The organism is Cohnella pontilimi (assembly GCF_005049045.1).
GTDB classification, from domain to species: Bacteria; Bacillota; Bacilli; order Paenibacillales; family Paenibacillaceae; genus Cohnella; species Cohnella pontilimi.
The window spans coordinates 1-56,784 of sequence record NZ_SUPK01000009.1 but is presented as its reverse complement, the minus strand read 5'-3'; the positions used below and the strand labels follow the sequence as shown (position 1 = coordinate 56,784).

Below are 56,784 nucleotides of genomic sequence, written 5' to 3'. Positions count from 1 at the left end.
GTGGGGATGGTGGCACGAGGAATGAGTTTTTGTTCGTGATTGAATTTTGTTTGTTTGGTCGCAGTTCGAGGATGAATAGATTGATTTAAGTGCATTGGAGCAACTAATTTCGGGTTGTTGCGGTTTTTCGGCGGTTTAGTTGCGTTAGAGCAATTAAAAGTCAGGAATAACGGCAATGAACCCGAACTAGTTGCTTTTTTGCAACTAAACGGGAACTGCTTGGAGTATGTTAATCCCAAGGAGGGAATTTCGAGATGGCTGTGAGACGTGCGAAGATTACGGTGGTGGGTGCCGGGTTTACAGGCGCGACGACAGCGCTGATGCTGGCGCAAAAAGAGCTGGGCGACATCGTCCTGCTGGATATTCCGCAGATGGAGAACCCGACCAAAGGGAAAGCGCTGGACATGCTGGAGTCGACGCCAGTTCAAGGCATTGACGCCAAAATAACGGGAACGGCGAATTATGCGGATTCCGCGAATTCGGATGTGGTCATCATCACAGCGGGCATTGCGCGTAAGCCGGGCATGAGCCGCGACGACCTCGTGAACACGAATGCCGGCATCGTGAAGTCGGTGTGCGATAACATCAAGGCGACAAGCCCGAACGCGTACGTGATCATCCTGTCCAACCCGGTTGACGCCATGACCTACGTCGCCAACAAGACGCTGGGCTTCCCGAAAAACCGCGTCATCGGACAATCCGGCGTACTCGATACCGCCCGTTACAATACCTTCCTCGCGGAAGCGCTGAACGTGTCCGTGGAGGATGTACGCGGCGTCGTGCTCGGCGGCCACGGCGACGACATGGTGCCGCTCGTCCGGTACACGACGATCGGCGGCATTCCCGTCGAGAAGCTGCTGCCCAAAGAACAGATCGACGCCATCGTGCAGCGCACTCGCGTCGGCGGCGGAGAAATCGTCAACCTGCTCGGCAACGGCAGCGCCTACTATGCGCCGGCGGCATCGCTCGTACAAATGACGGAAGCGATTTTGAAGGATAAAAAGCGCATCCTTCCGGTCATCGCGCTGCTTCAAGGCGAATATGGCTACGACAACCTGTTTATGGGCGTCTTGGCCGTGGTGGGCGGCGACGGGATTGAGAAAATCATCGAGATCGAGCTGACAGCGGAAGAGAAAGCGGCGCTGGAGAAATCCGCACAGTCCGTGCGCAACGTTATTAAAGTGGTCGAAAACGCGTAACTTTTTTCTAAACATGATTCCAAGCAGCCTTGATCTGCGCACCCGCGGAGGATCGAGGCTTTTTTAATGCTTGAAACGTTTGACCGGCTTCCCCGTATCATCCTGTATATTCCATTCCCTAGACAAGGAGAATCAAGATGGACATTATCGACCTCAACACTGCGCGCAGGCCGGCCGGTCAGCTACCGCCGGGAATGCTCCGAAAAATCGGATGGGGCGCGGCAGCTGTCCTCCTGCTGTTAATTGTGTATTCTTGTTTTTATACCGTTCAGGAGCAGGAGCGCGCCGCGATTTTGACGTTCGGAAAGTACACGGGGGAATCGAGAGCCGGTCTTCATTTCAAATGGCCGTACCCGATTCAGCAAGTGGTGAAAGTGCAGGCCGTGCGGGTACAACAGACCACGATCGGTTACCGCCAATCCGGCGATACGATCACGCCGGTGGATGAAGAAGCCCTGATGATTACCGGCGACGAAAATATCGTATCCGCCGACGCCGTCATCCAGTGGAACGTGAGCAATATTCGAGATTACCTCTACAATGTGGAAAATCCGGAGCTATTTTTACGCAACGCGGCGAGTGCGACGATCCGCTCCGTCATCGGTTCGCAGAAGCTGGACTACGCGATTACGGACGGTAAAACGGACATCCAGGACAAAGTGCGCGCCAATCTCCTCGAGCTGCAAGACAAGTATCAGACGGGAATTCAGATCATGGATGTGAAGTTCCAGGACATCGAACCGCCGGGAGGCCAAGTGGAAGAAGCATTCCGTGAAGTCACGAACGCGCGGGAAGAAAAGAACACGAAGATTAACAACGCGGCGAAATATGAGAACGAGCGGATTCCGAAGGCGAGAGGGGAAGCGCAGGCGCTCCTCGAGAAGGCGGAAGCGGACAAAAAGTCGCGCATTCTAAACGCGGAAGGCGACGTGGCTAAGTTTAACGCCATTTATGAACAGTACAAAGCCAGCCCCGACGTCACGCAAAGCCGCCTTATTCTGGAGACGCTCGAGAAAATTTTGCCGAATGCGAAAATTTTCATTTCCGATTCGAAAGACGGCACGGTGAAATATTTGCCGATTACCGAGCTGTTGCCAAGTTCCAAACCGGCTCCGCAGCAAGGAAATCCGGGAGGCAGCGCGAAATGAAGAAACGTCATGTGTTGTACGCAGTATTGGCAGCCATCGGTCTCATTTTGCTGTTCAATTCTCTTTATATCGTGAAAGAAGGACAGTACAAGGTGGTGCTGAAATTCGGAGAAGCCGTTCGTGTCGTCGGCACCCCGGGCGTTCAGTTTAAATTGCCGTTTGTGGAAAATGTTACGACGCTCCCGAAGCACCAAATGACTTACGAGAGCAATCCGACTTCCATCCTGACCAAAGACAAAAAGCCGATCATCGTGGACAACTACACCGTATGGCGGATTGAAGACGCTCAAAAATTTTTGCGGACGGTGAAGACGCTAGGTGTCGGAGTCCAACGCATCGATGCGGCCGTGTTTAACTCCGTGCGAATTAAGCTATCGGGCATCAATTACGAAAATATCATCAGCGAAAACACCGAACGCGGCAACATCAACGACGACATTACGAAGGATGTGGCGGAAGCGTTAAAAAGGGACAACTACGGTATTCAAATCGTCGATGTCCGAATCAAACGCACCGATTTGCCGGAAGGCAACAAACAGAGCGTGTATAACCGCATGATTTCCGACCGTCAGTCGATCGCAGCCCGGTACTTGTCCGAAGGGGACGAAGAGTCGCGCAAAATAATGTCTAAGGCGGATCGTACGGCGACCGAGCTCATGGCCGAAGCGGAAGCGGCGGCCAAGAAGATCGTCGCGGAAGGCGAGGGCCAGGCGGCCCAAATCTATAACCGTGCGTACGGCAAAGATCCGGAATTTTACCGCTTTTACAGGACGCTGGACAGCTACTTGACCACTTTGCAAAACGAGCCGGTCATCCTCATGCCGATCGACTCTCCCTATGCACGCATCTTGTTGGGAAAGTAATGCTGCGCGCCTTTCATTTTAAGTACGAGCCGCTTCGGTTAAAATAGTAGACATATTGAACTCATAGGCTGGAGGCTGGCTGGCAATGGGCAAGGTGTTGCGGTTCGAATTGCAGGTTCCGGATCCCGAGCGGGCGGTGGAGTTTTATTCGACGACGTTCGGCTGGCGATTCGTGAAAATGCCCGGCGCGCGGGATTATTGGTTCATCCGCACGGGCGAAACCGGGGACGAGGGGATTGACGGAGGATTGATGCGGTCGCCGGACGGAGAGACGAGGACGACCAACTCGATCGAAGTCTACTCGATCGACGAACATTTGGAGAAGGTTGTGGCCCGTGGAGGCAAAGTCGTCGTTCCGAAAACGACGGTGCCGGGCATGGGCTATTTCGCGTACTGCTCGGACGATCAAGGGCTGCTGTTCGGCGTATCTGAATCGAATCCTTTAGCATGACGGCATTCCTCCCCGACGTTCGATTGGTTCCGCCGGACCGTTTCGTGTATACTGATCTTGTCCTTGTACGTTGAAAAGTGGAGGTTTGGCGGATGTTGAATGTGATGCTGTTTTTGCATGTGATCGGGGCGGTCGGGATGGGCATTTATGCGGTCCTTCCGTTTGTGGCGGGCAAATTCAGCCAGTTGTCCGGCGAAGCACAGGGAGGCTTGGCCAGCGGTCTTGCCGCCGCGGGCCGGATCGGACAGTATGCCTTGGTGCTCCAATTGCTGACGGGCGGTTACTTGATTTCCCAGACCGGTTCGGATTATGCCGTAAGCTGGATGATCGTCTCCGTCGTACTGTTCCTGGCCATTGCCGCGCTGACAGGTATAGTCCAGGCGTCGATCAAGCGCGTTGCCGCCGCATCGAAAGACGGTCAGAATGCAAGCTCTTCCATCGGGAAAATCCGTACGCTAAGTTCTATCGTATTCATCCTGTTTTTGGTGATTTTGTGGGTCATGACGAATCCTTGGTACGCTTGATCCGACAGCGCGGATAACCTCGTGCAGCTCCTCTAAAGGGCGTTGCGCGAGGTTTTTTGTGTGTCTGGAAAAGAGGAAATGGCAGGCTCGATTTATGAGATTTTTCTCCTTGCTCGTCTGTCTTATGATAAAATGAAAAAACTTTGCCACAACAGCCGGGGGTTAGCCGAAGTTGGAGTCCGTGTTGTACGCTTTCGTTAAAGGTTTCCTGTTTAGTATGGCATTATGTTTGGACCTTGGAGTCGTCAATATCGCAATTATGAAAACGGGGCTGGACCGAGGCTTTGGGGCATCGTTCCGAATCGGGTTCGGCTCCTGCTTCGGGGATGCGTTCTACATGGTGCTGGCGCTCGTCGGCTGGACAGCGGTTTTCCATTATCCCGGCGTCCGGTGGGTTTTATGGATCGGTGGAACGCTCGTCCTGCTGTGGCTCACACGCAATATGATCCGCGACACAATCCGGCCGAAAATGCTGAACGGCAGCGGCGAAGCGATGAAAAGCCGGGGCGGTTGGAGCGACATTCTGGTAGGCGCCGGGCTTGCCGTTTCGTCCCCCACGCTGATTCTCTCGTTTGCCGCTATTGCGGGTCCGGTAGTCGCGGATTTGGACATTCGGAATGGCGAAGTGCTGGCGGCTTTCGTGATCGGCTTCGTGCTGGCCGGCATTCTGTGGTCGGTCATGATCGCGTGGGTGGGCAGCCGTGCGGCGAGAATGGGAACCGGCATCATTCGCTCGTTATCCCTTCTCTCTGCGGTATTGTTTCTCGCCTTTGCGATCAATTTATTTTGGGACGGATTGCGGGATTTGGTGCTTTCTCGTTCGTAGAAGTCACATGACATAGAGGGAAATACCATGATGCAGCGTGTTCGTAAAATGATCGGACGCTATGACAGCGGAATCTGGATTCGCGTGGTCGGATCCGCCATGTCCACGGTCACCAGCTTTATGATCCGGCCTTTTCTTGTACTTTATCTCTATCATAAAATCGAAGGATCCGTCTTCCTCCCGATGCTGGTCGTGGGGCTGGCGCCTTTATGCGGCATGATCGTCAGCTGGTATGGAAGCGGCTTAAGCGACCGTCTCGGACGAAAACCGATCATGTTCGGTTCTCTCCTGCTGCAAATGCTGTGCATGATCGGATACGCGTTTGCCGGGGAGATTTGGCAGTATATAGCGGTCTCCGTCATCAACGGGATCGGAGCCGCGTTGTTCATGCCGGCCGCCAATGCGCAAATGACGGATATGGTGCCGGCGGAGCGCCGGGCGGAAGTGTTCGCGCTTCTTCACACCGGATTCAACGTAGGTGCTGCGGTCGGGCCGATTCTCGGTCTGCTCATGTTCCGAGTGAATCCGATGCTCGTGTTTTTCTTGTCCGCCGCCTCTTTTCTGTTGAATGCGCTGCTCGTGTATTTCAAATTGCCGGAGACGTCGCCGCTTGTTGTTAACCGTAAAATATCGGGCGCTTCAGAGGTGGCTGCATCCTCGGCGAGTAAACGGCCCGGTGGGTTTCGGATTCTGTTCGGAAGCGAACGGATGCTGCTCTTCGTAACGTTGTTTACGCTGCCGATCGGATTTTTATATGCACTGGCGGAAACCGCGCTTACGATTCATTTGGGCACGCATTTTGCCAAGCCTCAGGACGTGTTCGGCTGGATGCTGTCCTTTAACGGCGTTATGGTCATCCTTCTGCAAATCTGGATCGCCCGCAAGACGGAAGCATACCGCTCTTATGCGGTCGTGGGCGTCTCCTACGCTCTGTTTACCGTTGTCGCGTTCGGTTACGGTTACGGTGCAACGCTGATCGTGTTGTTTGCGGCGGAGTTTGTGTTTACGCTGGGAGAAATGATGAACGGACCTCATATGCAAAAAGTGATTTCTCTGATGGCGTCCGAGGAAAAGCGGGGGTACTATTTTACGGTATTCGGAGCGAGCCGTCTGCTGGCGCAGGGGCTCGGCCCTATCCTGGGCGGTCTTCTGCTGGCCTCGACAAACGGGGAAACGCTGTTCACCGTCCTGGCCGTACTTCTCGCTGGAGCGGGTGTCGCGCAGTATCGGGTGATGAAGAGGGAAGAAGAGAGTCGGCTCGCGGCTTAGCTGCTTACGCGAACAGGGGTTATCCCGTTCGGTCAGGAATGACCGGTCAGGATAACCCCTTTTTTACCCTTCTTCCGAAAGCTCGTCGATCGTTTTCTCGAAGCCGGGGGCCAGGCGGGTCAGCAGCCATTCGACTTCGGGCATATCCAACTGCCGAAGCTTCTCCTCGCTTTGTCTCCGCGCGGTCGCGAATTCGCGGTTGCCGGCCGACATTTCGCTCAAACATTTCAGATACGCATCGAGCAAATCCGCGGCTTTGACATATTTCCGCAATTCGGCGTCACCGGACTCGCCGGTCAGGAAAGGCCGGTAAGCTTCCCGCAGCTCCCCGGGCACGGTCGACAGCAGCCGGTCCGCGGCGATCGCTTCGATCTCGCGAAAATTGGCCAGAATCCTCGGATTGTGATGCTTGACCGGTGTCGGAATGTCACCGGTGAACACTTCGGTCGCATCGTGGAACAACGCGTACGATGCGGCTTTGTCGGGGTCGATATTGCGCCCGAATACGTCTCTCGCAATTGTCCCCAGCAAGTGAGAAAGCAGTGCTACATGATAGGAATGCTCGGCGACGCTTTCGGACGTCGTATTCCTCATCAGGCTCCACCGTTCGATATGGCGCAGCCGGTACAAATAAGCCAGAAAATGATGGGACATCGCGTTTCTCCTCATCTCCCGTTCCCGTTTCTGTATGCTATTATATAGTTATTGAGTTACACCGACCAGAGAGGGGAACAACTGCAGCATGTCCACTTTTGAAGAAAGCGTCTACCGATTGATTGTCGAAACTTCCACCAACCTTCCCGCCGACGTGCGCCGCGCGGTAGCGGCGGCCAAAGAGAAAGAGGACAGCGCAACGCGCGCGGGGTTGTCTCTCGCCACGATCGCGAAAAATATCGAAATGGCGGAATGCAACGTATCGCCGATTTGCCAGGATACCGGCATGCCGACTTTTATCGTTCACACGCCGGTCGGAGCGAACCAGATCGTCATGAAACGCGAAATTCGCGAAGCCGTGGCGCGCGCGACGAAAGACGGCAAGCTGCGCACGAATTCTGTCGATTCACTGACGGGCGCGAACACCGGCGACAACCTGGGACCGGGTACGCCCGTTATCCACTTCGAGCAGTGGGAGCGGGATGAAGTGGAGGTTCGGCTGATCCTTAAAGGAGGCGGCTGCGAGAACAAGAACATCCAATACAGCCTTCCTTGCGAGCTTGAGGGACTCGGCAAAGCCGGCCGGGACTTGGACGGCATCCGCAAATGCATCCTGCACGCCGTGTATCAGGCGCAGGGACAAGGCTGCAGCGCGGGCTTCATCGGTGTCGGGATCGGCGGCGACCGCACGACGGGTTATGAACTTGCGAAGCAGCAGCTGTTCCGTCGGGTCGACGATGTGAATCCGATTCCGGAGCTGGCGAAGCTGGAAGACTACATCTTGGACAAAGCCAATCAACTGGGGATTGGCACGATGGGCTTCGGCGGAGCGGTTACGCTGCTGGGCTGCAAAGTCGGTGTCAACAACCGCCTTCCGGCCAGCTTCTTCGTGTCCGTCGCCTATAATTGCTGGGCTTTCCGCCGTCAAGGCGTCATCCTCGACGGTTCTACGCATGAAATCAAGGATTGGGTTTACGAGGGCGGTTCGGCCGTGCCAATGAACAATGAACCGGCTGACGCCAGTGATGACGCGGCTGCTCCTGTCGGCAAGCGCCGAGAAGTCGTTTTGCGTGCGCCGCTGTCGGAAGAAGACGTCAGACAGCTTCGCGTAGGCGACGTGGTCATTTTGAACGGCGAAATGCACACCGGCCGCGATGCGCTGCACAAGCATTTGATGGATCATGATTCCCCGGTGGACTTGAACGGCGGAGTGATCTATCACTGCGGTCCGGTGATGCTGAAAGACGAAGCCGGCTGGCACGTGAAGGCCGCCGGACCGACGACCAGCATTCGGGAGGAGCCTTATCAAGGCGACATCATTCGCAAATTCGGCATTCGGGCGGTCATCGGCAAAGGCGGCATGGGAGCGAAAACGCTGGCCGCTCTCCAAGAGCATGGCGCCGTGTATTTGAACGCCGTAGGCGGAGCGGCGCAATATTACGCCGAGTGCATCCAAAATGTCAAAGGCGTCGACTTCATGGAATTCGGCATACCGGAGGCGATGTGGCATCTGGAGGTCGAAGGATTTGCGGCAATCGTCACGATGGACGCACACGGCAACAGCTTGCACGCGGACGTGGAGCAGGATTCCAAACAGAAGCTGGCGCAATTCAAAGACCCGGTTTTCGCGTAATATAACGCCTGACCCGAACCGAACGGAAGGAGACGCCGGGACACTGACATGACGAAATTTCGCCGAAGATTAACCGTACAGTTCATGCTATTGGTCGTGTTGTCGTTACTGGCGGCAGGCTTGCTGACAGCCGACTCTTACCGGCGGACTCATCAGACGGAGCTGAAGGATCATATGATCCGCGAGCTGCAGTTGATTAATGCGACGAGTCCATGGCCCGATACGTCGGATCCGGCGGCGCTGAAAGAACAATTGCAGGCTGAGGCGCTGCGGTATAAAAAAATTGCGGGCATGCGAGTGACTTTTATTGCGGCGGACGGCACGGTACTCGGCGATTCCGATCACGAGCCTGGTACGATGGATAACCATCTGAGCCGGACCGAGGTGCGGGAGGCGCTTGCTTCCGGAATCGGAAGCAGCTTACGCCACAGCGACACCCTTGAGCAAAACATGCTGTACGTGGCGACGACCGTGAAGATGGACGGCAAAGCCGTGGGGTTCGTCCGGCTGGCCATGAGTTTGAAAATGGTGGACAGCTCCCTATACAACATGTGGTTGGTTCTCGGCTTCGGATTGATAGTGTTGTTTATTTTGGCAACCGCCGTCAGTTACCGGTTGGCACGTTTGATCACCCGCCCGCTAGAGCGAATGACGACGGCCGCGAAGCGGATGGCGAACATGGACTATGCAATTCGGGTGCCGGAGGACGGGCGCGATGAGATCAGCGAACTGGCGCGCGCCTTGAATCTAATGGCCAAAAATCTGCAAGAACAGATGGATCAAATCCGCCAAAACGGAGCGAGACTGCAAAACGTGGTCGACAACATGACGAGCGGAGTCGTCATGATCGGCCATGACGGGGTTGTCACCCTTTACAACCGGGAAGCAGAAAAGCTTCTCGGCGGCGCGGCCAAGGAACGGCTCGGGCGTCCGTTCACCGAAATCCGACAGCATATCGAGCTGGTCGAGTTGATCCGGGAAGCGCTGGAATTCCGGATTCCGCATCAACAAGAGCTGCCGGTTTATTACCCGGAAGAACGTCAGCTTCAGTTAAATCTGGTTCCGATGCCCGCGAGCGGGGAGGAAGATCCGGGTGTGCTGCTGGTCATGCAGGACGTGACGGCGATTCGCAGACTGGAGAAAATGCGCAGCGAGTTCGTCGCCAACGTCTCCCACGAGCTGAAGACGCCGATTGCGGCCGTGAAAGGCTTCACCGAGACGCTGCTGTCGGGGGCCATGAACGATCCTGGAACCGCGCGTTCTTTTCTGACCATCATCCATGACGAAAGCGAACGGTTGAACCGGCTGATCGGAGACATTCTGGAGTTGTCCAAAATCGAATCCAGACGCGCGCCTCTGCAGTATTCGCCTGTCGATCTGGGAGTGTTCCTGTCGCGGATGAAGGAATTGTTCGCCCCGGAAGCGGCCAAGAAGAACATCGCGCTGGAATTGGATGCGGCGGACGGTTTATTCCTCGAAGCGGATGAAGATCGTCTCGGTCAAATTCTGCTGAACCTTCTGCAAAACGGCATCAACTACACGCCGGAAGGCGGACGCGTCAAGGTGCAGGCCGAAATGATCGAGCTGCCCGCCTGGGAAGAAGGGGACGAACGGGTGCGCATTACGGTATCGGACACCGGCATCGGCATTCCGAAAAAAGATATTCCGAGAATTTTCGAGCGTTTTTACCGTGTGGACAAGGATCGCTCCAGAGACTCCGGAGGCACCGGACTCGGGTTGTCGATCGTCAAGCATCTCGTGGAGCTTCATAACGGCACGATCCGCGTGGAAAGCACCGTCGGGGTCGGCACGAAGTTCATCCTTGAACTGCCGGTGATTCATCCTTAACCGGCATCGCAGCCGGGCTTCACCTGCATTTTACAATCGCTTGACAATCGCGTGACGTCCCGTTGACATGGGAATGATACAAATGAACTATAAGAATCGACCAAGGCAGGGTTGCCGGACGGAGGGACGCATGGCAGACAAGGTGCTGATCATTGAAGACGAACCGACGCTGGCCCGTTTGGTGTCATATAATTTGTCGCAGGAAGGCTACGAGGCGGAAGTCGTCGGCAACGGAGCGGAAGGGCTTCACCGGGCGGTTCACGACGAATATGCGATTATCTTCCTGGATCTCATGCTTCCCGGCATGAACGGTTTCGAGGTACTGCAAAAAATACGGCAGCACGGGGTGAAAACCCCCGTCATCATCCTGACCGCGCGCAACGCCGAAGAGGAAGTCGTGCAAGGGCTCGGCCTGGGTGCGGACGATTATATTACGAAGCCGTTCGGCGTGGCTGAACTGTTGGCCCGGGCTTCGGCGGTGCTGCGCAGATCGAGAAACGGCGACCACAAGCCTGCGGTACAGTCTCCCGGGGACAAAGTGATCAGTCTTGGGGATTTGCAAATTTATCCCGAGAAGTACGAAGTGTTCGTGAACGGCCAATGGATCACGCTTCGTCCGAAGGAATTCGAAGTGCTGCTGTACTTGGCGGAACGGCCGGGTATCGTCATTACCCGCGACGACCTGATGAATGTCGTCTGGGGCTTCGACTATATCGGCGGACAGAGAACGGTCGACGTGCATGTCAGTTCGCTCCGCAAAAAGCTGGAGCTCAATCAGCAGACCGTGCAAATCGAATCGATCCGCGGCGTCGGTTATAAATTAATCGTGAACCGTAAATCGCTTGCATAAGTTATATTGCAAAAACGGCGGCCAATTTGGCCGCCGTTTTTTGTTTGGGCAGCGGCTTAGCGCAAATCGTGTCCGGGCGTTCGACAAATGCGCCGAATTTCTCTTATTTTCCGTCCGTTACAACTTGTTACGCATTATGCTATTCTTGTTAGAAACGAGAGGTAGAGGAGGATCGGCATGTCCCAAGATGTGTTGACCAAGGAGGAAGTGGAAGGTTTGCTTTCGTCTGTCCCCGCATCGTCGGAACCGAGCCGTATCCCGTCGCTTCCGCCGGCTGAGCGAATCGACGATTATTCGGAGATCACCGAACGCTATTGGCAGCAAACCGTCATTCAGATGCAGCGTGAATTGGCCGAGCTGCAGCAGCGCGTGGAGACACTCGAGAAAGCGTTAAAGGTCAAGAAGCAGGCCAAGACGGCCTCGAAAAATAAAACCCCTGCCGCGATACAGCAAGGGACAAGCGGTATGCCGGCTGGCGGTGAGGACGGAAAGCCGCAGCCGATTCCTTCCCGTAAGGAGAAGTTTAAATCCGGGCGGAAATGGTTTTAAACCGGTGGTTCGTCAGCTTCGTCCCCAAGCCAACATTCGGCGCTGAAACTCCTTGGGCGAGAAGCCGTTGAAACGTTTGAACATTTTGTAGAAATGCGCCATATTGGCCATGCCGATCTGGTCGCCCACCTCGGCGACACTCAAATCACGGGTCAGCAGCAGCTGCTCGGCACGTTTAATTTTGCGGAAATTCACATACTCCGTGAACGACATGCCCATCACTTTTTTGAAAAATTTTACGAAGTAATAGTAGCTCATATTCGCGATCCGGCATGCGTCTTCCACGCCAATCCGGTCGTCAATACGGGATTCCACGTAATCGAGCACCGGCTTCAGGCGAATGCGTTCCACCCGGTCCTGTCCGGCCAGCAAACCCCGATCGTCGTTGCGGATGAGGATGAGCAGCAGTTTTTTGACCAGCAAATTGACCGCCAGCTCGTATCCGCTTTCCTTACGCTGGGCTTCTTCATGAATTTCATGGATGCAGTCGGCCGCTTCGAGCCGGGCTTTCGGATTCTCCCTGAAAATGTAGTTCATCGTGCTGAGCGGCACTTTGGTTTCGTTGAAATATTGCAGGTAGGGAATCGTGCTCTGATCGAAAAAGGACTGCAAATCGAACTGAAGCACGATGTATTCCAGGGGCCCCCCGTAACTGCGGTCGCGATGGAGCTGCGAGCTGCCGAGGATGACGACGTCTCCCGGAGTCATGATATACGTTTCGCCGCTCAGTTCGACGTCCAGCCGGCCGTTCTGCACAAGCAGCAGCTCGCATTCGGGGTGATAATGCCAATTGAACGTACGTACGGCATCCCGGATGATTTGCCATATTTTCAGGGACAGCAGAGGGTTCTCATATTCGATTTTTTCTTTGACGGGCTGCAAGCGCTTGCACCTCCGGGATGACAAAATCGCATATAAACCTCCCATTTGAGAGGATGGGAAACGCCCCATTCAATGATACACTAAATTGTAGTGTTAACGCAGTACATTCGCAAGGAGGACAAGCATCTTGTCAACAGTTCATGTAGGAATGATCGGCTGCGGCGGCATCGCGATGGGGAAACATCTTCCGGCGCTCGCCAAAATCCCGGAAGCGAAAATCGTTGCGTTTTTTGACGTGGCACCGGAAAGGGCGGTCGACGCCAAAAACCAATACGGCACGCCCGACGCCAAAATCTACGACAACATTCAAGATTTGCTGAATGATCCGAACGTTCATGTCGTGCACGTCTGCACGCCGAACGACACACATGCCCAAATTTCCATCGACGCGATGGAAGCCGGCAAGCACGTGCTTTGCGAGAAACCGATGGCCAAAACGGCCGCAGACGCGCAGCGCATGCTCGAAGTGTCCGAGCGTACGGGCCGGAAGCTGAGCATCGCGTATCAGAACCGTTTCCGCCGGGAATCGCTCTGGCTGCATGAAGCGGCCCGCAACAATGAACTTGGCGAAATATACTTGGCCAAAGCCCATGCCATTCGCCGCAGAGCGGTACCGACATGGGGCGTGTTCCTGGATGTGGAGAAACAAGGCGGAGGCCCGCTGATCGATATCGGAACCCACGCGCTCGATCTGGCTTTGTGGATGATGGACAACTACGAACCCCGCAACGTGCTCGGCACTTCATACCGCAAGCTGGCCGAGCAGGGAAGTCCCGCGAACGAATGGGGCAATTGGGATCCGTCGAAGTTCACCGTGGAAGATTCCGCATTCGCCATGATCACGATGAAGAACGGCGCAACCGTGTGGCTGGAATCGAGCTGGGCGCTGAATACGCTGGACGTGGACGAGGCGAAAGTCACGCTGTGCGGCACGAAAGCCGGCGCCGACATGAAAGGCGGGCTGCGCGTCAACGGAGAAGAGCACGGCCGTCTGTACACGAAAGAAATCCAGCTGGGATCAGTGTGGGGCGGAGGCGCTCCGAGCAGCGAACCGGCGGAGAAGGAAGCGCGCGCCTGGATCGACGCGATTTTGAACAATCAGGCCCCGGTCGTAACGGCTAAGCAGGCGCTGGTCGTGCAGCAAATTCTCGAAGCAGTGTACGAGTCCGCCAACAAAGGCCAAGCGATCAGCTTCGTATAAATAGCCTCTCTTGGCAGGCATGGCATATGACGACGTTTTCATGTAAAATGATATGAGGATGCAGAATGTACGCGTGTACATCAAGGCGTCCTCATTTCATGATCATTTCTATTGGGGAAAGGTCAGGTGTCGGAAATGAAGCTCGGCGTATTCATCGTATTATTCGGACAACAATCATTTGAAGAGGCATTGGACTCAGCGAAAGCTGCGGGCTGCCAATCCGTGGAAATCGGAACCGGAGGTTACCCGGGTACCGCTCATGTAGACGCGAAAGCCGTCGTGAACGATGAGGCTGCGGTCAAGAGAATTCGGGACGCGGTCGCGTCCCGCGGCCTTACGATCAGTGCACTCAGCTGCCACGGCAACCCGCTTAATCCGAACAAGGAGCAAGCTCAAGCCGACCACGAAGCTTTCCAGGCAACGGTACAGCTCGCCGAGAAGCTTGGCGTGGACACGGTCATCACGTTCTCCGGACAGCCCGGCGAATCGGAAAACTCGAAATACCCGTCTTGGGTGACCTGCCCTTGGCCGCCGGAATTCCTGACCGTTCTCGAATGGCAGTGGAATGAGGTCGCCATCCCTTATTGGAAAGAACAATCCGCTTTCTGCCGCAAACACGGCGTGAAGGTGGCCATCGAGGCTCATCCGGGCTTCCTCGTGTACAACACGGAAACCGCGCTGCGCCTCCGCCGCGAAGCCGGGGACAACATCGGCGTGAACTTCGATCCGTCCCACCTGTTCTGGCAGGGTATGGATCCGATCGAATGCGTCAAGGCGCTCGGCGACTCCATCTACCACGTGCACGCGAAAGACACGAAAATCGATGCGCGCAACACGGCACTGAACGGCGTTTTGGACACGAAGCACTACGGAGATATTCTGAACCGCTCCTTCGTGTTCCGCACAGTGGGATACGGACACGACGACGAATTCTGGAAGCATCTGGTCAGCACGCTGCGCCTGGTCGGTTACGACGGCACGATCAGCATCGAGCACGAGGACGGCATTATGAGCGTGAACGAAGGGTTCACGAAAGCCGCGAATTTCTTGAACGGACTCATTCTTAAAGAAAGCGCGGGTGAAATGTGGTGGGCGTAAACGATCGCAAAATGAATGTGGGCATGGTCGGCTATAAATTTATGGGCAAGGCGCACAGCCACGCCTATAAAGATGTCGGCATGTTCTTCGATATGAACGCGGATGTCGTCATGAAAGCCATTTGCGGCCGTGATGAGCAGGGCGTGAAAGACGCAGCGGCGAAATTCGGATGGGAAAGCTACGAGACCGACTGGCGCAAGCTGGTTGCCCGCCCGGACATCGACATTGTCGATATCAACGCTCCGAGCGACGCACATAAAGAAATTACGCTGGGCGCCATCGCGAACGGCAAACACGTATTTTGCGAGAAACCGCTGGCGCTGAACTTGGCCGACGGCCGTGAAATGCTGGAAGCGGCGGAGAAAGCGGGCGTGAAACACGCGGTCTGCTTTAACTACCGGTTCCTGCCTGCGGTGCAATTGGCCAAGCAGATCATCGACGAAGGACGTCTGGGCGATATCCATCACTACCGTGCCACCTATTTGCAGGACTGGCTCGTCGACCCGAACTTCCCGCTCGCTTGGCGGCTCAAGAAGGAAGTGGCGGGTTCCGGCGCGCACGGCGATCTGAACGCACACTGCATCGACCTGGCCCGGTTCCTGATCGGAGAATTCGACCGCGTCATCGGTCACAACCGCACCTTCGTGAAGGAGCGGCCGATTCCGGCATCTACAACCGGACTCTCCGGCACCGCTTCTGAGCAGATGGGCGAAGTCACGGTAGACGATGCGACCGGCTTCCTCGCCGACTTCAAAAACGGCGCGATGGGTTCTTTCATCGCTACGCGGTTCGCAACCGGCCGCAAAAACGGCAACACTTTCGAGATTCACGGCAGCAAAGGTACGATCCGCTGGGATCTCGAGCGGCTTAACGAGCTGGAAGTTTACTTCCGCGACGACGAGCCGAACGAGGCTGGCTTCCGCCGCATTCTCGTGACGGAAGGCACGCACAAGTATGCCGGCAACTGGTGGCCGACGGGGCACATAATCGGTTACGAACACGGCTTTGTCCATATCGTCTATGAATTTGTGCAGCACATCACCGAAGGCACTCCGTTCGCTCCGACGTTCCTGGACGGCGTTCGCTGCCAAGAGGTGCTCGAAGCGGTCGATCTTTCGATCGAGCGCGGCTCCTGGGTCAACGTGTCGGAAGTATAATGCTGTACCGATCATTACAAGAAGGGTCTTCCTAACGGGAGGCTCTTTTTATTTTTTTTGAAGTTTCGTCCCTCCTCGGCTCTGGTGTGGTTTTTCGCGCTCAGCGCGTCGGGTCGGCGGTTGGGGGCGAGCGCAAAACGATAATCCGTCGGGGAAGGTAACGATCCCAGACGGATTTTTTTTTGAAAGATTTAACAATACTCCGCTTGCCCGTTGATTTGTAATTAACATTAGAGTTTTATCATTTTTCTAGTAACTGGTATTACATAAATCTACCAACGAAGGGTGAACGACTCGATGTCTTGGAAAAAGACGATCGCGGCAGCCGCCTTGACGGCTGCAGTAAGCGCAACAGTGGTCTCGGCTGTTTCCGCCGCAACTCCGGTTACGGTAAAAAAAGCGAAGCCTCCGGTTGTCGCTGCAGCACCGATCAACGTGATGAGCACGAATTATTTGATCAACGGTGCCGATGCTCTGATTCACACGATTACCCTGAACGGCAAGAAGCTTGTAAGTGTTGGTGATCTGGCTGTTGCCCTTGGCGCCGACTTTAGTTTCAAAGGAAACAATGTATCCGTTGAACTGAACGGCCACATCGTAAAGCTGACGACGAACAGCGACAAATTCACGGTTGACGGTGTGCAGCAAAAGCTTCCGGCTGCTGTAAAGAACGTGCAATACCGCAACTTCATCGATATGGATATGTACCTGAAAGGATTGGGTGTCACAGTTACGACGGACGCGTCCGGAACGACCTGGATCGACGCCGATCTGCTGCCCGAAGCCGACAGCGCACAATGGATCGGCGATGGGAAACTGCTTGTCGCTCACGATACGGAAGCTGGAAGCTTTAAATCTATCGTAGATGTGAAGACCGGCGAACATCGCATTCTGACGGACAATACGGAAATTGCCGAGCTGGTCGTTTCTCCTGACGGCAAAAAGGCCGCCTATACCGATAGCCAAGGCGCTGTGTGGGTCATGGACCTCGGGCTGGAAACGTCCAAGAAAGTATCGGACGACGCAAGCATTAAGCCGGAGTTGGTCTGGTCTCCTGACCAAACGGCGATATACTTCTTGAATTCCGAAAAATCTAACTCTATCAAAAAGCTGAATCTTGCAGACGGTAAAATCAGCACGATTCTGGACGACAAAAAAGACTATAAAGAGAACCTGCAAGTTTCGGCGGACGGCAAAGTGTTCACTTACCAGCAAAACACGATGTCGAAAGTTACCGACCCAGGTGCAACCGAAGGGCAAGACGTCGTGGACGACGGACTGACAATCGACCCCAGTGCGGCAACGACAAACATTTGTCAATTTGTAAACGATCCTTCGATCAAAGATAATGCTCCGGTTCAATTGACCAATTCAACGGACGACAAAATGTTCGTAAAAGCAATGGCAGACGGCAACAGCGTGGTTTACATCAAAGTCGGAGCGGACGAGAAAACGAAATCGGTCCTGAACAGCGTTATGAAAGACAAGACGGTCAAAACCTTGTTCGGTGATCAAGACGTTCTTCAAGCCGTATTCGCAGGAAACAACAAATGGTACCTTCTGACGGGCGGACCGACAGGAAAAAACTTGATCTATGAATTCGATGCCGTCGCAGTTACTTCCAAACAACTGTATACCGTTTCTGACAGCGTATCTGACATCATCGCCCAAGGCTCGTCGCTTGCGATCATCGACAACGGAATCATCTACGCCCAGGTGAACGGCAAATGGAGACCTGTTTCCCGTTAATCTAATTTGATAACCCGAGAGGAGAAACAAACCCATGAAATGGTTCAAATCGCTTTCTGTAGCCGCAATGGCTCTTGCAATTGTTACAACCGGAGTATCTTCCGCAAATGCAGCCAGCTCCTTGAGCGGATCGATCGTCATTAACGGTTCGTCCGCGTTGCTTCCGCTCACGCTGCAAGCGAAGAGCGAATTCCAGAAATTAAACCCGAAAGTCAAAATTTCCGCTTCGTCCGCAGGTTCCGTAACAGGCCCGCAAGCCGTCCGCAAAGGCATCGCTCAAATCGGCGCATGCGACTGGGACGCAACTAAGGACGTTCCTGGATTTAAAGCTTTTGAAGGCCAAATTGCTACCCCGGTCGCTGTCATTCCGTTCGCGGCCATCGTGAATTCCGACGTGAAAGTAAACAATTTGACGACTCAGCAGCTGAAGGACATTTTCTCGGGTAAAATCAAAAACTGGAAAGACGTAGGCGGGGATGACGCCGATATCGTCATCGTGAACCGCGCGTTCGGTTCCGGCACTCGCGTGAACTTCCAGCTCAAGGCGCTGGAAGGCGGATCGATCGTCTCCACCGGCAGCAATGTCAAAACGGTGAAGTCGAGCGGAGAAATGAAAACGAACGTGGAAACGACGTCGGGGGCAATCGGCTATGAAGCTCTCGCATATGTTGCTGGCTCCAAAATGAAAGCCCTCAGCATTAACGGAGTTGCACCGACGGAAGCGAACATCATCAACGGCAAGTACAAAGTGTGGAGCTATGGCTACTACATGACGAAAGGCCAGCCGACCGGCGTTACGAAAGCGTTCATCGATTATATTCGCAGCGCGAAGTTCCAGAACGGCTCGCTGAAAAAGTTGAAATTCATCCCGCTTTCCGCCATTAAGTAATTCTCTTTCTCGAGTGCCAATATAGAAGCAGCCAGCTTCCGCAAGTTCGCGGGAAGCTGGTTTCTTCGTGGAAAGGAACGAGTGCTCCATGATCGAATCATCGCCCGCGGTTCAGGCGGCCGTGCAAGGCCAGCTCGGAGAGAGCATGAAGTCGGGCTCCGGCAAAGCGTTCGACCGGAAAAACCGGCTTCTCTTTTACAACAGTACGTTTAAAGTCGTGTGTATTTGCAGTGCGATATTCGTCTGTCTCATTTTGTTTTCGATTCTTATTTTCATGTTCCGTACCGGGGTACTGACGTTCAAGACCGTTCCATTGACCACCTTCCTATTTTCAACGGACTGGTCGCCGGAAACGGAAACGTACGGCGCGTTCGTTTTCATTTTCGGAACCTTTGCACTGACGGCGCTCACGCTGCTCTTTTCCGTTCCGTTATCGGTTTTTGTGGCCGTATTTCTTGCAGAAATGGCTCCGAAATGGCTCCGCAACCTGCTTCGTCCGATTCTGGATCTGCTGGTTGGCATTCCGTCCGTCGTCTACGGCTTTCTTGGTTTGACCCTGCTTCTTCCCAAGCTCCGCGATTGGGCGCAAGTGGATTTGTCGGACGGAATTCTGGCTGGGGCCATCGTGCTCAGCATCATGATTCTTCCGACGATCAGCCGAATCAGCGACGATTCCATCAGTGCCGTTCCGCAAAAATACCGGGATGCTTCCTACGCTCTCGGCGCCACGAGATTTCATACAATTGTGAGAGTCGTTCTGCCATCCGCCCGCAGCGGAATCCTGTATGCCGTCATTCTGGGTATGGCAAGGGCGATCGGGGAAACAATGGCCATCGTGATGGTCATCGGTAACACGCCTCAGCTGGCGAACGCTCTTTTCAAGCCGACTTCCGTACTGACGAGCAACATCGTGATGCAGATCCCGAACGTACCCTTTGACTCGACATGGAACTACGCCTTATACATGATGGGATTTCTGTTGCTTTTCATTTCTTTGCTGATGATCGTCGTGATTCGATTGCTCCAGCGGAAAGGAGCTTCAAGATGAAAACGGCCGCCAAAGCTGCCGCGACGAACGCGTTCTCCGCTCGCAGCGGTTCGAATCGCTTGAAAGACAAAATATTCTCCCTGGTCGTCTGGGGTGTATCATTGGTCATCGTTGCGATCATTCTGGGCCTTCTGGCACTCATTTTGGAGCGCGGCGCCACCCATTTGAGCTGGGATTTCATCACGGGTCTTCCGAGCGAAATAGAAGAGGGCGGAGGAATCGGGCCGTCGCTGTTCAATTCGTTCTATATGATGATCCTTTCGCTTATCGTTTCTATACCTTTCGGCATGGCAGCCGGGATTTATTTGGCTGAATTCGCTCCGGACAATAAATTCATCGCTTTCGTGCGAATATGTGTCGAGGGTCTGGCTTCCGTGCCTTCGCTTATTTTCGGATTGTTCGGCATCGCTTTGTTCGTTGAAATGATGGGGCTCGGTCTCACGATCATCGGAGGTGCCGTCAGCTTGGCTTTCTTGAATTTGCCGGTGCTGACCCGGGTAACGGAAGAAGCGATACGCGCCGTTTCCCAGGAGATCAAGCAGGCCTCCTTCTCACTGGGCGCCACTCATTTGCAGACAATTCGCAAAGCGCTTATCCCTAGCGCGATCAGCGGAATCGTAACGGGCATCAGCCTGGTCGCGGGCCGCGCGTTCGGCGAAAGTGCGGTCATCATTTTGACGGCCGGCGTAACGACTTCCGGCGTCATGTGGGATTTCAACCTGCTGTCTCCCGGAGAAACGTTGGCTGTACATCTCTGGTATGTGCAGTCCGAAGCCATCGTGCCGGATGCGCAGCTAATATCGCAAAAGGCGGCCGCCGTCCTATTGATTGTCGTACTGGCGATCAACTTCCTGTTCCGAATTCCGCTGTGGGTGCGGGAAAGAAAGCTTCGCTGACGCCCGAATTTACACTGCGTTTACAATGCCTGTACATGTGATTTACAATAATGCCGTATACTGCTGAAGATATGCTCATAATAGAGAGAACACTTGCGAGCGGAGGAACTCAAATGCAAGCTCTGATCGAGATTGACCGCTTGAACTTGTTTTACGGAACGTTCCACGCGCTCAAGAACATTTCGATGAAAATTCCCGAAAAGGCAATTACCGCTTTCATCGGGCCGTCGGGCTGCGGGAAATCGACCCTGCTTCGTACATTGAACCGAATGAACGACATGATTCCCGGGACGCAAATCGACGGCACCGTCAGCATCGCGGGCGCCGATATTTATGGTAAGGACATTGACGTGGAGACCCTTCGGAAGAAAGTGGGCATGGTGTTCCAGCAGCCGAATCCTTTTCCGAAGTCGATTTATGACAACGTGGCTTACGGACCCCGTCTTCACGGGATCACCAGCCGGCAAAAGCTCGACGAGATTGTCGAAAACAGCCTTCGCGGAGCGGCGCTCTGGAACGAGGTTAAAGACCACCTGAAGCGGTCGGCCTTCAGCCTTTCGGGCGGACAACAGCAGCGTCTGTGCATCGCGCGCGCGCTTGCGGTAGAGCCGGACATCCTGCTTATGGACGAGGCTACTTCCGCTTTGGATCCGATCTCGACACTGAAAATCGAAGAACTGGCACAAGAGCTGAAGGAACGCTACACGATCGTTATGGTGACGCACAACATGCACCAGGCGGCGCGCGTGTCCAATCAGACGGTATTTTTCCTGAACGGTGAAGTCGTCGAGTACTCGGAAACCGAGAAGCTTTTCTCCAATCCGGAGGATCAACGCACGGAAGATTATATTAGCGGACGCTTCGGCTGATTGTGTATCAGTGAAATGGGGGACATCGCGATATGGTGAAACGCAGAGAGTTCGATCAAGGGCTTGAAGAGTTGCAGCAATTGCTAAGCGAGATGGGACAACGAGTGGGACAGTCCCTCATGGCCGCGATGAACGCTTTGAAAACAATCGATGTCGAGGAAGCGCGCCGGATCATCGCGGGTGATCTGGATTTGAATAACCTGGAAACGAAGATTACCGAGCTTGGTGCCAAGCTGATCGCCACCCAGCAGCCGGTCGCCAAAGATTTGCGGAGCATTCTCGCGGCTCTGAAAATCAGCAGTGATTTGGAGCGAATGGGCGATCTGGCTGTAGACATCGCGAAGACGACACTTCGTTTGGAAGGACAGCAACTGATTAAGCCGCTCATTGATCTGCCGAAAATGGCGGAGCTCGTTCGGGATATGATTGAGGATGCCGTTCGCTCCTATTTGGAAGAGAACGTAGATTTGGCTTACAAGCTCGATAAGGACGACGATGAGGTGGATGCGCTGTACAGCCAAATTCTGCGCCATCTGTACCTCTTGATGGCGAAAGAGCCCCAGACGATTTCGCAATCCATGCTGCTGAGCTTCGTAGGGCGTTACATCGAACGAATCGCAGATCACGCGACGAACATCGGGGAAAGTACGGTGTTTCTCGTAACCGGCAAACGTCCGGACCTGAATACGTGACAGATAGGGCAGCCCTAAGAGGCTGCTTTTTTGCATATCCCTATTGAAACCGTTTACACAAGGTTAATAGATTTTACATAGAGTTTACAAACAGAATACATACCGTTGAAAAAGACAAACTAATATTAGAGATGTGCAAGGGACACCGAGGCAATTGATGCTTAGGTCCCAAATATATCAGAGGCACGCAAATCAGGAAGGGGTAAACATCATTATGAGAAAGTCGTTGGTCCTGGTATTGACGCTGATCGTCGCATTAACACTGGCAGCGTGCGGTAAGAACAACAACAATTCGGACGCATCTGCATCCAATAGCCCGGCAGCATCGGGCGGCGCAAGCAACGGCGCAGCATTGAGCGGAACCATTACTGCAGCAGGATCCACAGCCCTTCAACCTCTGGTTGAGCAAGTAGCGAACAAATTCATGAGCGAAAACTCCGGCGTCTCCATTACCGTGGCACCCGGCGGAAGCGGCGGCGGCCTTACCCAAGTAGCCGGCGGTCAAGTAGACATCGGCAACTCTGATATTTTTGCAGAAGAGAAACTGAAAGACGAAGCGAAAGATCTGGTCGATCATCAAGTCGGCGTAGTGGCCATTGCAGCTGTCGCAAACCCGAAAGTAAACGTGGACAACCTGACGAAACAACAACTGGTTGACATCTTCTCGGGTAAAGTGACAAACTGGAAAGACGTAGGCGGCATTGATGCGAAAATCGTGATCGTTAACCGTCCTTCAAGCTCCGGTACACGTAAAACGTTTGAAAACCTGGCTCTTGGCGGTCCTTCTAAAGACCTTCCGGGTTCGATTCAGGAAGATTCGTCCGGTACGGTTAAGAAGCTGGTTGCAGAAACTCCTGGCGCCATCGGTTATCTGGCTCTGTCCTACCTCGACGACAGCGTAAAAGCTTTGAAGTTTGAAGGCGTAGAGGCGACTTCCGACAATGTTGCAACAGGCCAATATCCGGTTTGGGCTTACGAGCACATGTACACCAAAGGCGAACCGAATCCGACTGTGAAAGCTTTCCTGGATTACATGTTGTCTGACGCTGTTCAAAACGGCGACGTAAAAGACATGGGTTACATCCCGATGTCGGCCATGAAAGTGGCTCGCGACGTCAACGGCACGGTCACCAACAAGTAAATAACAGAATACTCCTTAGCTTAACTACACCGCAAGGCGGCAAGAGGCTGACAATTCGTCGGCCTCTGCTTGCTGTTAAAGGAGAGGCTTTATGAATCCCGTGAAGAAGGACCAAGCGGCCGGCAACCGCAGGCTCCGATTTCCCAAGCATATCCGAGAGGAATGGTACGGCAGGGTTTACGCATATTTTTGCGTGACCCTTTTGATCGTTACGATCGTTTCGATCGTGTGGTTTATCGCATCGAAAGGCTTGAACCCCTTCTTATCCGGCGCCGTAAGTGTGCCGGAATTGTTGTTCGGACGCACCTGGAGTCCGGAAAGCGAACCGCCTTTGTTCGGCGCACTGCCGTTCTTGGCCGGATCCATATCCGTATCATTGTTGGCCGCCGTTCTAGCTGCTCCGTTCGGATTTTGTGCGGCTGTTTTCATGACCCAGATTGCGCCTAAAGTGGGACGCCGCTTTCTTCAGCCGGCCATTGAGCTGCTCGCCGGCATTCCGTCCGTTGTATACGGATTTGTGGGGCTATCGGTCATCGTGCCGTTTCTTCGCAACAATTTCACAGGCCAGGGATTCGGGATTTTAGCCGGTACCCTTGTGTTGTCGGTGATGATTTTGCCTACCATCACTTCGATCGCAACGGATGCACTAAGCAACCTGCAGGCAGGACTTAAAGAAGGTTCATTTGCACTTGGCGCGACACGGTGGCAAACGATTTACCGGCTTATTCTGCCCACCACGTTTCCGTCCTTGCTCACGGGTGTCGTGCTGGGGATCTCCCGCGCGTTCGGGGAAGCGCTGGCCGTGCAGATGGTGATCGGCAACGCTCCGCATGTGCCCAGGTCCCTGTTGGAATCGGCCGCGACCCTAACAAGCATCATTACGCTTGAAATGGGCAATACCGTCGGCGGATCCTTGCATAACAACGTCCTGTGGAGCTTGGCGCTGATCCTGCTGATTATGACATTTTTGTTCGTGTTTACCGTTCGTATGCTCGAAAGGAGGGCTGGGCGATGAGTGCCAAGACGGCAGACCGTATCGCATTGTCCGTCATTATTGCCGTTGCCGGCATCATTATGTTGGTCCTGGCCGCCTTGCTGGGCTATCTGCTGTACCGGGGACTCAGTCATGTAAGCTGGCACTTCTTGACATCCGTGCCCCAGCCGTTCCGTAAGGGCGGCGGTATCGGCCCACAGCTGTTCAACTCCTTATTCCTTCTCGTTCTGACGATGATCATTACGATCCCTCTTGGGATCGGAGCGGGAATTTACATGAGCGAGTATGCGAAACCGAACCGCTTGACGAATTTTATCCGGCTCGTGGTGGAAGTTCTGTCCTCGTTTCCTTCCATCGTCGTGGGCTTGTTCGGATTGCTCGTATTTGTGAACCTGTTTCATTTGAAATATTCGCTTGCGGCAGGCGCTTTAGCACTGACGGTGTTCAACCTGCCGCTCATGGTGCGCGTTACGGAGCAGGCTTTGCGGAGCGTGCCTCAGTCACAGAAAGAAGCCGGCCTTGCGCTCGGCTTGTCTCGCTGGAAAACGATTCGCTCCATTATGCTTCCGATGGCTTTTCCGGCCATCATGACCGGAACGATTTTGGCGGCCGGACGTGTATTCGGCGAAGCTGCCGCACTGCTGTTCACAGCGGGAATGACCACTCCGCGACTGGATTTCACGGACTGGAATCCGTTCCATTCCACTTCACCGCTGAATCCGTTCCGTCCGGCGGAAACGCTGGCGGTGCATATATGGAAAATCAACGCAGAAGGGCGCGCGCCTGACGCTCCTGAAATTGCGGCCGGCGCTTCCGCCGTGCTGATCATTATCGTGCTGCTGTTCAACTTCGGTGCCCGCGCGCTCGGCCGGGCGATCTACCGCAAGTTCACGGCGACCAAGTAAGGGAGGTTCTTGTATGAGCGAAATGGCCATGTATACGAAGGACCTCTCCGTATATTACGGTGAGAAACAAGCCATTAAGAAAGTCAGCATGGATTTCGCCGCCCGCGAAGTGATCGCGCTCATCGGTCCTTCCGGCTGCGGCAAATCCACCTTCCTCAGGTCGCTCAACCGGATGAACGATGTCATTGCCGGCGCCCGTGTCGAAGGCGAGATCTGGATTAACGGCCGTAATATCAACGCACCGGACACCGATGTGGTCCGTCTTCGGCAAAATATCGGCATGGTGTGGCAAAAGCCGAATCCTTTCCATAAATCGATTTATGAGAATATCGCGTTCGGCCCCCGTTATCACGGGATTCGGGATAAACGCAAGCTCGATGAGATCGTGGAAAGCTGTCTTCGGAAAACCGCGCTTTGGGATGAGGTGAAGGACCGGCTCAAAGGTTCCGCACTGGCTTTGTCCGGCGGACAGCAGCAGCGTCTTTGCATCGCGAGATCGTTGACGGTACAACCGAGCATCCTGCTCATGGACGAGCCGGCATCTGCATTGGATCCGGTATCGACGGCCAAAATCGAAGAGCTGATCGCGGAGCTCAAAAAAGAGTATTGCATCGTGATCGTCACCCACAACATGTACCAAGCGGCACGGGTTTCCGACAAAACCGGGTTTTTCCTGATGGGCGATCTGGTGGAATACGATGACACCCAGAAAATTTTCACGAATCCATCCCAACGCTCCACAGACGATTATATTTCCGGCCGTTTCGGTTGACGGAGCGGACCTGACAAGGGGGTGCCGTCCATGGTGACGCGCAGAGAACTGGATATCGGCCTGAACCAGCTTCAGGACATGTTGGTGGATATGGGCAAAAAAGTGGAGAAGGCGCTCGGTGAAGCGATGGCCGCCTTGTCGAACTTGGATGCGCAGGCTGCCCGCAAGGTGGTGGAAGCGGATCCGGAACTGAACAGGATCGAGGAGCAAATATCCGAAGTGGGGGCCAGGCTCATTGCTACGCAGCAGCCGGTCGCCACCGATCTCCGTCGGGTGCTGGCCGCGCTGAGAATCGCCTCCGACCTGGAACGGATGGGGGATTTGGCGGTGGATGTCGCGAAGGCGGCAATCCGAATGGAAGGGCAAACCCTGATCAAGCCGCTCATCGATCTTCCGCTTATGGCAGAGATGGTTCAGGAGATGATCTCCGATTCGATTCGGTCGTTTCTCGAAGAGAATGTGGACCTGGCTTACAAAATGGCGAAAGACGACGATCAGGTGGATGAGCTTTTCGGTAAAATTTTCAGAGAACTTGCCGGCATGATGGCGGAGGACCCGAAGGTGATCAACCAGTCGATGCTGCTCTTATTCGTGGCCCGATACATCGAACGGATCGCGGACCACGCGACGAACATCGGAGAGAGCGTCGTGTATTTGGTCACTAGCAAACGACCCGATTTGAACTGAACAGAGCAGCCCAAGGAGACGCGATGCGTCTCCTTTTTTATTGTAATTTTACCTTTCGTTAACATGGGGAAGACAATTCATGCACAAACGTATGGTAGTTTGAACGTACTAGGTAAAATGTACCACGACATCGACAGGATCGATTTCGGTCGGAGGTAACAGAGCATGGCGATAATCGGCAATTGGATCAACGGTGATATGCTCGAGGAACTAGCCAAAGAAGAGGAGCGAGGAGATATCGGGATCCTCGTGATGACATGGGATCAAACGTTGGAAACGGCACATCACGAGGGGTTCTTCTCCTTGCGGTTAACCCGGCTGTTCCGGTCCACGGCCATGCGTTTCAGTAAAACGACCGGGGCTGCCTTCAAGTGGCTTGTCCTGGATGACGGGCTCCTCATGGTGATACGCATGGCCAGATCGGAGTGGGCTGCGGAACGTGACGAAGCGTTGACCCGCTTGCTGTTCGAGCTTCGGGAGACCGCCGTTCAAGTATTCAGTGCGGGTAAACGAACACGGAAGCTGCGCGGTAAGGACCGGATCTGCGGCGGAGCGGCGCTTATCCGGCGCCAAGATGAAGGAACCGATGGCCATTCGGCAGCCGGAGACAGGGATGTTGACCTTTTATCCGCCCTGCTGCGGGCTTGGCGGATGGCCGTCACGTCCAGTCCCTGTTCCTTTGAAATATTCGAGTGCCGCAAACAGGCGGTGCGTTGGAGCCGAGAACGGATCGGCGTTCGCTATGCCCCTATCGTGTCCATGCAGGACGGATCGCTTTTTGCCTATGAGGCGCTTCCATTCAATAAGGCGACAGCCGAAGTGTGGACGCCGGAACAGTTTTTTTCCGTCTCCGAATGGGAAGGTGAATTGTTCGATAATGACAGGTATTTTCGGGAGCAGGCGATCCTGGCCGCACCTTCTGGAAGCACGCCGGTGAAATTGTTTGTGCCGGTTCCGGCCTGGATCGTTTTTGAACCGAAGCTGCATCCGGGCGACACGTTGAGCAAGATGGAAGCGGCAGGTCTCCGTCCGGAGCAGGTTGTATTGACGCTCGTCGACAACGGAACGGATCATCCGGGCACCTTGGTGGCGGCGCTGCGCCATTATCGCATGCAAGGATTCCGGATTGCGCTTTCGGCGGTAGGAACGGATCGGGAGGCCATCGAGCGCCTGATTGCGCTGAAGCCCGATTACGCCCGCATCAAGGGCGATTGGATTCCGAAGGAGACCCGAGATCCGGTTGGGGAAAGTTTGCTGCAGGCGGTGACTTCTCTCGCCCGCAAGGAGAAAATTGTGCTTTTCGCGGACGGATTGCAGCGGAAGGAACAGATTCGACCCCTCATATCCGCCGGTGTCGGGTACGGGCTGGGCCCTTGGATTGGCGATTCCGCAGAAAAGCCGCCTCCCCTGGATCCGGTCGTAACGGACCGAATTCGGCAGGAAATACGCCGGAAATTTCGCGGAACCTCCGGGTCGCTGGCTGAGCTGGTCGAACCGGTTCACACCTTTTCCAGCCGGACACCGGTTTCGGAAATCGCCAGACAATTTGAAACTCATCGGGAATCCCACGTGTTCGTCATTGTGGAGAACGGGCAGCCGGTCGGCTTGGTGATGAGAGAAAAGCTGCACCGAATGTTGGCGTCCCAGTTCGGACTGCCGCTGTACGGTAACCGGCCCGTAGCGAAAATTATGGAGACCCAGCCGCTCGTGGCGGATCAAAAGACGCCGATCGACCAGTTGTCGCAGGCCGCCATGATGCGGGAACCCGATAAGCTGTATGACTCCGTGATCGTTACGGATGCGGGAAAAGTGAAGGGGATCGTGTCCATCCGCGCCTTGCTGGAATGGGTGACCAACGTCCGAATGGCGGATGCACAGTGGGCGAATCCGTTGACCGGACTGCCCGGCAACGAGCCGATCCGGAGGGAGCTTTCCCGCCGCCTGGACGAGGGCAGACCTTTCTCCGTCATCTATGCGGATTTGGACCATTTCAAAGGGTATAACGACCGATACGGTTTTCATCGGGGAGACGATGTCATCCGGTTTACGGGAGAGACGCTGCAGAGCGTGGTGAAGGACTATTGTCCGGATAACAGCTTCGTGGGGCATATCGGCGGAGACGATTTTATCGTCATTATGGATTCCGGAAACCCGGTAAAGATTTCGGAAGATATCCTCGTTCTTTTCGAAAAAGGGATTTCTTCCTTCATCGATGGCACGCACGGGCCGGTGGCGGACCGCAGCGGAATGCTGCTGGAGAACACCGGCGTATCGATTTCTCTCGCGCTGCTGCTGTGCCAGAACACGGACGGCTGGACGCCGGATACATTGGCGGAACGCGCGGCGCTTCTGAAGAAAAAGGCGAAATCCAGATCCGGAAACTCCTTGGAGTGGGATATGCTCGACTATCAAGAGGATCAAGCGGAACGACAGGCATAGGACGGAGGATCAGCCCAAAATGATGGCCTCAAATGATATGACAGGGTCTGAACGATTCATCGGCGGATTTCACTTGCCGGGGGCAGACGGATGGCCGGAATACGATTCCGAATTTTTGGGCCTCGTCGGATTTATCCTGCCCGGCGGCTGGAGGCAAGCCGCGGGTCTCACGAAGGACGAAGAAGCGGAACGATGGAGCCAATGGTTTTCCCTGAGATTGAACGAAGTAAGCGTCCGGTACGGGGAGCGGATCGGACCTCATTTATGGGTATACTTTGGCATTCCGGCCAAGTCAGCGCAAGCGGCTGAGCATTATGCGGACACCTTGGGCAGACGTGTCCGGGATATCCTTTTTGCGGAATTCGGCGACCCATTCGGGGATGCGCCGGTCATGCGGCACACCGACGACTTCGGCTACGGAGCTGCAGTCATCGCAGGCACCGGCGACCGGCCGTTCACGGATTTGTTGTATGAAGGCTTTCTCGCAGCCGCTTCCCGGCTGCAAGGATGGAGCATGCCGCAGCGGGATCCGGTGCGCGGCATGGAAATGGAACGCATACTCAGGGAAGGGGATATTCGTAGCGTATACCAGCCTTTGTTTCATTTAAGGGACGGTAACATATTCGGCTATGAAGCGCTGACGCGTTGTGCGCCGGACAGCCCGTTTGACGGACCGCTTTCCTTATTTCGTTATGCGGAAGAGGAAGGTTATGCCTTCTCCTTAGACCGGTTGGCACGCGAGAAGGCGGTATTATCGAGTCCACTGCTTGGACCGCGGCAAAAAATATTCATAAACGTGAACTTGTCCATCATGAAAGATCCGCAATTTGTGTCCGGGCAGACCCGGCAATGGCTGGCCGCCCGTGGACTCCATCCGGGACAGGTCGTATTCGAACTGACGGAGCGAAGCTCGATCGAGGATTTCGATGAAGCCAAAAAAATGCTGGCTCATTACAGAAGCCAAGGGTACCAGATCGCGATCGACGACGCAGGCGCCGGCTATTCATCGCTTCAGGCCATTGTGGAGCTGAAGCCGGATTATATCAAGCTGGATAAATCGCTCGTTCAGTATGCGGACCAGGATGAAATGAAAAAGCACATGCTCCGGACGTTCGTAAGGTTTGCCAAGCGAATGAAAATTCGGACCGTGGCCGAAGGAATCGAAAGACCGGAAGAGTTTCAACTGGTTCGGTCGATGGGCATCGATTTCGGCCAAGGATTTTTGATCGGAAAACCGTGCGAAAATCCTGCCGATGTTTATACGCTGGGTTTACCCACCGTTTGAGAATAAGCGATTGATGGAGGAGACGCGACGCGTCTCCTTTTTCGTATTCGGATTCGGACACTCTGGAGTGCGGCATGCGGTACCGTATGGTATGATTATCAGTATGTAGAAAACCTGTCGGCGAGGTGTAGGATTTATGGGTAAAGGAAAAGACAAACTGATGCTGATCGACGGCAACAGCATCATTTATCGGGCGTTTTTCGCGCTGCCGCCGTTAACGAACAGCAACGGTTTGCACACAAATGCGGTCTTCGGCTTCACCACCATGCTTCTGAAAGTGCTGGAGCAGGAGAAACCGACCCATATCCTCGTCGCGTTCGATGCAGGCAAGGTCACGTTTCGCCACGAAGGTTATGCGGAATATAAGGGCGGACGCCAGAAGACGCCGCCGGAGCTGTCGGAGCAATTCCCGCTCTTGAAAGAAGTGATCGGCTCGTTCTCCATTTCCCAGTTTGAGCTGGCCGGATACGAGGCGGATGACATCATCGGCACTTTGTCGCGGAAAGCGGAAGAGGAAGGGCAGGAGGTCGTCGTCGTTTCCGGCGACAAGGATTTGCTTCAGCTTGCATCGGACAAGGTTACCGTTCTGCTGACGCGCAAAGGCGTAAGCGAAGTGGAAAAATACTCGCCATCGGACGTGGATGAGAAGTACGGCTTAAAACCGCTCCAGATCATCGACCTCAAAGGACTGATGGGCGATCCGAGCGACAATATCCCGGGCGTTCCCGGCGTCGGAGAGAAGACGGCGCTGAAGCTGCTGCACGAATACGGCACCGTGGAGAACGTGCTGGACAATATCGGGAATCTTAAAGGCAAGCTGCGTGAAAATATTGAAAATAATATGGAAAATGCTCGGATGAGCAAGCAATTGGCCACCATCTACCGTGAAGTTCCGCTCGATATGACGGTAGAGGATGCGGCATGGAGCGGATACGATGCTTCCACGCTCGCCGCGGCTTTCCGCAAGCTGGAGTTTAAGTCGCTCCTCGAAAGGCTGGATTTGCACGGTGCGGATGACGCGGCAGTCGAGAAGGTGGCCAAAGCCGAATACGAGATGGTGATCGTCGGATCGGCCGCGGATACATGGAACCAGTTGAACGACGCCCTGCCGAAAGCCGAGGCGGTGTTGGTGGAATCGGCCGGAGACAACCCGCATCAAGCGGAAATGATCGGTCTGGCGATCACAGCGGTTGACCGTATTTATGTGCTTCAACCGGAACAATTGAAAGCTTCGGAAGCGGAAGAGCTGATCGCTTGGCTGGCCGAGCCGGATCGGCCCAAAACAGGCTACGACTTGCACCGCGTGCAGCTCGTGTTGTCGCGAAGCGGGGTGAAGCTGTGCGGACAGGCGTTCGACGTTCAGCTCGCCGCTTATTTGCTGGATCCGACGGAAGCCGATCCTTCGCTGTCCTCGACACTTTCGCGGTACGGCCTGCCCACCGTGCCGTCGGATGAGGCGGTGTTCGGCAAGGGCGCCAAGTTCCACGTTCCTCCGCTGGAGGAGCTCGCCGCGCATCTTGCGGCCAAAGCGGACGGAATCCGCCGTTTGAAGCCCGTGCTCGCAGAACAGCTGGATAAGCTGGGCATGCGCCGTCTGTATTATGAGCTGGAACAGCCGTTAGCGATCGTGCTGGCCAACATGGAACAGCAAGGCATTAAGTGCGAAGGCGCCGCTTTGCAAGAGCTCGGTAAAGATTTTCAACGCCGGATCGACGAGACGATGAAAGAAATCTACAGGCTGGCCGGCATGGAGTTCAATATCGGCTCTCCGAAACAGCTGGGAGAAGTGCTTTTCGAGAAATTGGGCCTGCCCGTCGTGAAGAAAAATAAAACCGGCTATTCCACCGACGCCGAAGTGCTGGAGAAGCTGGAGCCGCATCATGAAATCGTCCGCCAAATTTTGCACTACCGCCAAATGACCAAGCTTCAATCCACGTATATTGAAGGATTAACCAAGGAGATCCGGCCGGACGACGGCAAAATTCATACGTACTACCGGCAGACGATTGCCGCAACCGGACGGCTGGCCAGCCAATATCCGAACCTGCAAAATATCCCGATCCGGATGGAAGAAGGACGGCAAATCCGCAAAGCGTTCGTCCCTTCGGAACCGGGATGGTGCATTCTCGCCGCCGACTATTCGCAGATCGAGCTTCGGGTTCTGGCCCATATTTCCGGCGACGAGCGGCTGAAGGAAGCGTTCCTGCAGGAGATGGACATTCATACGAAGACGGCGATGGACGTGTTCGGTGTGCCCAAAGAACAGGTCGACGCCAACATGAGGCGTTCGGCGAAGGCGGTCAACTTCGGGATCGTGTACGGGATCAGCGATTATGGCCTGTCTCAAAACCTGCATATTACGAGGAAGGAAGCGGCGGCCTTCATCGAGCAATATTTCAGTGTATTCCAGGGGGTTCGCAAGTACATGGACTCCATCGTGGAGCAAGCAAGAAGGGACGGCTATGTGACGACTTTGCTTGAACGGAGACGTTACTTGCCGGACATCACGGCTTCTAACTTCAATCTCCGTTCGTTCGCGGAGCGAACGGCGATGAACACACCGATCCAAGGAACGGCGGCGGACATCATCAAGCTGGCGATGGTGAAGATGGACGAAGCGCTGCGGGAGCGCAACCTGCAAAGCCGCATGCTGCTGCAGGTGCATGACGAATTGGTGTTCGAAGTGCCGGAGGAAGAATTCGAGACGATGAAGGTACTTGTGCCGCAAGTGATGGAGTCGGCGCTGGAGCTGGACGTTCCCCTGAAAGCGGACGTCAGCTTCGGGTCGAACTGGTACGAGGCGAAGTAATTCAACGCATCAAGTAGTATTTCAGTTAAAGAAGGTGAATCGCAGTGCCGGAATTGCCGGAGGTAGAGACCGTCCGACGGACCTTGAACATGCTGATTGCGGGTAAGAAGATAAGCCGCGTCACGGTCAACCTGCCCCGTATTCTTCAAAAGCCGGATGATCCGGATGTGTTTGCCGCCATGTTGGAGGGGCATACTTTTCAGTCGGTGGAGCGGCGGGGAAAGTTTCTCCGTTTGCTGCTTGATGGCGTGACACTCGTATCGCACCTCCGCATGGAAGGCAGGTACGGCGTATACCGGGCGGACGATCCAGTGGAGCCGCATACACATATCATCTTTCATTTTACGGACGGTACCGAACTGAGATATAAGGACGTCCGGCAATTCGGAACGATGCACCTGTTTGCTCCGGGGCAGGAATGGCAGTCGCCTCCGCTGAATAAACTGGGGCTGGAGCCGTTGTCGGACAAGTTTACGCCGGACTCGTTCTTGAAGGCGCTCGGCCGGCGCACGACGAAAATCAAACCGCTGCTTCTGAACCAAGAAGTCATCGTCGGACTTGGCAATATTTATGTGGACGAGGCGCTGCACCTTGCCGGTGTCCATCCGGAACGAACGGCGGATTCGCTGACGAAAGCCGAGAAGCTGCGACTGTATCAGGCGATCGTCGACACGCTGCAAGCGGCGGTCGACGCCGGCGGTTCTTCCGTCAAATCATATGTGAATGGGCAGGGCGAGATGGGCATGTTCCAGCATCAGTTGAGAGCCTACGGCCGCACTGGCCAACCGTGCGCAACATGCGGATCTCCGATCGAGAAGTCCGTGGTCGGCGGGCGGGGAACGCACACTTGTCCGAGCTGCCAGATAGGGCCCAGGAAGACGGCGAGGTCACAAAGGGCGAAAGCCGCCAAGGGAAATGCCGTGAAGCGCCGGCTCGACGGCACCGCACAGTAACAACCCGGTGAAAGGCAGGATTCGGAGAAAAAACGGGGCATTCACCCAGCCCCCCGCATAGGATGGTGAAGTAAAAATCATCCGGGGGGAAACCGAATGCTGGCTTCCATCGCTTCGCTGCTTTTCCTTTCTTTTGCTGTAAGCATTGACGGTTTCGGTGTGGGCATCACCTACGGAGTCCGCAAAATCAAAATACCGGCCGGGTCCGTTTTGATCATTTCCGCGTGTTCGGGACTCGTGATTTTTGTTTCTATGCTTGTCGGAAAGCTATTGATGGCGTGGATGTCTCCGCACGGCGCATCGGCTGCAGGCGCGGTGATCTTGATCGGGATCGGCCTATGGACATTCATCCAGTTTATCCGGAATGGAGAAGCCGAGAGCCGTAACACCGGAAAAAAAGAAGTGGCTGACGCTCCTTCCACGGTGCTGCGATTGGAAATCCGGCAATTGGGCATTATCATTCAGATTTTACGCACGCCATCTGCGGCGGACGTAGACCGTTCCGGCATCATTACGACCGGCGAGGCACTTCTGCTGGGTGCCGCTCTGTCACTGGACGCGTTCGGCGCCGGCATCGGAGCCGGACTGATCGGCTTCCCTCCGATCATCACCGCAGTCGTGATCATGGCCGCCAGCGGATCCTTCCTTTGGACAGGAACTCAAGTTGGATTTCGTGTGGCCGGCTGGCGTTGGGTGAGACAACTTTCGGCTTTGCCGGGGCTGATTTTGATCGCCATGGGACTACTTAGACTGTTATAAAGGAAGTCGTTGCATGAATATCGGACTCACCGGGGGCATCGCCACGGGCAAAAGCACAGTCGCGAAGTTACTAACCGAGCGGGGAGCTCTTCTCATCGACTTGGACAAAATTGCCCGGGAAATTGTAGAGCCGGGGCAACCGGCTCTAAATCGCATTGCCGAGCGTTTCGGGCGTGAAGTGCTTCAGGAAGACGGATCCCTTGATCGCAAAAAGCTGGGTCAAATCGTATTTGCGGATGATCAGGAGCGCAAAGCGCTGGAAGCCATTACCCATCCGGCGATCAGAGCCGTGATGAAACAGAGGATGGCGGATTATGCGCGTAAATACCCTCAGCGGCTCTGCGTCGTGGACGTGCCTCTTTTGTACGAGTCCGGGCTCACCGAATACTTTGAAAGAGTCATGGTCGTTTATGTGCCTCGTGAAGAGCAGCTGAAACGGTTAATGACAAGGGACAAGCTGTCGGCGGAGGAAGCAGAAAGAAGACTGGCGGCGCAAATGGACATCGAGGAGAAAAAGCGGAGGGCGGACATCTTGATCGACAACAGCGGAACCTTGGAAGAAACGCAAGCGCAAATCGACCGTTTCTGGCAACAAACGGAGCACTCAGGGCAAGCATGAAGACACAGGTCAAAGCGAGAACGAAGCCAAAACCGAGAACGAAGCTGAAATCGAGAAAGCGAAAACGATGGATTCTGCTGCTATTGCTGCTTGTGCTCAGCGCCCTTTTTTTTCGGTCGGACTGGCTCGGCCGATGGGTTTATCCCGTATCGTACACCCAAGAAATCAAACAAAACTCCGAGAGATATGGGCTGGACCCGCTGCTTATCGCGGCGATCATTCGGGTGGAGTCGAACTACCGTCCGGATGCGGTTTCCCCGAAGGGGGCGGTAGGCATCATGCAATTGATGCCGAGTACGGCATCCTGGATCCTGAGCCAGGGCAGCTTCGGAGACATTTCGGTAAAGGACGCCGGGAACCGGGCGGATGCCGGAATTCGTCTGGGCACCTGGTATGTGAAGGAACTGGAGCGGCAGTTCGACGGAAATCTCGCGGCCATGCTGGCCGCTTACAACGCCGGTCCCAACCGGGTTAAGAAATGGCTCCAAGATCGAACGTGGGATGGCACGGAGGCCAAGCTCCGCGATATTCCGTACGGCGAGACTAGACATTACGTCCAGCGTGTGATGTATTATTATAAGAAATATCAATCGTTATACAACGCTTTGTGAAGCTTCTTCGCCGACAAAATGAAGAGGAAGCTTTGAAGCGGTGGCTTCAAAGCTTCCCTTTATTGAGTGCTTGCATGCTGGCAACTCATTACCGACCGGCTTGTGCTCCCAAAGCAGCGCCACCAGCTTGGCCGGCGAGTTGCTGCTCGGCGAGGGTGATCATTTGGCGAACCATGTTACCCCCGATAGCACCGGCGTCCCGCGTTTGCAGAAAACCGTAGTAACCGTCCTGCGGAAGGGTGACACCGATGGACTGAGCTACTTCATACTTGAGTTGGTCCAGTCCCTGACGTGCTTGAGGAACAAGATTCTGTCTGCGTCCTGGCATTGATCTTCACCTCCTTGCGGTTGGTAGTCGTATTTTGTCCCTTTTGGACGGGTTCATGTGCGGAAATAGGTGGAAATGCGAAGAATTGCCGGAATCATTTGAGCTGGGGGTCGAGATCATTCGATGAAATGTCCTTACTGCGACTACAACGGAACTAAAGTGTTGGATTCCAGACCGGCGAACGACAACAAGTCGATTCGCCGCCGCCGCGAGTGCGAGAAATGCAGCCGGCGGTTCACGACGTTCGAGACGGTGGAGGAAACCCCGCTCGTCGTGATCAAGAAGGACGGCAGCCGGGAAGAATTTAACCGTGACAAAATATTGCGCGGGCTGCTCCGCGCCTGCGAAAAACGCCCCGTATCGATGGATCAGTTGGAGATTATCGTATCGGACGTGGAGCGGGAAGTGCGCAATACGGCATTGTCCGAGGTCGAAAGCGGCGTGATCGGGGAGCTGCTCATGGAACGGCTGTATCCGGTTGACGAGGTGGCTTATGTTCGCTTTGCGTCCGTTTACCGCCAGTTCCGGGACATCAACATGTTCCTCAAAGAACTGAACGGGCTCATCAACAAACACGGCATGTAACGTTCCGTAACGATAGCATGTCCGGAAGGCTGGACGTCGATTCGTCCGAATTCGATCATAAATTCCAAAAAGCCGGATTCCCGGCTTTTTTATTTTGTGCTATATTCTCTCTAAGAAGCGTTTCCAATGGGAGATTGTTTCTTACATAGTGATTCTTTTCACAAATTAAATCGTGGGGGAGCGTCAATGAAATTGAAAAAGTTGTGGAGCGCATGCTTGCTGCTGCTGTCGATTGCGGTTATCACAGCTGGCTGCGGCGGGAAATCCGGGGATTCCGAAAAAAGCAGTAACTCATCGGGCGGAGGCGACATTAAGAGCGCTGTTTATTACGTCAACGGAACGCTGGGAGACAAAGGGTTTTTCGATTCTGCGCAAGCTGGGTTTCAAAAGGCGGGTACGGATCTCGGAATCGACATCAAGACGGTGGAAGGCGGTAACAACCAGGCGGATTGGGCTTCCAGCCTCGAATCGCTTGTAGCCAGCAAAAAATATGACGTCGTGCTGACCGGCACGATCCAAATGGTGGATATCGTCAAAGATTTGGCCAAGCGGTATCCGGATCAAAAGTTCATTTTTTTCGATGAAGTCATCAACGATATTCCGAATGTTTATTCCATGCTGTACTCGCAAAGCGAAGGCTCTTTTCTCGCCGGCGCGTTCGCGGCGCTGGTGACCACCAGCACGGAGCTCAAGGGAGCAAATCCGGACAAGGTTATCGGATTTGTCGGCGGGGTGGACGATCCGATCGTCAACGATTTCAAGTCCGGTTATGAGCAAGGAGCGCAATACATCGACAAGGACGTCAAGATCATCACGTCCTATGTCGGGGATTGGTCGAACGCCCCGAAAGCGAAAGAATTGACGCTTGCCCAATATAATACGCAAAAAGCCGATATTGTGTATCAGGTAGCCGGGGGAGCCGGACTCGGCACGCTGGAAGCCGGCAACGAAGCGGGCAAATATTCGATCGGCGTGGACGCCAATCAAAATCCTCTGTATCCGGGAAGCGTCCTGACCTCGATGCTGAAAAACATCGACACCTCCGTTTTCCGCGCGTTTCAGCTTCTGCAGCAAGGCAAGCTGCCGCTGGGGAAAACCGAGGTGCTCGGGCTCAAAGAAGGCGGTGTAGGCATCGCGAAGGACGATCTTTATGCCCAATATGTGCCGAAATCGATACAAGATAAAATAGCGGAGATTGAGAAGAAGCTTTCCACCGGAGAAATCAAAGTGGAATCGACGTTATAAGCCGAACGTGAGGAGCGGGTGTTGCTCGCTTCTCTTTTTTTGGCCATGGCACGGAGGGATGACATGCCGGCATTACTCGAAATGAAAAGCATTCATAAGGTTTATCCCAATGGTACCGTCGCGAACCGGGGTGTCGACTTTAGCGTGGAGGAAGGGGAAATTCATGCGCTTGTCGGAGAGAACGGCGCCGGCAAATCGACGCTCATGAAAATATTGTTCGGTCTGGAGGCTCCCACAAGAGGCTCAATCTCGTTTAAGGGACAAAGTGTCAGTTTTCAAGGACCTCGAGATGCGATTAAGCACGGTATGGGCATGGTACATCAGCATTTCATGCTCGCGCCGTCCCTTACGGTATCCGAAAATATCGTCCTCGGAGAGGAACCGGCCAAGGGCGTTCTTTCCCTGTTCCGGGACCGCGCGAAAGAACAAGAACGGGTGGCCGGGCTGATCCGCGATTATGGACTGAAAGTCGATCCTGAAGCGCGCGCGGACACGATTCCGGTCGGACAAAAGCAGCGCGTTGAAATTTTAAAAGTGCTGTACCGGGGAGCTAAGCTTATCATATTGGACGAGCCGACCGCCGTCTTGACGCCGCAGGAAACGGACGAGCTGTTCGATTCTTTGAAATCGCTTGTGCGGCAAGGCCATACGATCATTTTCATCACCCACAAGCTGCGCGAGGTGATGCAGATTTCCCATCGCGTGACCGTTCTGCGCGGGGGTCAATCCATCGCGACGCTCGTCACGAAAGAAACGCATCAAGAGGAAATCTCCAGGCTGATGGTGGGACGGGAAGTTCTGTTCCGTGTTCAAAAAACGCCGGCCAGGCCCGAGGAAACGGTGCTCTCCGTGCGCGGATTGGCGGCCTTGGACGACAAAGGCGTTCCGGCCATCCGTCAGGTGTCATTCCGCGTTCGAGCCGGCGAAATATTGGGCATTGCAGGTGTCGAGGGCAACGGCCAGACACAATTAGTGGAGACGATCACCGGGCTCCGCCGTGCCGTATCGGGCGAAATTCGTTATCTCGACCAGGAGTTAAGGAATTTAAGCGTTGCCCAAATCCGAGCGTTTCAAATCGGCCACATTCCGGAGGACCGTCAAACGTCCGGCGCCTGCCTGACTTCGACCATCGCAGACAATTTAATGCTCGATCATTATCGCAACCCCGGATTCAAGATCGGACCTTTATTGCGGAAAAAGAAAATTCGGCAATTCGCCAAGTCGGCCATGGAAATGTTCGATGTACGTGCGGCCAGTGAACAGACGATGGCCGGCGCATTGTCCGGCGGTAACCTGCAGAAGGTCGTCGTGGCCCGTGAATTGTCCAAAAACCCGAAGCTGCTCGTGGCCTCCCAACCGACCCGGGGAGTGGACATCGGAGCGATCGAGTTTATTCATCGTGAAATCATCAAACGGCGGGATGCCGGGGCTGCGGTGCTGCTCGTATCCGCCGAGCTCTCGGAGATCATGGCGCTGAGCGACCGGATCGCGGTGCTTTATAACGGCGAAATCGTCGCACTGCTGGACAACACCCCCGATCTGACGGAACAGGAACTCGGCTACTACATGCTCGGCATCAAGACACAGGAGGTGGCGTCGCAATGAAAACCGGCAAGGCGCTGTATCTCGAACTGGCTGGCATCGCTGCCGCCGTGTTCGCTGCTCTCCTGTGCGGATTTATCGTGATCTTGTTGACGAGCAAAGAACCGTTGTCCGCGATCAGTGCGCTCGTTATGGATCCATTGGCTAACAGCTTCAATATCGGAACGATTTTGAACAAGGCGGTTCCGTTAATGTTGACAGGTCTCGCGATTTCGGTCGTGTTCCAAGCCGGCGTGTTCAGCATGGGCGCGGAGGGCCAGCTTTATGTCGGCGGGTTTCTCGGCTCGCTGGCTGCCGTATATGTGCCGGGATTGCCGGTTTGGGTGCATTTGCCGTTGATTCTGGCGTGTGCGGTGCTGGGAGGAGCGTTGTTCGGGGCAATTCCCGGCGCGTTGAAAGCCTATTGGAACGCCGACGAGATCGTCACTACGCTCATGTTAAATTTTATCGCGATTCTGACCACTTCCTATTTGGTGAACAATGTGTTCAAAGACCCGGAGAGCGGCGGCTATGCCCGAATGCCTTACATCGATCCTGGCTTGCTGCTCGGTAAAATCGTTCCGGGATTTTCGGCGCATGCCGGTTTGCTGGTTGCGTTGGGTGCGGTAGCGGTCGTTTATATGCTGCTTTATCATACCTCGATCGGATATGAGCTCAGGTTGGTGGGGAAAAATCCGCAGTTTGCCAAATATGGCGGGATCGCGACGCCGCGCGTAATCGTGCTCAGCATCGTCATCAGCGGAGCGCTGGCCGGTCTTGCCGGGATCGTGGAGATTCTCGGCATCCATAGCACGTACAAAGATAACTTCTCGGCTGGCCTTGGGTTCGACGGCATCATTATCGCGCTGCTGGCCCGCAACCATCCGATCGGTGTACTCGCGGCCTCGCTGTTTTACGCCTATCTGCAGGTCGGAGCGCAGACGATGCAGGTCGGAAGCGACATGCCGCGCGAGGTCGCCGTCATTATTCAAGTGCTGCTCGTGCTTTTCGTTTCGTCGCAAGCGATTTTTGCCTACATCAAACAAAAATTCGTATCCGGTCAAAAGGCGGTGGGCTGAGTGGTCGTATGGCAAACGATATGGAGCCAAATCATGGATTTGACGTTGATCGTGGTGCTGCTCCGGTTCATGACGCCAATCCTTCTCACCGCACTAGGCGGATTGATTTCGGATATCGGAGGTGTGATCAATATCGGGCTGGAGGGCCTGATGCTGCTGTCCGCGTTTACCTCGATCGCCGTGGCATCGGGGACGGACAGCTGGTTGCTGGGCGTACTGGCGGGTGTGGCCGCATCCGTGCTCATTTGTTACGGCATGGGATTCTTTGCGATTCGATTGAAAGTCGATATCATTATCGCGGGATTCGCAGTCAATATTTTCGGCTCCGGTTTTACCATTTTCCTGATGAGTAAAATATACGGATTGACCGGGAATTACAACCCCACAGGCGCGCCGAAAATTCCTTTGGTCGATATCCCCTTCGTTCAGGATGTACCGGTGCTGGGGAAATTGTTGAGCGGCCACAGCTTGATGGAGTGGATCGCGTTTCTGTCCGTCGTTTTCTGCATCGTATTAATTTACCGCACACCGTACGGCGTCCATTTGCGAGCGGTGGGGGAAGCGCCTCAGGCCGCGAGATCGCTCGGCATTCCGGTCGAGCGTGTGCAGTATTCTGCGCTGGCTTGGAGCGGCGTGTTTGCGGGACTAGCCGGTGCGTTTCTCTCCAACGGGCTCACGAATATGTTCGTGAAAGATATGACGGCGGGTACGGGATTTTTGGCATTAGCGGTCGTGCTGCTCGGCAATCGCAATCCGGCGGGCATTTTGATCGGATCGCTCATTTTCGGCTTGGCCAGCGCATTAACGACCATCGTCCAAACGATTCCGGGAAGTCCCGTTCCAAGTCAGTTCATCCAAATGATTCCATATGTCGTCACCATAGCGGCATTAGTTTTCTTCGCCCTGCGCAAAAAGAGAAGGCTCGAGATAGCAGCCTAAGAGAGCTGACACCATGCCGCTGGCGCTTCGACCGCCCGGAAATGCATCTGCTGTAGCCAAGGCCAAAATATGCATTTCTTGAGCCATTTTATTTGATACGCAAGGAGGCGGCGCTTTCGCCGGGACATGGGTTCCGGCGAGAGCCTTTGGCCCTTATCCCCATCGCTCAGGAGGGGCCTTCCGGTTGGGGCTAAGCGGTGGACAGTAGCCGTGAGCTGCTTAAATTCGCCGATTGGGTGCGTGAATTCGGTGGACAGCAGCGACTACGCTAAGCTGCCGGTAAATGCCATTGACACCGCTGGTTTGGCTGTGATAAACTCAATTTTGTCGTCCGATACGGGGAATTAGCTCAGCTGGGAGAGCGCATCGCTGGCAGCGATGAGGTCAGGGGTTCGATCCCCCTATTCTCCACCATACATAAACTTAACGCAGCCAAATAGAGGCTGCGTTTTTTGTTTGGTGTGCCAATTAAAGCGCATAAAAAATAAGTCGGGATTTCTTATGGATTGCCTTTTTCTCGTTCATTTTCACCTGCTGTCATTGCAGACTGGGGACGAATTGTTTATAATGGACATCGCGGGTCTATAATAGAAACAATCCAATCGAAAGGGAGGAAGCAAAAATACAGTTTTCCAAAAGTACTGATTACGCCCTACACGCCTTAATTCATTTGGCTCACTCGGAGCGTCGCCACAACATTGGAATCAAGGAATTATCTGCGACACTTGGCGTTTCGGAAAGCTACTTATCCAAAATCATGTCCAAGCTGAGGCAGGATGGAATCGTACGCGCTATGCCGGGAGTGAACGGCGGTTACGAGCTTGTACGGCCGGCCGAGCAGATTACATTTCTTGAAGTTATCCAAGTAATCGAAGGAAGACAGCATTTGTTTGAATGCTCGAATTTGAATTCGCAGCAGCATCGGCTATTAGCTGAAGAGACAGCTTCGGAACGGAATCAGGATTGTCAAGGAAAGAGCGAATGTTTGGTTAAAAGGGTGATGGACGGCGCCGAACAGCATTTGTATCAATACTTGCAGGAGCATACGATCCAGTCGGTGCTGGACGCGGCTTCGAAGGACTGCAACCACGCTGGAAACAAGAAGTGATACACTTCTTGTATTTTAATTATGGATATTGAAGATCCATGGAGGTGCCTAAAATAAATGGAAAAACAACTTCTCGATGTGGCGATTATTGGCGGAGGCCCGGCAGGTTTGAATGCCGCCCTCGTGTTGGGACGGGCAAGGAAAAATGTGGCGGTGATCGATGAAAGCCGTCCCCGCAATGCAGTGACTCACGAGGCCCACGGGTTTCTTACCCGCGACGGGATCAGTCCAAGCGAATTTCGGCGGATTGCGAAGGAAGAGATCGGCGCCTATCCGTCAGTTTCTTTTGTGGCGGATACGGCCGTGTCGGTTGTGGGTACGGACGGTCATTTTCAAATTGCGACTGCGCAAGGCAAAACCTTTGGAAGCAAAAAACTGCTTTTTGCCGTCGGAATGAAGGATCGGCCGCTGAACATTCCAGGGCTGGCGGAGGTTTATGGGAAAAGTGCCTTCGTCTGCCCGTATTGTGATGGCTGGGAATTAAGGGACGAGCCTCTTGTTATCATTAATAAGGGGGCTGAGGTCATGCACTTCGCTCCATTGATTTCCGGATGGACGAACCGTTTTACAATCTGCACGAACGGTCCCGCTGAGCTGACGGACGCGCAACGCGAGGAGCTCCGCCGGCATCGTGTCCCCGTATTCGAATCACCGATCCGGTCCATCGACTCAAACGATGGGATCGTGCGGCATGTTGTTCTCGAGGACGGGACAACCATTCCATGTATGGGGCTCTTTTTTAAACCGGAACTGGTTACGGGATCGGACTTGCCACGAGCCATAGGTTGCCAAATCACGGATTCGGGAACGGTCGTCGTCGACGAATTCGGGGAAACGAACGTTCCGGGCGTCTATAGCGCTGGGGATGCGGCATCGAGAATGCATCAGTCCATTGCCGCCGCCTCTATGGGTGCATTTGCCGCCGCGGCCATAAACAATAAACTGAATATGGAGGCTTGGAAGCGAAACGGATGAACCTGGCTCAGTTGACCGCCATTTTTGATGATGACGTTAGGAATAATCAATAGCAGCACAATAGAGCCGTAAACGCCGATCGTGTAGCTGTTGTTGTAATTGAAACCGAATCCGTGAAAAAAAAGAAAAGTCGTCAGATGAATCAACAGGTTCGTGAAACAAAAAGCGTAACTTCGTATCATCAGCTCCGATGCCGGGATATCCGTTTCTTTTTGATTTGGACAAACGCCGTAATGGTGATGAGCAGCCATAATATATTCAGCGCATTGAACCCCATGCTGCTTATTTTTCCCAATCCGGGATACGGGGCCGGGTTTCGTTCCAGAGGAATTGGGGTGCGTATTTGAACCGCTTTACCGCGGCGAAGTATCGAGAAATCGTTCAACAGGCGGAGCGGGATTGAGGTTAACCATTTCGCAGAGAATTTTAAGGCGGCATGGAGGTGAACTTATCGCAAGCAACCATCCGGATAAAGGAGCTCTTCTGTCAGGTTGGTTACCTACGGCTACGATTTGTAGTCTGCCATTAGCTCGGGTGGTCATTGAGGAAAAACTTGCTGAATATGGTTGAAACGTGATTTCTAACGGTCTTGGGACTAATCACGAGGCGCTCGGCAATTGCCGGTGATGCCGGGACATTATGTCCCGGCATTCGGTCAAGGGTTCGATTCCCTTATTGAGCTGTATATCCACCGTCAACGGTTAATGTATTCCCTGTCATAAAAGATGAATCATCGGAAGCCATAAATAATACAGCTTTTGCCATTTCTTCTGCTTTCCCCAGACGTTGCATTGGCGTCATCGAAGCCAGTGTCTTTTTACTTTCTTCAGGAATAATAGGTGTATCAATAAAGCCAGGTGCTAAGGAATTCACACGAATATTTTTTGTTGCATATTCCAGCGCAAGCGAACGAGTTAAATTGAGAACCCCGCCTTTTGCAGCATTATAGGCTGCAGATCCAGGCGAACCGACCCAACCATACATCGAAGCTGTATTGACAATAGAGCCTCCGCCTGATTTTAACATTTCACGAATCGCTTCACGCGCGACTAAAAATACACCGTCTAAGTCAACATTGACGGTGTTGCGCCATTCTTCATAGGGAAGCTCCTCTGTTGGGGTTACACGGCCAATCCCGGCGTTATTAAAAACGATATCTACTTTTGCGAAGGCGTTAGCAGTCTCTTTAAAGATATTTTTTACTTCTTCTTCAATGGTGATATTTGCCTTTACAAAGAGGGCTTCTGCCTGTTTGCCCTTTAGTTCTGCTTCAAAGGCTTTACCTTTTTCTTCATTTAAGTCTACAAGTACGACTTTTGCGCCTTCCTCAACGAATAATCTGGCTGTTGCAGCACCAATTCCTGAAGCTCCACCCGTAATGACGGCAACTTTACCTGATAGTTTTCCCATTTTATAATCCCTCCCAGCATTATATATAACCTTTACACGTAACCTTTACACGTAACCTTTACACGTAACCTTTACACGTAACCTTTACACGTAAATTATTGTCCCCATCCCAAAGAGCATTATGAATGACAAATCGTAACAAGAAAAAACCACATCCCCTGGACGTGGTTTTTGTCGCTAATTTTGAAATGGTTACTTTTCTTCAAACGCGGTTTGCAATTCGGCAATGTTAAACTTTTTCATCTTCAAAAATTTCTGTGTCACGCGATCACGTTGTTTTGGCGTGCCTGTAGTGATCATTTCATCCATAGCGGCGGGGGTGATCTGCCAAGAGATGCCGTACTTGTCTTTAAGCCAGCCGCATTGCTCGGCCTCGGGAACGGCGGAAAGCTTATCCCAGTAGTAATCAATTTCCTCCTGCGTCTCGCAACGGATTAGAAGGGAAATCGCCTCGTTGAAGTTGAACCGGTGTTCCAGTGCGCTGTCCATTGCCGCAAACCAGGTGTTCTCCAGCATAAAGTCGGTGAACATAACCGTCCCCTCTGCGTTCGGCTCTTGGCCTGGCCCATACCGAAAGAGGGTGCCGGGTCTGGCGTTACGGAAAATCGAAAGGTAGAATTCCCGTGCCTCTTCCGCCTTGCCGAAGTTGCTGCCCACAAACATCAAGGAGGGGACAATGGTGGGCCGCGGTTCTCCATCCGGGTTCGTGAGAATGAGCTGCCATGTGACGCCAAATTTGTCCTGGATCCAGCCATACCGTTCGCTAAACGGGTACTTGTCAAGCGGCATAAGGGCGGTGCCGCCGTCGGACAACTTATTCCATACCTCGTCTATCTGTTCTCTCGCGTTCTTTTCACGGGACGGATCAAAATTCACCATAAACGAGATGGAAGGATTCAACTTAAAGAACGGCCCGGCGGAGATCGCCATAAACGGATGTCCCCAGACGTTGAACGAAACGAGATCGCAATCGCCGGAGGGCGTATTATGCAAGGTCGTCGAACTCGTGATTTTGGAATCCGGGAATACAGAGCAATAAAACTCCGCGGCTTCTTGCGCCTCCTTGTCAAACCACAAATGCGGTGTGATGGGTTGAATCAGCGGCTTACCCGTTTTGGCATCGCTCAATTTCATTTTCCTCCTTTGTAAAATTCACGTTGATCAAATCCTATCATAGGTATATTATAGCAAAATTTGGGGTTCCAAATCAGCACCCGCCTCATCACTTTTTGGCTAATATATTCTTATACAAAATGTCCTCATCACCTGTTCTCCGTGGGCATGTGTCAGAATTGAATATTCTTCGGCCGGGTGCCGAATGTTAAGGAGAACATTGGATTTTGAATGATGGTGAGGGTCTGGACTTGGATTTGAGTTTCATATGGGAAGCTTTCGTGGTGTTGTTCGTCGGGTTCTTGTTGATGCGAATTGTCGGCAAAAAAACGGTGGTGGAAATGACCGGTCTCGAGACCATTACCCTCCTGGCCATGGCATCCGTTATTTCACATGCCATCGGGCAAAAAGGTTTGTGGATCACGGTGGCGGTACTTTGTGTTTTTGTTGCTCTGTTAATGAGCATTCAATCCCTTTCGCAAAAATATGAACCGGTTGAGAAGCTATTTATAGGCAAAGCAACCCTTATCATTCAAGATGGTGAAATTATCGAAGAAAATTTAAAAAAGCTGCGTATGTCGGTAGATCAGTTGGAGGCGAAGTTGAGGGAAAAAGGAATTTCCTCCTTCACAGAAGTAAAGACCGGAACCATGGAGATCAGCGGACAAATCGGTTACGAATTGATGAGACATGCAAAGCCGGTGACTATCGGTGAGTTGGAGAAAATTCTTTCTCAGCAGAATTTGAGCCAATCGCTTAACACAAACGAAGAAAACAATCTTTTCCGCGAAGTTATTCAGCATGATCAATCGTAACATTGCCAAAATCAATTTTTTTTGATTTAGTTATTGACCGTTTGGAAAAATCATGGTAACTTGTTTTCAGGCAAATAATCAAGAAAATTTGATGAATCGGCTGTACAGTGACTCCATAAAGAAGGTGGTGACGGAAGTTGATCAAAGAAATCCCAGTAAACGAGACCAAGGCACCTGCCGTTTCTTTCGCGGCATACGAGCAAAAATTTAAAGCGTTAGCCGATGAAAAGAGGCTGCAGATTCTATATGAACTCTGCCAACGGGGCAATACGTGCGTATGCGATCTCACAGAGATTGTGGAAATGCCGCAATCCAAGCTCTCTTATCATCTCAAAATTTTGCTGGACGCCGGGCTTATTATGAAAGAAACGAAGGGCACCTGGAGTTATTACGAGCTCAACCAAGAAGAAATCAATGGCATTCTGTCCGAAAAGCTCTGCTGCATCTTCAGACCGGCAGGAGGCAATACCAGCTGCTGCTGATTTTTTTTAACCGTAATATCAAAAAAAATTGATTTATTGAGGAGTGTTTAACATGAGAATGCATGTCGCCATTAACGTTAGAAACCTGGAGCAGTCTCTCGAGTTTTACAAAAAGCTGTTTAACGCGGAGCCTGCGAAAGTAAAAGACAACTACGCAAAATTTGAGCTCGATAACCCGTCGCTTCACTTTTCGCTAAACGTGCGTCCTTACGACAATAAAGGGGTGTTAAACCATTTCGGTTTTCAAGTGAAGAATACAGAAGAAGTGCTGGCGGCAAAAACGCGGCTGCAAGAAGCGGGCCTCGTATCCTTCGATGAAATGAACACCACATGCTGTTATGCGGTGCAGGATAAAATTTGGGTGACGGATCCGGAAGGCAACCCTTGGGAAGTGTTCTACACCAAACAAGACAGCGAATTTGAAGCGGCGGAAGACCGTATGGCCATGCCAAGTGTTTGTTGTGCCACACCCGCTCCCGAAACGATTGAAATGACAGATTTTCGGGCAAAAAGCTCATGCTGCTAATTCGACATACACTTGATATATTTAACTAAGTTACACACCGTCACAGCTGCGATATAGGAGGCACCATGGTTATTACAGCTTCTTTGATCTTTTTACTTACGCTCACTTTCGTTATCTGGCAGCCCAAGGGACTGAATATCGGCTGGTCTGCCGCGGGAGGAGCGATCCTTGCATTACTGTTTGGTGTTGTTAGTTTTTCGGATGTAGGCACCGTAACCGGTATTGTTTGGAACGCCACCCTAGCCTTTGTTGCGATCATCCTGATCTCGCTTGTTCTAGATGAAATCGGATTTTTTGAATGGGCTGCCCTTCATATGGCGCGTCTTGCCGACGGAAGTGGGAGGCTGATGTTTGTCTATATCATCTTGCTGGGCGCGGGAGTAGCTGCCTTTTTTGCAAACGACGGCGCAGCGCTGATTATGACGCCAATTGTTCTGGCCATGGTCCGGTCGCTTAAATTTGATGAGAAAATGGTACTGCCGTTCATTATGGCGAGCGGCTTTATATCGGATACCGCGTCTCTTCCGCTTGTGGTAAGTAACCTTGTGAACATCGTATCGGCCGACTTTTTTGGAGTGGGATTTGCCGAGTACGCAAGCCGAATGATTGTACCGACCTTCTGCTCGATAGCCGCAAGCCTTCTGGTGCTGTTTCTGTATTTCCGTAAAAACGTTCCGCAGAAATACAATTTCGCACAACTCAAACAACCGCATGAAGCTATAAAAGATATGAGGCTGTTCAAACTGTCGTGGGTTATTCTTGTGGTACTGCTTGTCGCTTACTTTTTAAGCGAGTGGTTCACCATTCCCGTTTCCTTAATTGCAGGAATTGCAGCCATTGCGTTCCTTCTTGCAGCGAGAAAAAGCCCGGAGATCCACACGACAAAGCTGATCAAGGGAGCTCCTTGGGCGGTTGTTATTTTCTCGATCGGTATGTATGTCGTCGTGTATGGTCTGCGTAATGTCGGTCTTACAGATATGCTTGGCGGCTTCATACAATTCGTTGCCGATCAGGGGCTGTTTGCTGCAACAGTGGGAACCGGATTTATTGCGGCAATTCTGTCGTCGGTTATGAACAATATGCCAACCGTCATTATCGATGCCCTCGCCATTAAAGGCACCGATACACATGGGGTCATTCGCGAAGCGCTGGTATATGCGAATGTAATCGGATCTGACCTGGGACCGAAAATCACACCGATCGGATCGCTTGCCACGCTTCTCTGGCTTCATGTGCTTTCCAAAAAGGGCGTCAAAATCAGCTGGGGGTACTACTTTAAAGTCGGTATTCTGCTCACGGTCCCGACGCTTTTCTTGACGCTGGCCGGACTTTACTTGTGGCTTGCTTTTGTTTCAAACAGCAGCATCAATGTCTGGATATCCATCGTCGCGGTTGCGCTTGTCATTTTCCTGATCGCCATGCTTGTTAAGTCCATCAGGGCCAATAAAGCGGCAGACCATCAAGGAGCTTGAGCAATAAATTAAAAGGAGAATATCAAAATGGGAAAGAAGCCGATTGTTTACTTTTTATGCACCGGAAACTCTTGCCGAAGCCAAATCGCCGACGGGTTTTTAAAAGCTCTGGGCGGCGATAAATATGAAGTTCAAAGCGCAGGGTTGGAGGCACATGGACTTAACCCAAGAGCGGTGCAGGTGATGAATGAAGCGGACGTTGATATCTCCACAAACACATCCAACACGATCGATCCGGATATTTTGAACCGTGCTGATTATGTCATCACGCTTTGCGGCCACGCCGACGAGCACTGCCCGGTGATTTCCAACCCCAACGTGATCAAATGGCACTGGGGCTTTGATGACCCGGCGAAAGCAACCGGCTCCGAAGCGGAGATCATGAACAAGTTTCGCGAAGTACGCGATTCGATTAAAAGCCGTATCGAGCAGTTCGTTGAAGAAGGTAAATCATATTTTGGCTAAGATGATTCAAAAAATCCATTCCACCCAATAAGCGAGAATCACCAAGGTAAAACATGCACTTATCGGAATGACGCGGAATGTCACTTTGAGATATTCACCCCAAGTAATGTGGACATGTCCCTTCTTGACGATGTGCATCCACATTAAGGTCGCTAATGTCCCAATAGGCAGAAGAAGAGACCCTACATCACTTCCGATGACGCTTGCCAAGTACGAAATCTTCAACGTAATGGGACTAAGATCCATATCGGTCAAGGTCAGCGTACCGACCATTAACGCAGGATGATTGTTAAAGATGTTGGACAAGATGGAGAGCAGGAAGCCCATCCCTACGCTGGCTTGCAGTAAACCGCCGGAAACGATCGGCTGCAGGGTGTGGACCAGCCACACGGTTAATCCGATGTTATTCAAACCATATACGATCACATACATGGAGAATGCGAACACGAGAATATACCAAGGTGTTTTCTGAATCATATCGCGGGGCGAGATCTTCAGGAAGTACCAACGCCACGCCAACAATGAAACGGAACCGATCACCGCCATAGCCGACACGGGAAAGTGAAGGTAGGACGCGGCGAAAAGACTGATACGGACGCAAAAGACGAAAATCAGGATATTGCGCATGAACCGGACTCTTTTATCTGCCGGGATCAGTGAGGAGTCATCTTTTAACGGGTGATATCTACCCTCCGGATGCCGATGTTCCGGACGAAACGCCGGCAATTTGCGAGGAATGACGCGGTAAAAGTTGACGTACAACAGGAGAGCCAGAAGGACAAGTCCCAAGGAAGCCGGAATAAACATCATTGCCGTGTGCATGTAAAGATCCATGTGAACGATCTTAAGCGCGATGAGATTGACGATATTGCTTACTCCGATCGGTGCGCTGGATGCCGTTGCGATTAACGCTCCGGACAGAAGGTAAGGAATTTTTTGATGGTTTCTGAGGTTCATCCGCTTCAGCAGCATTAACAAAATCGGCGTTGTGATCAGAATGCTGCCGTCATTGTTCACGAACAGGGTCATAAGAAAACAGAGAAGGTTGGTGTACCAGAATAGCCTGATTCCTGAGCCTTTGGACCGTTTAATCAGTTCCTCGGCCGCCCACTGGAAGAATCCGAAGCTTTCCAGCACGATCGCCATGACGATCGTTGCCATAATGGTTATGGCTGCTCCCCCGATTGTTTCTGCTATAGTTCCAAGATCGGCCAGCGAGACGCTGCCGCTCAACAGCACAATGACCGCGCCGATCGTCGCCGGGATCGCTTCATTGATATGGGGCCTCCAGAAAATAAAAGCGATCGTGCATAAAAAGGCGGCAATCGTTGTCACAACCATGATGTCTTGCATCCTTGCCAAACCTCCTTTGCTTTTTCTAAGATGCTGTGCCTGCGTCAAACCTTATCGATAGGCTGTTATTCTGCTAAGCTCCCCCCTCTCATCTGTCTTGTCCTCATAGCTTCATAGTATGTAAAACTGACATAGCCTGTACGATACACTCTCCCTATAACGCAATAATCCAACGAATGGCTACCCCTTATGATTGTCTTTTATTGATGTTTGACTACGTACTGCGTTCACCTCATGAGGACGTTTTTCTCGCCATGATGTTTTTCAATGCAGGAGATTTGCCATAAAAAAAGCGCAGCCACAGAGGCTGCGCTTTAAATAACTTAAAGTGATAATTACCCATAATAATGCATCGGAATAAAGTGGTAGTGATGATAATAGTGCGGATAGTGATGGTATAAAGCCGTATAATGATGCTCAGGGTAATGATAGAATTGATGTCCGTACGGCGAAGGAAGATATCCGGGACCACCGTAATAGAGCGGAGCGATAGGCTGCCTTAATCGTGGTTGACTCATGCATGCTCTCCTTTCCTAACCGGGTGATTCATCCTATTCAGCGGTGGAAAGAAGGGCACTCGTCCTTGTAAAATTGGGCATGCATCGGTTCCGTGAACGGCAGGCGATTTGGGCTCAACAAAACCGGGATATGGGCATACGCTGAAGAGAAATTCACAATAGCGAAGGGATGAGGGCGGCTTGGCACTGACAAATCCTTATTATTCGTATCCCGTATATTCTCCGGTTTCAAATTTGATGCAGGAAACGTTAACGGTGGTTGAACCTTGGGTTCAACATGGGATGTGGGAAGCTCAAGCCATATCGACGGAACACGCCTTAAGAGAGGCAGCGGCAATCACTTACTTGATCGGAAGAGGGTACTACCCGCAAACCGCCCACCGGATCGTCGAATCCTGGTGGCACCGTGAATAACGAAAAGCGCAGCCGATGACGGCTGCGTTTTTCGTTTTTATATGGTAACGGTGGGTTGAGCGACAGTCAACGTATTGTTGATCGTATTCAAATTGACCGCCGCGCCGATCGGCAGTGCCGCTTTATAGGTTCCGTGCGCGGTTGTGAGGTTCGTCATCAACGGCTTGCCGAGCGGGACCATGAAATTGTCGATTAAATTCTGGTAGCTCACGCCGTATGCTTCAAGGCATCCCGTGCATTCTCCCATAATAATGCCGGCGCAGTCCCGAAATTTGCCGGACAGCCTTAAATGCTCCAGGTACCGGTAGACCGTATTGATGGGCTCGTGTGTTTCTTCTAGAAGAAGAATTTTACCCCGTACATCGATTTCGAACGGCGTTCCCAGCGTATCGACGAACGAAGTAAGATTGCCTCCGACAAGTATTCCCGTGACGTTGCCTGGAACTCTGCTGATTAGAGGAATTCCGGGGGGATTTAAGATTTGCCGTAACGGCGAGTACATGGACGTCGCCGAGAAAAACTGGTTGAAATTATAGGCGGGCGTATCGGATCTGAAGTCAATGAGGAGCAGACTTTGGAACGTGATCAAATCTACAGCTTGATGAAGAACATTTAACAAGATCGTGATATCGCTGTAGCCGGTTACGATTTTCGGGTTGTTGCGGATCACCGAATAGTCAAGGTAGGGTAGGATGCCGGCCACTCCGGTACCACCCCGGGTCGGAAGGATCATTTTGACCTGTGGGTTTGCGAACATCATCATCAAATCGGAGGCCCGATCCGCGTCCGTTCCGGCAAGAAACCCGGTTTGATCATAGACATGCCGCCCTAGTATCACATTCAATCCTAAAGATCTCAAATATTGAATTCGTGCATTTATCGTATTGGCGTCCAACGGGCTGCCTAAAGTGACAACGCCGACGGTATCGCCCGCTCGCAAAATCGGCGGTGCAATGGGCATAAGCCACCGTCCTCCCCGCTCTACTACAGCCGCAGTTTTTCTGTAGAGTATATTCGCGGTTCCGGCCGTCGATAACAAAAAAAGCCGGATCCTGAATCGTTCAGGTTCCGGCCGGCCGATCTACCGGTTTAGGAATAAGGGAATTGGGAAGCGTAGTTGCTGAATTGCTGGTAGGCCTGATCGAGTTTGGTTTGCTGTTCGGCTTCCAGCTTATAATGTCCTTTTCGGAACATTAACTCGTACATTTCGTACTGGCACTGATGGGTCTCGTTCAAAATCGTCATGACATCTTGGTGGTAATCCGGATGGCTGGCCTCTCTGGCAGAGACGTTAAAGCTGTCGGTCAAATATTTCTCAAATGCTAAAATGTCGTTCACGCGGTCGCGGTCGTTCATTTCCGGCCCTTTTACTTTAGGTTCGTTCAGAGGTTTCGGGTTTTTAATCGTTTGGGGGCTTCGATTTTGGCTCATTCCGATCGCTCCTTAATGCTGCATGGAATGGACGGTTTCCATTCCGGACGCATTATTGATTTGCAAATGCTTCAACAACAGCTCGTAATGCCGTTGATGCATTCGACCGGCCTTATCGATCGCTTGGCTGATTTCCGGATCGGTGCACTCTTGCGCAAAATGACGGCATTTTTTCATCGCTAGGATCTCCCAAGATAGCTGATCCTTTAAATAAAGGAAGTCCTTAGTCGTGATGACTTTGGGAGGCTGCTGCATGATCGCCTGCTGTTGACCTTGTGATTGAGATTGGGCTTGAGTCTGGGTTTGCATTGTCGCCGATTGCTCCTTTCCAGATTCAGCGGTTCACCTGTTAGTGTGCCGTCGGGTAAAAAATTTATCCACATGGAAAGACTATATTTAATGGATTAGAAAGGAGCAAAACATCAATGCCGAACATATTGGTGGCGATTCCCGGTCAGAAAGTGGCCGTTCAAACCATATCCGAGGGCCAACAGGCATTGCATGAAATGCTCGGGGGATCGCTCGAATGTGTGGAGTTGGGAAACGACTTTATTTTATATTGCAATCAAGACAGCAACGAGCAGGGTTTACCTGTGAATCCCCATTTCTCGCAAGGACTGATTAAAGGCCCGTTCATCATTACAAAAAAAGCCGAGGATATCGGACTCAGCGAGAACGATATCCGATATATCTTGCGGAACTATATTCGGGGCATGAGCTCACCAAACGAACAGACCGACCACCATGGCCGTGAGGAAGGACACCAGCAACCCTGAAGCCAGAAGGCGCCATGTATGGGCGGCGATATAAGCGGTTTTGTCTTGGTTGAACAGCGCCTTTACGCTGCCGAGGATGATGCCGACGGTAGTGAAGTTGCAAAAAGAGACAAGGAACGAGGAGATTACCGCCTCGGTATGCTTATCCAGCCGGGGCAAAATCGGATTCAAACGCGCCATCGCGACAAATTCGTTAGTCGCCAGCTTCTCGCCCATAAACTGAGCCACAGTAAACACATGAAGAGGCGGCACGCCCATCAGATAGGCAAACGGAGAGAACAAGAGGGCGAAAGCATTCTCGAGTGAAACCCGATGGTCGATCAGATTGAGGATGCTATTGAAACATTCGATCAGAGCGGTAAAGCCCATCAGAGCTGCGGCGATAATGAGCGCCATTTTGCCCCCGGTCAGCATGCTTGTTGTGATCACGTCAAAGAAATTCCGTTTTTCCTCCGCTGACGGTTTGTACACGATATCTTCCTGCTTCGTCACTTTGTAGGGGTTGATTATGGAAGTCATCATGAGCGCGCCGACTGCGTTCAAGGGGATCGCGATCAGGACGTAGGTCGGATTGATCAACTGCATGTAGCCGCCGAGCACGCCCACGCTGATACACGACATACCCAGCATGCAAGCGGTGAGAAGCCGCTTGTTGTCCATTCTGACAAGTTGATCCCGCGTGATGGCAAGTACTTCGTTGTTTCCGAGAAACATGACTTGTGTGGCAAAAAAGCTCTCAAAGCGCGGCGTTCGCGTCAGCTTGGATAACAGCCAACCCACCGTATTGATAATGGCCGGGAGGATCCCGAAAAACGTCAGGATGTCAAAGAACACGACAATAAAAATGATGGGCATCAGCACGGAGATAAAGAAAGGCGCTTGACCGGTCTTGGGAACCAGGTTTCCGAATACGAACCGAATACCGGCCATGGAACAATCGATCAGCCACAGGAAAAAACGCGCCACCGCCTGGATAACCTGCTCACCCACAGCGGTTGAAAGCATGATCCATGTGATCAGAAACTGCAGCACCAGCATAATGATAATCGACTTGAGGTCGATTTTTTTGCGATCCAGCGAGCTGAAGTAGGCAAGCACGAACACGACGACAATACCCACCACATTGATCACAACGGGCATGCAAGGTCCTCCCGCCAAATTGAAGTATCCTTCTTTTGTCCCAATATGATGGCGTATATACCAATGGAATAATCTAGCGGTTGCAAGCTGCTTCTCCGCGAGGTATGATGTTATTCCTGCGCCGGACACGGCCGGGACATCGCAAGAAAGTTTGCGAGATGGAAATAATTGATGGTTGCAAGCGAGCGGCCATCGCGGTATGATGTAATTCCTGCGCCGGAAACGACGCGGAAGAGCAAGAATAGAAGTTCTGACAACCGACCGCGGCTAACGCCGCTGGGTAGCGGGTTGCAGTGTTGCTCCTTGAAAACTGAACATCGAGCGTAATACGGACCCTGTCGTTTCATTTGAGACGATGGACAACGATTTAAAATTGAGCCATCATGGCTCTCTAATAAAGTTTCACCTTTATGGAGAGTTTGATCCTGGCTCAGGACGAACGCTGGCGGCGTGCCTAATACATGCAAGTCGAGCGGATCTCTGAAGGAGCTTGCTCCTGATGAGATTAGCGGCGGACGGGTGAGTAACACGTAGGCAACCTGCCTGCAAGACCGGGATAACATTCGGAAACGGATGCTAAGACCGGATACGCAGTTTCCCCGCATGGGGAGACTGGGAAAGACGGAGCAATCTGTCGCTTACAGATGGGCCTGCGGCGCATTAGCTAGTTGGTGAGGTAACGGCTCACCAAGGCGACGATGCGTAGCCGACCTGAGAGGGTGAACGGCCACACTGGGACTGAGACACGGCCCAGACTCCT

General features: G+C 53.0%; 58 protein-coding genes, 1 tRNA gene, 1 rRNA gene and 2 pseudogenes. 49 read left to right on the top strand and 13 right to left on the bottom strand.

Going from position 1 to position 56,784, the window contains the following annotated elements:
• The first annotated feature begins 254 nt into the window (after positions 1-254).
• From mdh to E5161_RS17350, 7 genes are all read left to right on the top strand, one after another.
• Positions 255-1,199, top strand: a complete 945-nt coding sequence (gene mdh / locus E5161_RS17380; protein ID WP_136779164.1) for a malate dehydrogenase — start codon at positions 255-257, stop codon at positions 1,197-1,199.
• Between the two features lie 137 nt (positions 1,200-1,336).
• Complete coding sequence (gene hflK, locus E5161_RS17375; RefSeq protein WP_136779163.1) at positions 1,337-2,347, top strand: FtsH protease activity modulator HflK; 1,011 nt, start codon at positions 1,337-1,339, stop codon at positions 2,345-2,347.
• Positions 2,344-3,210 (top strand): protease modulator HflC, encoded by an 867-nt coding sequence (gene hflC / locus E5161_RS17370; RefSeq protein ID WP_136779162.1) that lies wholly within the window; start codon positions 2,344-2,346, stop codon positions 3,208-3,210. Before hflK ends, hflC begins: the two co-directional genes overlap by 4 nt.
• An 85-nt stretch (positions 3,211-3,295) precedes the next feature.
• Positions 3,296-3,661 carry a VOC family protein gene (locus tag E5161_RS17365; protein ID WP_136779161.1) on the top strand — a complete coding sequence of 122 codons (366 nt, stop codon included), beginning with the start codon at positions 3,296-3,298 and terminating at the stop codon, positions 3,659-3,661.
• Positions 3,662-3,753: 92 nt separating this feature from the next.
• Positions 3,754-4,185 (top strand): DUF2269 family protein, encoded by a 432-nt coding sequence (locus E5161_RS17360; protein WP_136779160.1) that lies wholly within the window; start codon positions 3,754-3,756, stop codon positions 4,183-4,185.
• Between the two features lie 181 nt (positions 4,186-4,366).
• Positions 4,367-5,011, top strand: a complete 645-nt coding sequence (locus E5161_RS17355; protein ID WP_136779319.1) for a LysE family translocator — start codon at positions 4,367-4,369, stop codon at positions 5,009-5,011.
• A 27-nt stretch (positions 5,012-5,038) separates the two neighbouring features.
• Positions 5,039-6,280 carry an MFS transporter gene (locus E5161_RS17350; RefSeq protein ID WP_136779159.1) on the top strand — a complete coding sequence of 414 codons (1,242 nt, stop codon included), beginning with the start codon at positions 5,039-5,041 and terminating at the stop codon, positions 6,278-6,280.
• Positions 6,281-6,343: 63 nt separating this feature from the next.
• Here the strand turns inward: E5161_RS17350 and yfbR are convergent, their stop codons facing one another.
• Positions 6,344-6,934, bottom strand: a complete 591-nt coding sequence (gene yfbR / locus E5161_RS17345; RefSeq protein ID WP_136779158.1) for a 5'-deoxynucleotidase — start codon at positions 6,932-6,934, stop codon at positions 6,344-6,346.
• Between the two features lie 88 nt (positions 6,935-7,022).
• Here yfbR and E5161_RS17340 point away from each other — a divergent pair, with 88 nt between their 5' ends.
• The 4 genes from E5161_RS17340 (at position 7,023) to E5161_RS17325 (ending at position 11,814) form a co-directional block, all read left to right on the top strand.
• Positions 7,023-8,567 (top strand): fumarate hydratase, encoded by a 1,545-nt coding sequence (locus tag E5161_RS17340; protein WP_136779157.1) that lies wholly within the window; start codon positions 7,023-7,025, stop codon positions 8,565-8,567.
• A gap of 48 nt (positions 8,568-8,615) precedes the next feature.
• A complete protein-coding gene (pnpS, locus tag E5161_RS17335; protein WP_136779156.1) occupies positions 8,616-10,415 on the top strand; it encodes a two-component system histidine kinase PnpS in 1,800 nt (599 codons plus the stop codon).
• A gap of 130 nt (positions 10,416-10,545) precedes the next feature.
• On the top strand, positions 10,546-11,265 hold the full coding sequence (locus tag E5161_RS17330) for a response regulator transcription factor (protein WP_136779155.1): 720 nt from the start codon (positions 10,546-10,548) through the stop codon (positions 11,263-11,265).
• 177 nt (positions 11,266-11,442) lie between these two features.
• On the top strand, positions 11,443-11,814 hold the full coding sequence (locus tag E5161_RS17325; RefSeq protein ID WP_136779154.1) for a hypothetical protein: 372 nt from the start codon (positions 11,443-11,445) through the stop codon (positions 11,812-11,814).
• A 12-nt stretch (positions 11,815-11,826) separates the two neighbouring features.
• Here E5161_RS17325 and E5161_RS17320 read toward each other — a convergent pair whose 3' ends face one another.
• Entirely contained in the window at positions 11,827-12,696 is an 870-nt protein-coding gene (locus E5161_RS17320; protein ID WP_136779153.1) for an AraC family transcriptional regulator, read from the bottom strand.
• Between the two features lie 148 nt (positions 12,697-12,844).
• On the opposite strand from E5161_RS17320, the gene E5161_RS17315 reads away from it, so the two are divergent.
• The 21 genes from E5161_RS17315 to E5161_RS17215 all read left to right on the top strand — a co-directional run bounded on the left by E5161_RS17315 (position 12,845) and on the right by E5161_RS17215 (position 36,269).
• Positions 12,845-13,897 carry a Gfo/Idh/MocA family protein gene (locus tag E5161_RS17315; RefSeq protein WP_136779318.1) on the top strand — a complete coding sequence of 351 codons (1,053 nt, stop codon included), beginning with the start codon at positions 12,845-12,847 and terminating at the stop codon, positions 13,895-13,897.
• A 135-nt stretch (positions 13,898-14,032) separates the two neighbouring features.
• Positions 14,033-14,995 (top strand): sugar phosphate isomerase/epimerase family protein, encoded by a 963-nt coding sequence (locus E5161_RS17310; protein ID WP_136779317.1) that lies wholly within the window; start codon positions 14,033-14,035, stop codon positions 14,993-14,995.
• Between the two features lie 11 nt (positions 14,996-15,006).
• Positions 15,007-16,152 carry a Gfo/Idh/MocA family protein gene (locus E5161_RS17305; RefSeq protein ID WP_136779316.1) on the top strand — a complete coding sequence of 382 codons (1,146 nt, stop codon included), beginning with the start codon at positions 15,007-15,009 and terminating at the stop codon, positions 16,150-16,152.
• Positions 16,153-16,449: 297 nt separating this feature from the next.
• Positions 16,450-17,901 (top strand): stalk domain-containing protein, encoded by a 1,452-nt coding sequence (locus E5161_RS17300; RefSeq protein WP_136779152.1) that lies wholly within the window; start codon positions 16,450-16,452, stop codon positions 17,899-17,901.
• A gap of 34 nt (positions 17,902-17,935) precedes the next feature.
• Positions 17,936-18,790, top strand: coding sequence for a phosphate ABC transporter substrate-binding protein (locus E5161_RS17295; protein WP_136779151.1), 855 nt, complete (start codon positions 17,936-17,938; stop codon positions 18,788-18,790).
• 88 nt (positions 18,791-18,878) lie between these two features.
• Positions 18,879-19,838, top strand: a complete 960-nt coding sequence (pstC, locus tag E5161_RS17290; RefSeq protein ID WP_136779150.1) for a phosphate ABC transporter permease subunit PstC — start codon at positions 18,879-18,881, stop codon at positions 19,836-19,838.
• Positions 19,835-20,734, top strand: a complete 900-nt coding sequence (gene pstA / locus E5161_RS17285) for a phosphate ABC transporter permease PstA (protein ID WP_136779149.1) — start codon at positions 19,835-19,837, stop codon at positions 20,732-20,734. The genes pstC (E5161_RS17290) and pstA (E5161_RS17285) overlap by 4 nt, the downstream gene beginning before the upstream one ends.
• 113 nt (positions 20,735-20,847) lie before the next feature.
• Entirely contained in the window at positions 20,848-21,603 is a 756-nt protein-coding gene (gene pstB / locus E5161_RS17280; RefSeq protein ID WP_136779148.1) for a phosphate ABC transporter ATP-binding protein PstB, read from the top strand.
• Positions 21,604-21,635: 32 nt separating this feature from the next.
• Positions 21,636-22,295, top strand: coding sequence for a phosphate signaling complex protein PhoU (phoU, locus tag E5161_RS17275; RefSeq protein ID WP_136779147.1), 660 nt, complete (start codon positions 21,636-21,638; stop codon positions 22,293-22,295).
• Positions 22,296-22,506: 211 nt separating this feature from the next.
• Entirely contained in the window at positions 22,507-23,436 is a 930-nt protein-coding gene (locus E5161_RS17270) for a phosphate ABC transporter substrate-binding protein PstS family protein (RefSeq protein WP_136779315.1), read from the top strand.
• 91 nt (positions 23,437-23,527) lie between these two features.
• Entirely contained in the window at positions 23,528-24,451 is a 924-nt protein-coding gene (gene pstC / locus E5161_RS17265) for a phosphate ABC transporter permease subunit PstC (RefSeq protein WP_136779146.1), read from the top strand.
• Positions 24,448-25,335, top strand: a complete 888-nt coding sequence (pstA, locus tag E5161_RS17260) for a phosphate ABC transporter permease PstA (protein ID WP_136779145.1) — start codon at positions 24,448-24,450, stop codon at positions 25,333-25,335. Before pstC (E5161_RS17265) ends, pstA (E5161_RS17260) begins: the two co-directional genes overlap by 4 nt.
• A gap of 13 nt (positions 25,336-25,348) precedes the next feature.
• A complete protein-coding gene (gene pstB, locus E5161_RS17255; RefSeq protein ID WP_136779144.1) occupies positions 25,349-26,107 on the top strand; it encodes a phosphate ABC transporter ATP-binding protein PstB in 759 nt (252 codons plus the stop codon).
• A gap of 30 nt (positions 26,108-26,137) precedes the next feature.
• On the top strand, positions 26,138-26,794 hold the full coding sequence (gene phoU / locus E5161_RS17250) for a phosphate signaling complex protein PhoU (RefSeq protein WP_136779143.1): 657 nt from the start codon (positions 26,138-26,140) through the stop codon (positions 26,792-26,794).
• 165 nt (positions 26,795-26,959) lie between these two features.
• Entirely contained in the window at positions 26,960-29,233 is a 2,274-nt protein-coding gene (locus E5161_RS17245) for an EAL domain-containing protein (RefSeq protein ID WP_136779142.1), read from the top strand.
• A gap of 19 nt (positions 29,234-29,252) precedes the next feature.
• Positions 29,253-30,518, top strand: coding sequence for an EAL domain-containing protein (locus tag E5161_RS17240; RefSeq protein WP_136779140.1), 1,266 nt, complete (start codon positions 29,253-29,255; stop codon positions 30,516-30,518).
• Positions 30,519-30,654: 136 nt separating this feature from the next.
• Entirely contained in the window at positions 30,655-33,327 is a 2,673-nt protein-coding gene (gene polA, locus E5161_RS17235; RefSeq protein ID WP_136779138.1) for a DNA polymerase I, read from the top strand.
• A 44-nt stretch (positions 33,328-33,371) separates the two neighbouring features.
• Positions 33,372-34,280, top strand: coding sequence for a DNA-formamidopyrimidine glycosylase (mutM, locus tag E5161_RS17230; protein WP_136779136.1), 909 nt, complete (start codon positions 33,372-33,374; stop codon positions 34,278-34,280).
• Positions 34,281-34,376: 96 nt separating this feature from the next.
• Positions 34,377-35,039 carry a sporulation membrane protein YtaF gene (gene ytaF / locus E5161_RS17225; RefSeq protein ID WP_136779134.1) on the top strand — a complete coding sequence of 221 codons (663 nt, stop codon included), beginning with the start codon at positions 34,377-34,379 and terminating at the stop codon, positions 35,037-35,039.
• A gap of 13 nt (positions 35,040-35,052) precedes the next feature.
• Positions 35,053-35,658, top strand: coding sequence for a dephospho-CoA kinase (gene coaE, locus E5161_RS17220; RefSeq protein WP_136779132.1), 606 nt, complete (start codon positions 35,053-35,055; stop codon positions 35,656-35,658).
• A complete protein-coding gene (locus E5161_RS17215; protein WP_136779130.1) occupies positions 35,655-36,269 on the top strand; it encodes a lytic transglycosylase domain-containing protein in 615 nt (204 codons plus the stop codon). The genes coaE and E5161_RS17215 overlap by 4 nt, the downstream gene beginning before the upstream one ends.
• Before the next feature lie 88 nt (positions 36,270-36,357).
• Here E5161_RS17215 and E5161_RS17210 read toward each other — a convergent pair whose 3' ends face one another.
• Positions 36,358-36,597 carry an alpha/beta-type small acid-soluble spore protein gene (locus E5161_RS17210; RefSeq protein ID WP_136779128.1) on the bottom strand — a complete coding sequence of 80 codons (240 nt, stop codon included), beginning with the start codon at positions 36,595-36,597 and terminating at the stop codon, positions 36,358-36,360.
• A gap of 123 nt (positions 36,598-36,720) precedes the next feature.
• On the opposite strand from E5161_RS17210, the gene nrdR reads away from it, so the two are divergent.
• From nrdR to E5161_RS17170, 8 genes are all read left to right on the top strand, one after another.
• Positions 36,721-37,182: a transcriptional regulator NrdR gene (gene nrdR, locus E5161_RS17205; RefSeq protein WP_136779126.1), complete on the top strand. Its 462-nt coding sequence runs from the start codon at positions 36,721-36,723 to the stop codon at positions 37,180-37,182.
• A gap of 186 nt (positions 37,183-37,368) precedes the next feature.
• The gene (locus E5161_RS17200) at positions 37,369-38,427 is read left to right on the top strand and encodes a BMP family lipoprotein (RefSeq protein WP_246042379.1); all 1,059 of its coding nucleotides are present in this window, start codon (positions 37,369-37,371) and stop codon (positions 38,425-38,427) included.
• Between the two features lie 63 nt (positions 38,428-38,490).
• Complete coding sequence (locus tag E5161_RS17195; RefSeq protein ID WP_136779125.1) at positions 38,491-40,032, top strand: ABC transporter ATP-binding protein; 1,542 nt, start codon at positions 38,491-38,493, stop codon at positions 40,030-40,032.
• Positions 40,029-41,087, top strand: coding sequence for an ABC transporter permease (locus tag E5161_RS17190; protein ID WP_136779123.1), 1,059 nt, complete (start codon positions 40,029-40,031; stop codon positions 41,085-41,087). Before E5161_RS17195 ends, E5161_RS17190 begins: the two co-directional genes overlap by 4 nt.
• Positions 41,088-42,026, top strand: a complete 939-nt coding sequence (locus E5161_RS17185; protein ID WP_246042377.1) for an ABC transporter permease — start codon at positions 41,088-41,090, stop codon at positions 42,024-42,026.
• A 338-nt stretch (positions 42,027-42,364) separates the two neighbouring features.
• A tRNA-Ala gene (locus E5161_RS17180) sits at positions 42,365-42,440 on the top strand.
• A 208-nt stretch (positions 42,441-42,648) separates the two neighbouring features.
• Entirely contained in the window at positions 42,649-43,134 is a 486-nt protein-coding gene (locus E5161_RS17175; RefSeq protein WP_136779122.1) for an RrF2 family transcriptional regulator, read from the top strand.
• 57 nt (positions 43,135-43,191) lie between these two features.
• A complete protein-coding gene (locus E5161_RS17170) occupies positions 43,192-44,109 on the top strand; it encodes an NAD(P)/FAD-dependent oxidoreductase (RefSeq protein WP_136779120.1) in 918 nt (305 codons plus the stop codon).
• A 23-nt stretch (positions 44,110-44,132) separates the two neighbouring features.
• Here the strand turns inward: E5161_RS17170 and E5161_RS21190 are convergent.
• Positions 44,133-44,419, bottom strand: a pseudogene (locus E5161_RS21190) (DUF2306 domain-containing protein); the annotation flags it as partial.
• On the opposite strand from E5161_RS21190, the pseudogene E5161_RS17160 reads away from it, so the two are divergent.
• Positions 44,398-44,679: pseudogene (locus E5161_RS17160) on the top strand (ATP-binding protein); the annotation flags it as partial. The pseudogenes E5161_RS21190 and E5161_RS17160 overlap by 22 nt on opposite strands.
• On the opposite strand, the gene E5161_RS21440 reads toward E5161_RS17160, so the two are convergent.
• The 3 genes from E5161_RS21440 to E5161_RS17145 form a co-directional block, all read right to left on the bottom strand.
• Positions 44,635-44,760 (bottom strand): LuxR C-terminal-related transcriptional regulator, encoded by a 126-nt coding sequence (locus E5161_RS21440; protein ID WP_136779118.1) that lies wholly within the window; start codon positions 44,758-44,760, stop codon positions 44,635-44,637. The pseudogene E5161_RS17160 and the gene E5161_RS21440 sit on opposite strands and share 45 nt — an antisense overlap.
• 21 nt (positions 44,761-44,781) lie before the next feature.
• Entirely contained in the window at positions 44,782-45,519 is a 738-nt protein-coding gene (locus tag E5161_RS17150; RefSeq protein ID WP_136779116.1) for an SDR family NAD(P)-dependent oxidoreductase, read from the bottom strand.
• A gap of 192 nt (positions 45,520-45,711) precedes the next feature.
• Complete coding sequence (locus E5161_RS17145) at positions 45,712-46,647, bottom strand: VOC family protein (RefSeq protein WP_425456537.1); 936 nt, start codon at positions 46,645-46,647, stop codon at positions 45,712-45,714.
• A 212-nt stretch (positions 46,648-46,859) separates the two neighbouring features.
• Here E5161_RS17145 and E5161_RS17140 point away from each other — a divergent pair, with 212 nt between their 5' ends.
• From E5161_RS17140 to arsC, 5 genes are all read left to right on the top strand, one after another.
• Entirely contained in the window at positions 46,860-47,447 is a 588-nt protein-coding gene (locus tag E5161_RS17140) for a DUF421 domain-containing protein (RefSeq protein ID WP_246042375.1), read from the top strand.
• A 149-nt stretch (positions 47,448-47,596) separates the two neighbouring features.
• A complete protein-coding gene (locus tag E5161_RS17135; RefSeq protein WP_136779310.1) occupies positions 47,597-47,929 on the top strand; it encodes an ArsR/SmtB family transcription factor in 333 nt (110 codons plus the stop codon).
• A 52-nt stretch (positions 47,930-47,981) separates the two neighbouring features.
• The gene (locus tag E5161_RS17130; RefSeq protein ID WP_136779112.1) at positions 47,982-48,455 is read left to right on the top strand and encodes an ArsI/CadI family heavy metal resistance metalloenzyme; all 474 of its coding nucleotides are present in this window, start codon (positions 47,982-47,984) and stop codon (positions 48,453-48,455) included.
• A gap of 65 nt (positions 48,456-48,520) precedes the next feature.
• Positions 48,521-49,927, top strand: a complete 1,407-nt coding sequence (locus E5161_RS17125) for an arsenic transporter (protein WP_136779111.1) — start codon at positions 48,521-48,523, stop codon at positions 49,925-49,927.
• A 27-nt stretch (positions 49,928-49,954) separates the two neighbouring features.
• Positions 49,955-50,392, top strand: coding sequence for an arsenate reductase (thioredoxin) (gene arsC / locus E5161_RS17120; RefSeq protein ID WP_136779109.1), 438 nt, complete (start codon positions 49,955-49,957; stop codon positions 50,390-50,392).
• Between the two features lie 6 nt (positions 50,393-50,398).
• Here the strand turns inward: arsC and E5161_RS17115 are convergent, their stop codons facing one another.
• A complete protein-coding gene (locus E5161_RS17115) occupies positions 50,399-51,745 on the bottom strand; it encodes an arsenic transporter (RefSeq protein ID WP_136779107.1) in 1,347 nt (448 codons plus the stop codon).
• Between the two features lie 335 nt (positions 51,746-52,080).
• On the bottom strand, positions 52,081-52,263 hold the full coding sequence (locus E5161_RS17110; RefSeq protein WP_136779105.1) for a hypothetical protein: 183 nt from the start codon (positions 52,261-52,263) through the stop codon (positions 52,081-52,083).
• A 180-nt stretch (positions 52,264-52,443) separates the two neighbouring features.
• Here E5161_RS17110 and E5161_RS17105 point away from each other — a divergent pair, with 180 nt between their 5' ends.
• On the top strand, positions 52,444-52,677 hold the full coding sequence (locus E5161_RS17105) for a hypothetical protein (RefSeq protein WP_136779103.1): 234 nt from the start codon (positions 52,444-52,446) through the stop codon (positions 52,675-52,677).
• 37 nt (positions 52,678-52,714) lie between these two features.
• On the opposite strand, the gene E5161_RS17100 is transcribed toward E5161_RS17105, so the two are convergent.
• The 3 genes from E5161_RS17100 to E5161_RS17090 all read right to left on the bottom strand — a co-directional run bounded on the left by E5161_RS17100 (position 52,715) and on the right by E5161_RS17090 (position 54,417).
• On the bottom strand, positions 52,715-53,638 hold the full coding sequence (locus E5161_RS17100; protein WP_136779101.1) for a S66 peptidase family protein: 924 nt from the start codon (positions 53,636-53,638) through the stop codon (positions 52,715-52,717).
• Between the two features lie 128 nt (positions 53,639-53,766).
• Complete coding sequence (locus E5161_RS17095; RefSeq protein WP_136779099.1) at positions 53,767-54,108, bottom strand: spore coat protein; 342 nt, start codon at positions 54,106-54,108, stop codon at positions 53,767-53,769.
• A gap of 12 nt (positions 54,109-54,120) precedes the next feature.
• Complete coding sequence (locus E5161_RS17090) at positions 54,121-54,417, bottom strand: hypothetical protein (protein ID WP_136779097.1); 297 nt, start codon at positions 54,415-54,417, stop codon at positions 54,121-54,123.
• A gap of 116 nt (positions 54,418-54,533) precedes the next feature.
• On the opposite strand from E5161_RS17090, the gene E5161_RS17085 reads away from it, so the two are divergent.
• Positions 54,534-54,884: a DUF3846 domain-containing protein gene (locus E5161_RS17085; protein WP_136779095.1), complete on the top strand. Its 351-nt coding sequence runs from the start codon at positions 54,534-54,536 to the stop codon at positions 54,882-54,884.
• On the opposite strand, the gene E5161_RS17080 is transcribed toward E5161_RS17085, so the two are convergent.
• The gene (locus E5161_RS17080) at positions 54,828-56,024 is read right to left on the bottom strand and encodes a NupC/NupG family nucleoside CNT transporter (RefSeq protein ID WP_136779093.1); all 1,197 of its coding nucleotides are present in this window, start codon (positions 56,022-56,024) and stop codon (positions 54,828-54,830) included. The genes E5161_RS17085 and E5161_RS17080 overlap by 57 nt on opposite strands.
• Before the next feature lie 407 nt (positions 56,025-56,431).
• Between E5161_RS17080 and E5161_RS17075 the strand changes: the two genes are divergently transcribed.
• A 16S ribosomal RNA gene (locus E5161_RS17075) occupies positions 56,432-56,784 on the top strand; the annotation flags it as partial.

Bases quoted from the DNA above. Each gene is read 5' to 3' on its own strand.
- pstC (WP_136779150.1), top strand. From the start codon at position 18,879: ATGATCGAATCATCGCCCGCGGTTCAGGCGGCCGTGCAAGGCCAGCTC.
- E5161_RS17325 (WP_136779154.1), top strand. From the start codon at position 11,443: ATGTCCCAAGATGTGTTGACCAAGGAGGAAGTGGAAGGTTTGCTTTCG.
- E5161_RS17295 (WP_136779151.1), top strand. From the start codon at position 17,936: ATGAAATGGTTCAAATCGCTTTCTGTAGCCGCAATGGCTCTTGCAATT.
- E5161_RS21440 (WP_136779118.1), bottom strand. From the start codon at position 44,760: ATGCCGGGACATAATGTCCCGGCATCACCGGCAATTGCCGAGCGCCTC.
- pstA (WP_136779149.1), top strand. From the start codon at position 19,835: ATGAAAACGGCCGCCAAAGCTGCCGCGACGAACGCGTTCTCCGCTCGC.
- E5161_RS17330 (WP_136779155.1), top strand. From the start codon at position 10,546: ATGGCAGACAAGGTGCTGATCATTGAAGACGAACCGACGCTGGCCCGT.
- ytaF (WP_136779134.1), top strand. From the start codon at position 34,377: ATGCTGGCTTCCATCGCTTCGCTGCTTTTCCTTTCTTTTGCTGTAAGC.
- E5161_RS17195 (WP_136779125.1), top strand. From the start codon at position 38,491: ATGCCGGCATTACTCGAAATGAAAAGCATTCATAAGGTTTATCCCAAT.
- hflK (WP_136779163.1), top strand. From the start codon at position 1,337: ATGGACATTATCGACCTCAACACTGCGCGCAGGCCGGCCGGTCAGCTA.
- E5161_RS17305 (WP_136779316.1), top strand. From the start codon at position 15,007: ATGAATGTGGGCATGGTCGGCTATAAATTTATGGGCAAGGCGCACAGC.
- E5161_RS17365 (WP_136779161.1), top strand. From the start codon at position 3,296: ATGGGCAAGGTGTTGCGGTTCGAATTGCAGGTTCCGGATCCCGAGCGG.
- hflC (WP_136779162.1), top strand. From the start codon at position 2,344: ATGAAGAAACGTCATGTGTTGTACGCAGTATTGGCAGCCATCGGTCTC.
- E5161_RS17360 (WP_136779160.1), top strand. From the start codon at position 3,754: ATGTTGAATGTGATGCTGTTTTTGCATGTGATCGGGGCGGTCGGGATG.
- E5161_RS17130 (WP_136779112.1), top strand. From the start codon at position 47,982: ATGAGAATGCATGTCGCCATTAACGTTAGAAACCTGGAGCAGTCTCTC.
- E5161_RS17200 (WP_246042379.1), top strand. From the start codon at position 37,369: ATGAAATTGAAAAAGTTGTGGAGCGCATGCTTGCTGCTGCTGTCGATT.
- E5161_RS17340 (WP_136779157.1), top strand. From the start codon at position 7,023: ATGTCCACTTTTGAAGAAAGCGTCTACCGATTGATTGTCGAAACTTCC.
- pstA (WP_136779145.1), top strand. From the start codon at position 24,448: ATGAGTGCCAAGACGGCAGACCGTATCGCATTGTCCGTCATTATTGCC.
- nrdR (WP_136779126.1), top strand. From the start codon at position 36,721: ATGAAATGTCCTTACTGCGACTACAACGGAACTAAAGTGTTGGATTCC.
- E5161_RS17125 (WP_136779111.1), top strand. From the start codon at position 48,521: ATGGTTATTACAGCTTCTTTGATCTTTTTACTTACGCTCACTTTCGTT.
- phoU (WP_136779143.1), top strand. From the start codon at position 26,138: ATGGTGACGCGCAGAGAACTGGATATCGGCCTGAACCAGCTTCAGGAC.
- E5161_RS17190 (WP_136779123.1), top strand. From the start codon at position 40,029: ATGAAAACCGGCAAGGCGCTGTATCTCGAACTGGCTGGCATCGCTGCC.
- E5161_RS17100 (WP_136779101.1), bottom strand. From the start codon at position 53,638: ATGCCCATTGCACCGCCGATTTTGCGAGCGGGCGATACCGTCGGCGTT.
- E5161_RS17110 (WP_136779105.1), bottom strand. From the start codon at position 52,263: ATGAGTCAACCACGATTAAGGCAGCCTATCGCTCCGCTCTATTACGGT.
- E5161_RS17150 (WP_136779116.1), bottom strand. From the start codon at position 45,519: ATGGGAAAACTATCAGGTAAAGTTGCCGTCATTACGGGTGGAGCTTCA.
- E5161_RS17210 (WP_136779128.1), bottom strand. From the start codon at position 36,597: ATGCCAGGACGCAGACAGAATCTTGTTCCTCAAGCACGTCAGGGACTG.
- pstB (WP_136779144.1), top strand. From the start codon at position 25,349: ATGAGCGAAATGGCCATGTATACGAAGGACCTCTCCGTATATTACGGT.
- mdh (WP_136779164.1), top strand. From the start codon at position 255: ATGGCTGTGAGACGTGCGAAGATTACGGTGGTGGGTGCCGGGTTTACA.
- pstC (WP_136779146.1), top strand. From the start codon at position 23,528: ATGAATCCCGTGAAGAAGGACCAAGCGGCCGGCAACCGCAGGCTCCGA.
- E5161_RS17215 (WP_136779130.1), top strand. From the start codon at position 35,655: ATGAAGACACAGGTCAAAGCGAGAACGAAGCCAAAACCGAGAACGAAG.
- E5161_RS17090 (WP_136779097.1), bottom strand. From the start codon at position 54,417: ATGCAAACCCAGACTCAAGCCCAATCTCAATCACAAGGTCAACAGCAG.
- E5161_RS17095 (WP_136779099.1), bottom strand. From the start codon at position 54,108: ATGAGCCAAAATCGAAGCCCCCAAACGATTAAAAACCCGAAACCTCTG.
- E5161_RS17115 (WP_136779107.1), bottom strand. From the start codon at position 51,745: ATGCAAGACATCATGGTTGTGACAACGATTGCCGCCTTTTTATGCACG.
- E5161_RS17080 (WP_136779093.1), bottom strand. From the start codon at position 56,024: ATGCCCGTTGTGATCAATGTGGTGGGTATTGTCGTCGTGTTCGTGCTT.
- pnpS (WP_136779156.1), top strand. From the start codon at position 8,616: ATGACGAAATTTCGCCGAAGATTAACCGTACAGTTCATGCTATTGGTC.
- pstB (WP_136779148.1), top strand. From the start codon at position 20,848: ATGCAAGCTCTGATCGAGATTGACCGCTTGAACTTGTTTTACGGAACG.
- E5161_RS17350 (WP_136779159.1), top strand. From the start codon at position 5,039: ATGATGCAGCGTGTTCGTAAAATGATCGGACGCTATGACAGCGGAATC.
- E5161_RS17310 (WP_136779317.1), top strand. From the start codon at position 14,033: ATGAAGCTCGGCGTATTCATCGTATTATTCGGACAACAATCATTTGAA.
- E5161_RS17085 (WP_136779095.1), top strand. From the start codon at position 54,534: ATGCCGAACATATTGGTGGCGATTCCCGGTCAGAAAGTGGCCGTTCAA.
- E5161_RS17315 (WP_136779318.1), top strand. From the start codon at position 12,845: ATGATCGGCTGCGGCGGCATCGCGATGGGGAAACATCTTCCGGCGCTC.
- E5161_RS17300 (WP_136779152.1), top strand. From the start codon at position 16,450: ATGTCTTGGAAAAAGACGATCGCGGCAGCCGCCTTGACGGCTGCAGTA.
- arsC (WP_136779109.1), top strand. From the start codon at position 49,955: ATGGGAAAGAAGCCGATTGTTTACTTTTTATGCACCGGAAACTCTTGC.
- phoU (WP_136779147.1), top strand. From the start codon at position 21,636: ATGGTGAAACGCAGAGAGTTCGATCAAGGGCTTGAAGAGTTGCAGCAA.
- polA (WP_136779138.1), top strand. From the start codon at position 30,655: ATGGGTAAAGGAAAAGACAAACTGATGCTGATCGACGGCAACAGCATC.
- coaE (WP_136779132.1), top strand. From the start codon at position 35,053: ATGAATATCGGACTCACCGGGGGCATCGCCACGGGCAAAAGCACAGTC.
- E5161_RS17240 (WP_136779140.1), top strand. From the start codon at position 29,253: ATGATGGCCTCAAATGATATGACAGGGTCTGAACGATTCATCGGCGGA.
- yfbR (WP_136779158.1), bottom strand. From the start codon at position 6,934: ATGTCCCATCATTTTCTGGCTTATTTGTACCGGCTGCGCCATATCGAA.
- E5161_RS17170 (WP_136779120.1), top strand. From the start codon at position 43,192: ATGGAAAAACAACTTCTCGATGTGGCGATTATTGGCGGAGGCCCGGCA.
- E5161_RS17245 (WP_136779142.1), top strand. From the start codon at position 26,960: ATGGCGATAATCGGCAATTGGATCAACGGTGATATGCTCGAGGAACTA.